The sequence below is a fragment of the Pseudoalteromonas sp. MM17-2 genome (genome assembly GCF_022347945.1).
GTDB classification, from domain to species: domain Bacteria; phylum Pseudomonadota; class Gammaproteobacteria; order Enterobacterales; family Alteromonadaceae; genus Pseudoalteromonas; species Pseudoalteromonas ruthenica.
Genome location: NZ_JAKRFV010000024.1, coordinates 1 through 57,671 on the forward strand (window position 1 = coordinate 1; position 57,671 = coordinate 57,671).

Below are 57,671 nucleotides of genomic sequence, written 5' to 3' on the forward strand. Positions count from 1 at the left end.
AGGAAGTGTCTCGGTTACAAGCAGCCTGTCGTTGTGTTCAATGAATTACGCAATGCAGCCTAATTTAGCGAGTGGTGCACTTCGGACTTGAATTCGCGCGTTATCTAAGTAGTTTTCATCGCTTTCTAGCAAATTCTTTGCGATTTTCATTTCATCTTCAGACATTTAATTAACACCGAGCTATAGGAACGTATAACGCTTTAAACAGCGGAAAACGCGAGCGCAGCGAGTGGTTTTCCGATGATTTAACTTGTTAGATGTTCTACTTACTGTTGATCTCATTTTTAATTTTTTGGTTTAACTCCATAAAATCTTTTACTAATGAGTCGCAAACAGATTTTTTAGCAGCACATTTTACTTCGGTAGTTATTCCAATCTGACCATTTCTCTCGACAACCGCACGGCGAACAATTGATGGGTATGAAGGGTGAGCTTTGGGTGCAAATGACCAAAGGGCTTTATTTGTATTGTCATTTACAATAACCCACCCTTCAGACTCACTAATCTCTGCATTGGGATCTGATTTCAGCGCTTCGAGAGCCTCTAATACAGTGTTATAACCAAACACTTGTCCATTTTTGCCTTTATATCCCAATTTTGAGTCGGAATCAGTAGCAAATGAAAAACACGAAAAAGTTAATAAAACTAAAAATAATACTCGATTCATACACAATCCTCCTTGAACATTTAACACCCCGCTTAGGGGCAATAACACGTGGGCTAAAATTGGAGCGAAGCGACTGAGCCCACGTGTTATTGTCCCAGGGAGCTTGCGACCGACTACAGCGGTTTGTTATGAGACGGTAATTCCAAAGTCAGATAGTTTCATTTTCTCTGCTTTTTTGATTGTATTTTCAACACATTCCTTTACGTCGTCTTGTAATTTTTCGTAAGCCTCATATTGCTCGCCTTCTTCCCTTAGAACTGGGTTTTTCTTATTCTTAAGGTGATGATCTATATGCCAATGAGTAACACAAGCATTCATATATGCTTGCTGTATCTTCATACTATAGCTTTTTAAATAGCTAGCCTTGGCAGGCTGTTCTTCAAGTATAACTTCGCGTTCAACGTCTGATATTAATTTTTCTAACTTTTCGATATCAGCATTAACTGTAGCTACATACCCATGGATCATTTGATATGAAATTCTTTGTTCTTGATTGAGATGAAGCGCTATGTTCTTGTAATTTTCTGTAAAGATAAAGTTGGATAGTTTTTGAGGAACTGAACCCTCAGTGCACTTTAAGGCAACTAACTGAAGACTTCTTAGAAAGCTTTGCTCAACTCTGCCAAGCTCAATTCTGATATCCATTAGCTCAGTTAAAAGTGCTTTTTTTATCTTATATCGGAGAATAACTCCCTTAACCCCACTTATAATTTGTCCTAAAATTAAGCCAACAATGACAGAAACTAAACCAACTATAATCTTTACACTTAAATCTTCACCCATAGTTTAATCCTGTCTCATAACGCCCACATAAGGGGCTGATAAATGCTTGGCTAAACTGTGTAGCGGAGCGGAACCGAGCCAAGCTTTAGCAGTCCCGCACTTGATTGGCTTATTATGTGCCGCGCATATCATTGCCGCAATTATGGCAAATGTAGTCAGACCAACCAGTAAATAATGTTTTTTTAATATGCCCCAATTTTGGTTCATATTGCCAAGGCTTATTGCATGATGGGCAAATGATGTTAGAGCTTTTCGTATCAATCACAAACAAGACAATAAAACCTAAAAAAGTGCCCGATACAATGAATGCGATGCTATTCATTAAATTTAAAAACAACAGAAAACAAATAGCCCAACGAAAATATCTTAATTGATTAAATTTAGTCACAGGCTTTCCTTGGCACATAGACATAATGACTCCCACACGGTGCTAGCCTCCGCATTTTCGTGGGTTAGCTTAAAGCCAGAGCCATAATTAGTTTGCAAATTAACTAAACAGCAGAGGCTAGCATGAACAAACATAGCATACTTTTCATTGGCTTAGATACGCATAAAGAATTTAATGAAGTGGCCTATCTTGAAGATCACCGTGGTGCCCAGCCCGTCCATTACGGCCGTATTCCTTCGGCTAAAGCGGCCGTTAAAAAGCTCGTCAGGCAATTTGAATCTAAGTACCCACACGCAACTTTGCACTTCGTCTATGAAGCAGGACCCTGTGGTTACTGGATTTATCGGCTTATCACTAGCCTAGGGCATTGTTGTTATGTGGTGGCCCCGTCGCTTATCCCCAAAAGCCTGGCGAGCGTGTAAAGACCGATAAGCGTGATGCCATTAAGTTGGTCAAATTACTAAAATCTGAAGACCTCACTCCGATTTATGTTCCTGAGCCGGAAGACGAGGCCGTGCGAGACTTATCTCGCGCTAGAGAAACGGCCATGAAAGATTTGAAAGACGCTAAGTACCAATTAAAAGCGCTGCTTCTGCGCAATAACATCAATTACAGCGGAACAGCAAACTGGTCACTCAAACACCTTAGGTGGCTCACCGAACTGGTGTTGCCTCATCCAGCACAGCAAATCGTGTTGCAAGAATATATCCAAACCATCAATGAACGGATGGACAGGCTGAAACGGCTCGATAATGAACTTGAGTATCAGGTCAGGAGCTGGCGATATTATCCGGTGGTTAAAGCCATTCAGGCGATGCGGGGCGTTCGCTTACTAGTCGCTGCCGGTGTGATTGCCGAACTGGGAGATTTAACCCGCTTTGACCATCCCCGAAAATTAATGAGTTATTTAGGGCTGGTGCCATCGGAACATTCCAGTGGCGGCAAACGTCATTTAGGCGCAATCACCAAATGTGGTAATGGCCGAGCAAGACGGTTACTCGTTGAAGGCGCACACAGTTATCGTTATCAGGCAGCTGTTACGACCGAACTGCAAAAACGGCAGGAAGGTTTACCTAAGTTGATTGTCGATATGGCCTGGCAGGCGCAACTGCGGCTATGCCGCCGCTATCAGCGCCTGATGCATAAGGGCAAGCATTACAACGTGGTAGTCACTGCGATTGCCAGAGAAATGGCTGCGTATATCTGGGCAATAGCCAGAGAAACAGTACTAAGTCCGGTCAATCCAAAATTACGTATCGCGAGGGTACCGGCATAAAATGAAAACAGAATTTGAGTTAGCGCGTTGGATCAAGCATCGGGTGTGGCACAACCACCGAGGGCGTTAGGATGGCAATGAATAGAAATATTGATTGAACCACGAACATAGACTGAAGACAGGTGCCACGACGGGCTAAGTAAGGTAGGCGCTGCTAATCGACAGATTGGTAATCCACGGATACCACCGGGGCGACGCTTCGCCATGATAACCGACGACATTACTTGCTTCATTCGATGCGTTAACTCAACTTATTGAGCGACAAACTGATTATTAAGGGCTTAAAAAGTTAGGCAGGCAACGCTGTGTTTAACTTGACAGAGGGAGTCATACCAACGCCGCAAGAAGAGGCGCGCGTTAGCGCGTCCTTCTTGCTTGCCTTGTTAGCAACTTAGTTGAAAATAACTTCATTAGGCGCCACCTGCCATAACTCTGTGTTAAAGCTAAAGTTTGTGACGATTTCACCGCTGGACTTTTTGTATAACAGGGCATAACCAAACACAGGTGAATTTTCATAATTCATCACGTAATAAACCAAACGAACTCTTTCACTGAGTTTCTCTTCCCTCATTGGTTCAATACCTAGGAATTTTCCATAATAGGCTTCTATTTGACGGATATTGTTCGACTGTGTGATCAGGCTCTTCTCGCCCTCCAAAGGAGATCCTTTCATTAAAGCTGGAATAAATGCATCTACGCCATCCTTCAAGTACGCAGCAGATGCATCCTCGATTGGCTTCCCAAGATCAATGGCATATGAACTTACGGAAAATAGAATAGATATTACTATACCCAAGTATTTCATTTTTCTTCCTTAGTTATGGTGTTTGCTAACAGCTTATTAGTGAGACCTTGCAAGGTATGCTACCTTGTAAGGTAGGATATTATCTATGTATAGACAAACTAATAAAGCTTCAAAAAATTATCGTAAATCATACACTAATCGAAAATTTGCTATAGAACAAGAAAGCTTTGTAGAGCCACAAAACATTCCTGAACTAAGAAGAATAATCGAAATCACCGATTACGATAGTGGTGAACCCATTACTCATAAACTTGAACTGTATAAAACTGATCGGATCGATTGTTATAAAGTTTTAGTCGACGGAAAGCTTTGGAAAAAGCGTATTGGTTGGAGCAACATCTTGGCAGGAATTAGAAAAGCCCTCCCTAGATTAGCTAGGGAGTGAGTGTCCGTACTTCGCCCAAAGCCACCATCAGAGCATTCACGTTAACTCGTTTTGGAGCAAAAACGAGTTATGTATAAAGGTTCGCTTCTTGTACTAAGCTGACCATCCAGCCAGCCTATTTCCATTGTATTAGTGCAACATTAAATTACCGATATAAAGCTTAGTCCTTGTGCGACAGCATTGAATACAGCGCATCGATACGTTTATTAATGCGCTTGTGTTGATTGTGCATGTCAAAACCCTGAGCGAATATCAAAATCACCAGCACATAGAGTACTGGTTCGCTCAGCACCTCTGGGTACATGGCTTGTAATATCAGTACCACCAGCAAATTGCTAAGCAAACGCGCCACCCAGCTTTTCCATGTAGGGCGCAAATGATTAAACGTGGCTAAGTGTTGTTGTTGACGGCGTTGCTCCTCTAAACACCACTGCGCCATCGCTTTGTCCTTTTGCATTTATTAAGCTCCTTAAAAATTATATATCAGCCTTTGTATATCGCGCTGTTAGCGATAGTGCTGCACCAGGCTAAGTTCACCCTGTTTAAATTCACATTCAGTATCGGCACCATTAATCATGACCCAGTTGGGCGCAACATGACCAATATCAGCATCGATAATAACCGGGCACGTTACCCCTTGAAGGGCGTAATCAAGGGCATCATAGTAGCTAAAATCTCCCTGCCCTAGGCACAATGAACGCCCGAGAATAATGCCACTGAGATTCTCTAATCCTCCAGTGGCGCGCACCGCCAATAAGCCCCGAGCAAATTGTGCCGGGCTCAGCTCGGCATTTTCCAAATACAAAATCACACCTTGCGTGTGATGTACTCGCCACTGCTTTAAGTCTAAAAACGAGCTGCATAACAAAGGAAACAATGTATCGGCGCAGCCACCGATTAAACGTCCAGCAAACTGCGCTGAGTGCGACCCTGAAAACATGCGCGTGTGAGTTGGCGTATCTCCCTTAAAAACGGCTTTGGGATGCGTACGGTAGTTGGGGTGTGTCGCCTGATAACATTGGCTACTGCGTTGTTGCAATTGCTGGCCCAAGCTCAAGTTCAGCGCAGTAAATACTTGCTCAACCTGAGCACTGCAGTCATTGATGCCTAATTGCATTAAATTAGCGCAGTGCATGGTTGCCCACTGGCAGCGATAGCTTAATACGGCACTAATGGTGCTGATATCGGAAAACCCTGTTAACCACTTAGGTGCGGCATTAGCTAAGGCATCAAAATCCAAGTGGGGCAATAAATCTAAAGCGAAATCCCCACCCCAAGGCGGCATAATTGCAGCCACCGTCTCATCCAATAGCAGTGTCATCAGCTCATTGGCGCGCGCTTCAGGAGAGGCGCTCACTAACCCTTGTTTTCGTAGCGAGTCGCCCTCTCGTACTTGAAAGCCGCGTTGCTTAAGGCCCTCCAGTACATAATCCAAACGTGGCCAAAAAGGCGCATCGACACCCGAGGAGATCGCGGGAACGGCGATAGTATCACCGGGTTTTAACGGTGCAGGATAACGCATGGGAGCTTCCTTGTTGAGTCATTTGCGCAGGCTATGATGCGCAGTACACGGTTTCCCTGCGTAAGAGCATCACTACCATAAAAAAGCCCGCGTCAAGGCGCGGGCTTTTTAGAATGAATACGCTCGTTTAGAGGTATTCAACTTCAATAATTTCGTATTCCACCGCACCATTAGGTGTTTCAATGTTCACGCTGTCGTCGAGTTGTTTGCCGACAAGACCGCGAGCAATGGGTGAATTAACCGAAATCAGGTTATTTTTAATATCCGCTTCGTCGTCACCAACAATGCGATAACGTACTTCTTCGTCGGTATCCACATTTAATATGGTGACCGTGGTGCCGAAAATCACTTTGCCGTTGTTCGGCATTTTAGTGACGTCGATAATTTGCGCATTCGACAGTTTCGCTTCAATTTCTTGAATACGACCTTCACAGAACCCTTGTTGCTCACGGGCAGCGTGATACTCGGCGTTCTCTTTCAAATCTCCGTGTTCACGCGCTTCGGCGATATCAGCGATGATCTTTGGACGCGTTACTGTCTTTAATTCGTTTAACTCTTCACGCAATAGCTCTGCACCGCGTGCGGTCATTGGAATTTTTTGCATAGTTTTCCCACTTACGGTAGGCCGCAGCAACACTGCGGCCAAGCGCTTAGTTTACTCGTTGGTGTAACTCTTGAACTGACGCTACGTGGCCACGATCGTCTGCTGAGTTAGCCGTACAGTTGGCAAACGCAGCATTCAAGGTGGTGGTGTAGTTTGTCTTGTGCATCAAGGCGCCACGACGTAACACTTTGGAATCCTCAATCGCTTGGCGACCTTCGGTGGTGTTTACGATGTAGCTGTACTCGCCGTTTTTAATGCGGTCAAGGATATGAGGACGGCCCTCAAATACCTTGTTTACACGGCGAACTGCGATGCCCGCATCTTCAAGCGCTTGCGCTGTCCCTGAGGTTGCGTCTAGTTCAAAGCCTAGTTCAGTCATGGTTTTAGCAAGCTCGATAGCTCGCGCTTTGTCACCATTACGTACTGATAGTAACGCGCGACCACCGCGTGGTAAAGCATTACCTGCTCCAAGCTGCGCTTTTGCAAAGGCTTCGGCGAAAGTATCACCAACGCCCATCACTTCACCGGTAGAACGCATCTCTGGGCCACGAATTGGGTCAACACCTTGGAATTTAGCAAAGGGTAACACCACCTCTTTAACACTGTAATAAGGTGGGATGGTTTCTTTGCTGATGCCTTGGCTCGCTAGGCTTTGACCAGCCATACAACGCGCCGCTACCTTAGCTAGTGGCACGCCCGTCGCCTTTGATACAAACGGAATTGTACGCGCGGCACGAGGGTTCACTTCAATCAGGTAAACTTCACCGTCTTTAACCGCGAACTGAGTATTCATAAGACCAATTACGCCCAGCTCAAGCGCCATGTTGCGCACTTGCTCACGCATAACATCTTGAATGTCTTGGCTCAGTGTATGGGCAGGTAGAGAACATGCCGAGTCACCAGAGTGTACCCCTGCTTGCTCGATGTGCTCCATAATACCGCCGATAATAACGGTTTCACCATCACACACTGCGTCTACGTCAACCTCAATGGCATCATCAAGGAAGTGGTCCAAAAGCACTGGGGCTTCATTAGACACCGATACCGCTTCATTCATGTAGCGGCGTAGGTCGTCTTCATCATAAACGATTTCCATCGCTCGGCCACCCAGTACATAAGAGGGACGAACCACCAGCGGGAAGCCAATTTCTTTTGATTTGGCAATCGCCTCTTCTTGCGACGTGACGGTGGCATTTTCAGGTTGCAGCAGGTTCAAACGCTCAACCATTTGCTGGAAACGCTCACGGTCTTCTGCACGGTCAATGGCATCCGGTGAAGTACCAATGATTGGTACGCCGTTCGCTTCTAGAGCGCGCGCCAGTTTCAATGGCGTTTGTCCACCGTATTGCACGATAACGCCTTTTGGCTTTTCAACACGAGCAATTTCCAGAACATCTTCAAGGGTGATTGGCTCGAAGTATAGGCGATCTGAGGTGTCGTAGTCTGTTGACACTGTCTCAGGGTTACAGTTCACCATGATGGTCTCATAACCGTCTTCGCGCATTGCCAGTGCTGCGTGCACACAACAATAGTCAAACTCGATACCTTGACCGATGCGGTTTGGACCGCCACCGATAACCATGATTTTGTCTTTGTCTGAAGGCGCCGCTTCACACTCTTCATCATAGCTTGAGTACATGTAGGCAGTGTCTGAACTAAACTCAGCTGCACAGGTATCCACGCGCTTGTATACGGGCAGAATATTCAGCTGCTGACGCTTTTTACGGATTTCTTTTTCCGACACACCGGCAAGCTCAGCAATACGCGCATCGGCAAAGCCTTTACGTTTTAAAGCGCGTAAGAAGTCGCCAGTAAGGCCAGCTAGGCCGCCTTCTTTGACTTTTTCTTCGTCTTTGATGATGTCTTCAATTTGCACCAGATACCAGCGGTCAATCTTGGTTAAATTAAATACATCTTCCACACTCATACCATGGCGCATCGCATCGGCGATGTACCAGATACGCTCAGCGCCCGGCTCACGTAGCTCGCGAGTGATTTTCTCAATCGCGCCTTTTTCACCAATAGGCAATACCGGGTTAAAGCCGGTCGCACCTACTTCTAATCCACGTAGTGCCTTGTGCAGTGACTCTTGCTGATTACGACCAATAGCCATCACTTCACCCACCGACTTCATCTGTGTGGTTAGGCGGTCATTAGAGCCGGCAAACTTTTCAAAGTTAAAGCGTGGAATTTTCGTAACAACGTAGTCAATAGACGGCTCGAATGACGCCGGAGTTTTGCCACCGGTGATATCATTTTGCAGCTCGTCCAGGGTATAACCCACAGCCAGTTTGGCAGCGATTTTTGCAATCGGGAAACCAGTCGCTTTTGAAGCCAATGCCGATGAGCGTGACACGCGAGGGTTCATTTCAATAATGACCACGCGGCCGTTATCTGGATTAACGCCGAATTGTACGTTAGAGCCACCGGTTTCTACGCCGATTTCACGCAGTACCGCCATCGAGGCATTACGCATGATTTGGTATTCTTTGTCGGTCAGTGTTTGTGCCGGCGCTACAGTGATTGAGTCACCGGTGTGTACGCCCATAGGGTCGAAGTTTTCAATTGAGCAAACAATGATGCAGTTATCATTTTTGTCCCGCACGACTTCCATTTCGTACTCTTTCCAGCCCAGTAAACTTTCGTCAATCAACAGCTCATTGGTCGGCGATAGGTCAAGACCTCGCGTACAGATTTCGTCAAACTCTTCCATGTTGTAAGCCACACCGCCGCCGGTGCCGCCCATGGTAAATGACGGACGAATAATACATGGAAAGCCAATGCGCGAGAGCACATCGTGGGCTTCATCCATAGAGCGCGCAATTTCCGCACGCGGACACTCAAGGCCAATATTTTTCATCGCGGCGTCAAAACGCTCACGGTTTTCCGCTTTATCAATGGCATCCGCCGTGGCACCGATAAGCTCAACGTCATACTTAGCAAGCACGCCGTGCTTATCCAGCTCGAGTGCACAGTTCAATGCGGTTTGTCCGCCCATGGTTGGCAGCACCGCATCGGGCTTCTCTTTGGCGATGATTTTCTCTACTACTTCCCAGTGAATAGGCTCGATGTAGGTGGCATCGGCCATTTCTGGGTCGGTCATAATCGTAGCAGGGTTAGAGTTAACAAGGATTACCCGGTAACCCTCCTCTTTAAGCGCTTTACAGGCTTGAGCACCCGAGTAGTCAAATTCGCAAGCTTGACCAATAACGATCGGGCCTGCACCTAAGATAAGAATGCTTTTTATGTCAGTACGTTTTGGCATTATTACTCCGGTCTTAAATTAGTTAGATTGCGCTTGCATCAGTTCGATAAAGTGATCGAACAACGGGGCTGCGTCATGGGGGCCTGGGCTAGCTTCTGGGTGGCCTTGGAAACTAAACGCAGGCTTATCGGTGCGGTGGATACCTTGTAAGGTACCATCAAACAACGATTTATGTGTCGCTCTAAGGTTCTCTGGCAAGCTTGCTTCATCCGCCGCGAAGCCATGGTTTTGCGCAGTGATCATCACTACACCACGGTCAAGGTCTTTTACCGGGTGGTTACCACCGTGGTGGCCAAATTTCATTTTTGCAGTGCTTGCACCTGAAGCCAGTGCTAATAATTGGTGACCAAGGCAAATGCCGAAAATAGGGATGTTTTTATCAAGGAAGGTTTTAATGGCGTCAATGGCGTAAGTACAAGGTTCTGGATCGCCGGGGCCGTTAGAGAGGAAAATGCCATCGGGATTAAGCTTTAACACCTCTTCGGCCGAGGTTTGTGCCGGCACCACCGTGAGCTTACAGCCTCTATCCACCAACATCCTGAGAATGTTGCGCTTTACGCCAAAGTCGTAGGCAACCACATGAAACTTTTCGTCCTCAGCGCTTAGGGTTTTAAAGCCCTCGCCCAGTGTCCAGCTCGTTTCGCGCCACTCGAATGGCTCGCTGGTACAGACTTCTTTGGCTAAATCCATGCCTTTCAACCCAGGGAAGGCTTGCGCCGCTTCCAGGGCTTTATTCTCATCAACCTCATCGCCCGCGATGATACACCCGTTTTGCGCCCCTTTATCACGAAGGATACGAGTCAATTTACGGGTATCGATATCGGCGATGCCTAAAATGTTACGTTCTTTTAGGTAATCGTCGAGCGATTGTTGGTTGCGGAAATTACTCGCTAGCAGTGGCAAATCGCGGATAACTAGGCCTTTAGCCCAGATACGTGCCGCTTCTTCGTCTTCGCTGTTAGTACCCGTGTTCCCGATATGCGGGTAAGTCAGGGTAACGATTTGTTCGGCATATGACGGATCAGTCAAGATTTCTTGGTAACCAGTCATCGACGTGTTGAATACTACTTCACCCACTGACATGCCGTCAGCGCCGATCGCAGTACCGCGAAACACTGTGCCGTCTTCTAGGACTAACAGAGCGGATTTAGTCAAGTTAACCTCCTAACAGTAAAAAACGGGAGTAAAAATGACCGATTTACTACCCGTTTGCAGCGCTTGGTTATACGCATTATGAAATTTTGGCAAATTGACGATATTCTACACGAGAGTCGGAGAAAGATCTAATTAAAAGTTTGTAAATATAAAAAACAGCACCTATTCAATGAAAAGCTCCCGAAACTCGTAAAAACACCCTTAAAGTTCTATAGTTCGAGCACATCTTGCATAGTATAAAAGCCAGGTTGCTTATTTTGCACCCACTTCGCAGCCCTCACTGCTCCTTGCGCGAACGTCATTCTTGAGCTTGCTTTGTGTGTTAATTCAAGCCTTTCACCCATTAATGCAAAGTAAGCCGTATGTTCACCAACTATATCGCCACCTCGTAGCACCGAATAGCCAATTTCCTTTTGAGATTTGGCCTGCTCACTTTGTGAGCGGTCATACACAGCGACGTCATCATGTTGCCATTGTTTGGCTTCGGCAATGGCTTCACCAAGGGCTAATGCGGTCCCTGATGGTGCATCAATCTTATGGCGGTGGTGAGCTTCGAAAACCTCTATGTCGGCGTCATCACCCATTTTCTGCGCTGCCGTTTGCACCAAATTAAGTAATAAATTAATACCGACGCTAAAGTTACGGGCAAAAACAATGGGGATATGCTCACTGGCATCATACATACGCTGCATTTGTTGCTCATCAAGCCCGGTGGTACCAATCACCATCGGCGTACCTTTAGCAACGGCGATATCAAGGTGGGCCAGCATGCCAGCAGGAAGGGTGAAATCAATCAGCACGTCACACTGACTTTGCTCATCGAAGGCGCTAAAAGCTAAGCCCTCAGCGTGTTCGCTTAGGTCTTTAACTACATTGTTGACGTTGACACCGAGCAGTTGCGAGTGCGCGCGTACATAAGCGCCTGCGAGCTGCGTGTCACCATCATTATTGGTTGCAGCTAATAACACTTGCCCCATTCGGCCATTGGCACCGAGTACCCCTACACGAGCAGACATATATTTTCCTTCAATCAATGAAATACTGATAGCCTCTATGCTAACGCAGATGCACAGGGTGCGCGAGTGAGAAAGATTCAAAACAACATCCTGTGACCATATCGTGTGCGATTTCATTTTAGGCCTAGGGTAAGCCCGCTAATTATGGCTAAGCGCTCGATAATGTTAATTTTTTGTGTTACTACTGAGTAAAATAACAACAACCACAATGAACGCCGTAGACTTTAGCCGTCCATACGTATAAACTGCCCAAAAATACGCGCCGATTTGGTCTTTGGCTTGCGGGCGCACGCAGGGTTTGATGGACAAATCATGCGAAAGAAATACAGCTAAAAGAAGAACTTTTGGCTGTTGGCGATCATTTTTTGAGGTATTCATGCAGCCTACTTACAACGCAACAACGGCAAAACTGTCGTTGCTTCCACTGCTTATTTTTGTCGCGCTATTTTTGGGCACTGGATTGTATCTACAATCGCAAGGTGTCGATTATGCGTTTTACCAACTCCCTGCCCCAGTCGCGATTCTACCAGCCATCGTTATCGCCTTTTTGATAACAAAACAAAGTATTAATGCCTCGGTGGAAACCTTTATTCGTGGTGCTGGGCATAGCAATATCATCACCATGTGTTTGATTTATCTATTGGCCGGTGCATTTTCCGCTGTTGCTGGAGCCACTGGCGGCGTTGATGCTGTGGTCAATGCCGGCCTGTCTTTTATTCCTGCAAGTATGCTATTACCTGGGCTGTTCCTAATAGCCGCGATAGTATCGACGGCCATGGGCACGTCTATGGGCACCATTGGCGCCATCGGCCCAATCGCCCTTGCCGTCTCGGCGAAAACAGGCATCGACCCTGCACTTATGGCGGGTACTATCGTCTCCGGGGCCATGTTTGGCGATAACTTATCGATCATATCTGATACCACCATTGCGGCTACACGCACCCAAGGCTGCGAGATGAAAGACAAATTCCGTGAGAATTTAAAAATCGCCCTGCCTGCCGCCATTTTAACAATTACATTATTGGTCATGCTCACACCACCACCACAACAGGTAGAAGTAGCGGAGTTTGATTGGCTCTTAGTGTTGCCGTATTTCTTTATTCTTGTGCTTGCGGTGATGGGACTGAATGTCTTTGTCGTGCTCTTTAGCGGCATTATCTTCGCAGCAATAATGGGCTTTACAGGCGACTACCAAGGCAGTGCCTTTGTAAAAGACGTTTATCAGGGTTTCAGTGACATGCAAGAGATTTTCTTGTTATCCATGTTCATCGGTGGCCTGTCGGAGTTTATTCGCCGAGGTGGCGGGCTGGATTACCTTGCCAATAAAATTCAAGCGTTGACCAAAATCATTGCCCGTTTCAATCGCAAGGTGGCTGACCAAATTGGTATTGCGCTGCTGGTGATGACATCGAATTTGTGTATTGCCAATAACACGGTCTCCATTATTGTCGCAGGCCCGGTGGCTAAGAAGCTCGCAGACGATGGCGACATTGCAGCAAAGCGCTCGGCCAGCTTACTGGATATTTTCGCCTGTGTACTACAAGGCTCATTGCCTTACGGCGCCCAAGCTCTGTTACTAGGTGCAACGTTTAGCATTAGTCCATGGCAGGTATCAACCTCGGCTTATTACTGCTTCATCTTGGCTGTTACGGCAATTATTACCATCATACTGCGGCGCCATCGCGGTTAAATCAACGCCATGCAGATGGTGGTTGTTCGCCATCATCTGCTATAATTGCGTTGACTTTCCTTTTAGAAACATCTTGTTATGAAAATCAATACACGTAACCTTGTCGCCTGTGCATTGACAGGCTGTAGCTTGGCGACCATGCCAGCGTTCGCGGCCAATTGGAGTCAGACTCAACTGCACGTGAATTATGGCGACTTTAAAAACCCTTTCTCGGGCCAAAAAGCAGATACCAGCGTCGTGTCTTTGCAACACGCGTCGGCTTACGATTACGGCGATAACTTCTTTTTTATCGATGTTATTCATGATGACCTTGATGATGGCTACCAAGACAGTGATTTCTACGGTGAGTGGTACTCGAATTTCAGCCTATCAAAAATCTCTGGCGAAAATATCAGTGCCGGCCCTCTCAAGGATGTCGGTTTTGTAATGGGCTTTAATGCCGCAGGCGATGCCAAGGTGCTTAAATACCTACCCGGGGTGAAACTCGACTGGCAGGTAGATGGCTTTGACTTTTTCTCTACCTTAGTCACGGCTTATATTGATGATAGCGATGGCGTTAGTGCCGGTGGCGCGCCAACCGAAAGCGACAGTTGGATGCTGGATATTGCCTGGGGCGCACCTTTTAGCCTCGGCGAGCAAAAGTTCTACTTTACCGGCCACGTTGAGTACATCGATGGCCGTACTAACGAGTTTGGCGAAAAAGTACAAAACTGGGTACTAGCACAACCGATCCTGCAGTGGGATTTGGGCCACGCGCTTAAAACAAAAGAACGCACCTTGATGCTGGGTATCGAATGGCAATATTGGCACAATAAACTGGGCACCAATACCTCTGAGTCGGTTCCGCAAATTCACTTGGCTTGGACCTTTTGATCAGGTAACTTACAGCTCTTAGATAATCGAGGAATAATAATAATGCCCAAGGCAAGTGAGATAAAAAAACACGCGGCTATTGAGTATCAAGGTCGGGTGATGATTGTACGCGACATTGAGCGCTCTGTGCCTCAAGGCCGCGCCGGTGGGAGCCTATACCGCATGCGTATGTATGATGTGGTTGATGGCACCAAGGTGGATGAAACGTTCAAAGCCGAAGACATGCTTAATTTTGCCGATTTACAGCGTCGTGCTGCGATGTTTTCGTATGTTGACGGTGATGAGCATGTGTTTATGGATGAAGAGGACTACACCCCCTATCATCTCAACAAAGACAGCATTGCTGAACAGCTACTGTTTATTGACGAGTCGACTAAAGGCTTACAGGTAGTATTAGTTGAAGGACGCCCTGTGTCCATCGACCTACCAACTAGCGTTGAATTAGTGATTGAAGACACTTCACCATCCATTAAAGGGGCATCGGCCAGTGCACGCACCAAACCGGCAACCTTGAGTACAGGGCTGGTAGTACAAGTGCCTGAACACATTTCCAGCGGTGATAAGATTAAAATTAACACCGCTGAGAGCAAGTTTATCAGCCGCGCTTAGCGCTGATTTATTGTAGAGGTAAGCGCTCGCTTACCTCTTCCTTACCAGGCGTTCTGCAAGCATCTGACTGCGTTTCATACTGGCTATTCGTTACGTGTATACACCTGAAGCAGCGGGTGGTCATACTGCGCAAAATCAACGGTAATAGACAAACGTTGTCGTCCCGTAAATAATTGCTTAAAAGCCTCTGGTGAGCGCCGCATACCATCTGCAAAAAGCCCCATGACCTGCTGATGATTCAAACTGCGTTTGCCGCTTTCAGTGTTTTCAATGGTCAGCATCGCCACACGACGCCCGGAGCGACTGCTCATAGGCACCACATTTAACACTTTGAAAGCACTGATGTCCGGCTCAATATTATCGTCATTAGCAAAGGCCAACGCTAAGCTTGTTGGTAAACTAGGGTCTAGATGTAAAGCGCTATCACTGTCCTTGGCATCGCTAAAGCCGCTATAACTCGCCACGGCTATCAATAGTGTCACTAAGTAATTATTGGCCACAGATTTCTCCTGGTGATGGCAATGCATGGTCAGTGCCTTGCACAAACCATTGTTTATCTCGCTGGACTAACAGCATCGCAGGAGGCCCAGGCTGGCGCTGAACCTCTGTTAAGCGGTAAAAACCCAGTGCTTTAGGGCAATATACATAGAGCACCTGCATGTAGCCAGGCTCGTTATCATTGTGCTGTTGCGCCAACACATAAGGGCCAATCTGCTCATAGTGCTTTGATTTATCGATCACACTCTGCATACCCACAAGCAGTAAAATGCCATGTAAGGCACTCATTAGCATGACCGCTTGCGCGGCGATAGTAGCCAAAGGCCTGTAGCTGCGCTTTTCTATCGCCCACCACAAATAGGCGCTCAAACCACCAGCCAGTGCTAACTTAACCGAGCTAAACACCACACCGATACGATACATCAGCATGGGGCTGTGCCACTGTATGGCAAATACCGGCGCGCTAATCAAACTATCAATAATAAGCACAAGCGCCAGTAACAGTGGGATAAATACTGGCGGCCTTTGCTTAAGTTTTTTATAGGCGCTGAGCATTTAAGTGCTTACCGAGCGACTAACGGCATTGCGGACGCTTGCCTTGCTTTTGAGCACTGCTATACAAGCTTTGTGCATTGGTCATTTGCTTTTGCAACTGCGTAATGCGACTTGATGGCGCCGGGTGGGTTGATAAAAACTCTGGCTGACGAGCGCCACCTTGCTTGGCCATATTCTGCCACAATGCCACTGACTGTTGGGGCTCAAAGCCTGCTTTGGCCATCAACTCAAGACCGATTTCATCGGCTTCGCTTTCATGAGTACGACTAAAGGGTAACACCACACCAAATTGGGCTCCTAGACCCAAGGCCTGCATAATCTCATTGCGATAGCTCACCTCGCTCATATCCAGTGCCACAGCACCTAACTGCATACCCGTTTGCAGTAGTTGGCTTTGCGAAACGCGTTCATTCGAGTGCTCAGCAATCACGTGCCCCACCTCATGACCCAACACCGTCGCGAGTTGATCTTGATTCTGCGCCACATCTAATAGTCCGGTGTGTACACCAATGTAGCCACCTGGTAATGCGAAGGCATTCGCCGAGGGTTCATCAAACACCACCACTTCCCACTCTTGTTGCGCGTATTGCTGCGGTAGAACGGTGATCACCGCATCAGCCACACACTGCACATAGGCATTGGTGGCGGGATCTTTGTTGATCTTCTGTTCTTTTTTCATTTGTTCAAAGCTAGCACCGCCGAGTTGGCTCATCTCACTGTCTGAATATAAAGCCACTTGGGTGCGCCCTGTGGGCGATGTTTTGCATCCACCAAGCGCGGCGACAAGCGCCAGCGCGATTAAAGCATGTTTCATGATTTGTTCCCTATTTACCGAATGAGGTTAGCATAGCAAAGTGTGATGGGGCTCGCCTAGCTCTACGCAAAAGTATAAAACTGTATAATTAACATTATCTTAATAACATTTGGCTGTTACCTACTCGCAGCGGGTGATATAGTGAACAAACCAAGGTGTTTTATCCGTCTGCGCTGAACCCCAATACGTTAAAAGTATCAAGCCAGCCTTGGTTTCTCCACACTATCAAATTGAAGACTGAATTCTATGTCCACAGACGATATAAGAACGCCTAGTCGGCGTTTATTACTGCCGCTGTTAGCCAGTATTGTTGCTATTACCCCGCTTGCGGTGGATATGTATCTGCCGGCGATGGTGCAAATTGCCGCTGATTTAGGCGCGACCATGCCACAAGTGCAAATTTCACTGAGTGTGTACTTAGGTGGTTATGCGTTAGGTATGCTGTTTTTTGGCCCCATAGCCGATCAAATGGGCCGTCGTCGCCTTGCCCGCATTGGCCTCGGACTATTTGCGCTGTGCTCATTGGCATTGGCATTTTGCCAAGACATCCATCTTTTTTGGGCATTACGGGCTGCACAAGCCTTTACCGGCGCCGCTGCTACAGTTGTAGTGCCTGGCATTATTCGTCATATATATCAGCAAAATACCGCTAAAGGCATGAGCTATGTGTCGATGATTATGATGATTGCACCGCTTATTGCCCCGAGTATTGGCTCGCTGATCCTCGGCCTTGCGCAGTGGCAAGTGATTTTCTTAACGTTAGCAGGGTATGCCGTATTTATTCTTGTGTGGGTGCAAATGCACCTGATCGACATTCCCATTTATCGCAGCGAAAAGCGTGGCTTGAGGCTGTTTTTTGAAAGCTACTCGGTAGTACTGAGCGAACCTAAAGCCCGGGCAGATATACTCTCCTCAATGTTGGCGTCATTCGCTTTCTTTTGCTTTTTGACCTCGGTGCCGTTTATCTATTTAGATTACTTTGAAGTGTCAGAGCAACTATTTGGGGTGTTATTTGCCTTTAACGTAATAGCGTTGATGATAGGCAACTTCGTCAATACCCGTGTGGTGCCGAAAGTGGGTTCTCGGCGCATGTTGTTTATCGGCTTAACTCTGGCTTTTATTGCCGGCGGCACTTTACTCACAGTGAGCCTAATGCAGCAGTCACTGTACTTTATCGTCTTTAGTATTGCGCCATTAATGATGAGCTTGGGTATCATTGCCAGCAATGCTGATGCTCTTATTTTAATGGAATTTGAACGCAACTCCGGCACGGCAACCGCCGTGATTGGTACTTTGCGTTTTGGTAGCGGCGCGCTGGTAGGGCCTATTCTCGCCCTGATCCATCCTGAAAATGCGGTACCATTTTCAAGTATGATGTTCAGTGCCCTAGTACTGATTCTGCTTACCCAGTTTTGGCATCACAAAAAAAATGCCCGCTAAGCGGGCATTTAGAGTATTATCTGGTCGGCCCTTATGGCGCTTTTGACACCATCACCATAGCCGGGCGCAATAGGCGACCGTTGAGTGTGTAGCCTTTTTGCATCACTGCAAGCACAGTATTAGGTGCTACGTCTTCACTAGGTTGCATACTCATTGCCTGATGTAAATCAGGGTTGAATGTTTCGCCTTGAGGCTCAACCACTTCAACGTTAAATTTGCCAAGCGCTTCAACAAAGCTTTTCGCTGTCATTTCAACGCCTTCGAGCATAGGCTTAATCGCCTCGTTGTCTTTATCAGCAAACTCAATGGCACGTTCAAGGTTATCGAGCACAGGAAGCAGATCACCGGCAAACTTTTCCAGTGCAAACTTGTGCGCCTTGTCGACATCTTGAGCCGCACGACGACGAATGTTTTCCACTTCGGCAGCAGCGCGAACAACGCTATCTTTTTGATCTTCTATCGTTTGCTTCGCCGCTTCTAATTCTGCGTGAAGCGCAGCGATTTCAGCTTCTGCGCTGTTATCATCGCCTTGAGCTTGTTGCTCACTCGCCTGCTCTTGTTCCACCGCTTCTTGCGGGTTGTCCTGTTCGTTTTCTTTCGCCTGTGTTTGCTCGGACATTTATCTGTTCTCCAAAAACTGCTTAACTGCGTTTTATTATGGGGATGGTTTAAGTGGTTTCAAGGTCCACTTCTTCGATTTGCGCAAATTCTTGAATAATTGCTTCGATCTCTGCTGATTTCGGGGCAATCACACAGAATCGGCTTTGGTATTCGTGATTCGCAAAGTACGCCAAACTCAATATTAAGAAGTCATCAAATCCTGGCATCGGCACACTGTTACCTAGTAGCACCGACACACCATTGCGAAAGGCCAGCTTATCTTCAACCGCATGTAAAAAGCGCACTCCAATAGCATATTCTTGGTCGTGCTGGCTGTGAGCGTAGAGATTATTCTCGCCTACCACGATGCTGTTATCAGTGCCCAACTTATTACCCAGCTCTCGCGTCCACTGAGCCAGCGAACCATGGCAATAATGCGGTGCAGTGCGACTCATTGCTTTCATGCGGTGGATCCCCTCGAGCAAATTTTGCTGGGCAAACACCGAATTCAGCCAAGTTGCAAACTGATAGCGAATGTCGTCATTGGCTTCGACGGGCTTAGTAATAAGAATGTTATGGCTTTGCCCGTGCCGGTCAAGCAGCAGCACCAGCCAATGTTTGCGGTCAAAATCAAGTACTTCAACTCGAAATACAACTTGCGTCGTTACCTGTGGTAGGCCGACACAGACGCACACTTTAAAGCGTCGCGCGAGGTGATGCGCAAACTCAATCAGTTTGTCCTGCGGGGGCTGCCAATACAAGCCGAGTTGGTCAAGGTCGAAATAACTCTCAAACCAAAACGCAAACCCCTGCTCGGTAGGAATACGCCCCGCAGAGGTATGAGGTGAGTACAGTAAACCGAGCTTTTCAAGTCGAGACATGGCATTGCGCACGGTGGCACTGCACACCGCCATGCCTTTTTGTTTGGCAATACGGGTCGAGGCGACAGGGTTACCTTCGCCGTCGCAGTACAAGCTCATTACAGCAGAGAAAATCTGCTCGTCACGTGGTGATAATTTCATATAGTTATAATTTAGGCTCTTTGCCTCAGTTTCAACACCCTGACTTTTGCGTTACTCTATAAGGAGTTAGTTCGGTCTTGGCACATTTATGAGCGCATCTTTTAAAACCATAGGCTTAATTGGTAAAGCCAATCATGAAGGCGCGGCGCTGACATTACAACGCCTCTATACCTTTTTGCAAGCACTAGGCTACAAGGTTTTGGTCGAGCGCCACTATGGCGGCCAACTTGAAGACGCGAAAGAAGCCACTTTGGTGGACTTAGTGGAGTTGGGTGAACGGGCCGATTTGGCGATTGTTGTCGGCGGTGATGGTAACATGCTCGGTGCCGCTCGGGTACTTGCCCGCTTTGATGTTGGGGTGATCGGCGTCAACCGAGGTAACTTAGGCTTTTTAACCGATTTAAACCCCGATAGCTTTGAAGCCTCTTTAGAGCAGGTTCTCAGCGGTCAGTATATAGAAGAAAAACGCTTTTTATTGGAAGTCGAAGTGTTTCGCCATGCTGAGCTAAAAAGTGCCAACTCAGCCATGAATGAGGCCGTACTGCACGCCGATAAAGTGGCTCATATGATTGAATTTGAGTGTTTTATCAACGATGATTTTGTCTTTTCGCAAAAATCAGATGGCCTGATAGTGTCCACGCCCACGGGGTCTACAGCCTATTCACTTTCTGGTGGCGGGCCGATACTCACGCCAGGTTTAAATGCCATGTCGCTAGTACCTATGTTCCCACACACCCTCTCCAGCCGCCCACTCGTCGTTGATGGTGACAGTGTGGTGCGTTTGCAACTCAGTCCTGGTAATACCGATAGCCTGCAAGTGAGTTGTGATAGTCACGTGGTACTGGCCCTGCTCCCTGGTGATGAGGTCGTTATTAAAAAGGCTGAAAAGCCTTTGCGGCTGGTCCATCCAACTGACTATTCATACTATAACGTATTGAGGCAAAAGCTAAACTGGGGTTCACGTCTGTATTAGCCGGCGTTAACTTAGCGTTCAGTTTTTATTGCAATTAGGCCCTATTTACATAAGAATAGGGCATTCGTTGTTTTCGGTTCCCACTCGTATCCTCATGGTTTTCGTCGTCATCTTGACACTCATTTTACTTATTACCTTACTTGGTGTGTACATGGTCATTGAGCGCAACCGTGAGAAAGCGCGAGAGGCTCAACGACGTATGTTTAACGCTCGGGTCAAGCAAGTTCAACAACGCTTTCAAAGCCATCTGCATGAGTATGAAGAAGCTCGCATTCTACGTCCCAAACATGTGCCGCAACTTAATGCTATCTGCAGCAACTTTTTCGTTGTTCAAGGACACAATGAGGATAACCTCACGTATTTAGAATACATCAGTGAACGTGTGCTGCAGACGTTGGACAGCGAGTTAGCTAAGTCTTATGTGCGTAACGACATAGATACCCTAGCAGAGCGAATTCAATACTTTATTAGTGAATTACCCACACGCGGTATCGAGTTTAATGCTGCGTTTTACCATGACATCCTTCCTACCCTGCTGACGCAGCTTATCTCCAGCGATCTCAGTGACCACGAGCAGCTTAAAGACGAGTCTGATGAGACTGAGGACGACGTCGATGAGCAGCAAGAGCACTCATCAGCACAACACGAAACTGTTTAAAATTTAATTTGCAAAAACCACAAACACTGTATAGATTAACAGTTATACATAACTGGATGGATGAACAGTATGCTGTGTGGATTAAAAATTACTAATTTTGCTATTGTAAGCGAATTGGAAACCCAATGGCGCAGTGGCATGACCGCCATAACCGGTGAAACAGGGGCCGGTAAATCCATTGCTATTGATGCGTTGTCGCTGTGTTTAGGTGAACGTGCTGACGCTGGTGCAGTGCGCCCAGGGGCAAAGCAAGCCGATATTAGCGCGCGGTTTGATATTAGCCAGCTGCCTAAAGCACAACAGTATTTGCAAGAGCATATGTTAGAGGGCGATGATGACGAATGTTTGCTGCGTCGCGTGGTTGCTAAAAATGGCCGTAGTAAAAGTTACGTTAATGGTATTGCCGTCACCGCTGGACAGCTAAAGGAGTTGGGCCAATATTTACTCTCCATCCACGGCCAACATGCTCATCAACTGTTGTTAAAAAGCGACCAGCAGCTGCATTTGCTAGACGAATACGCAGGCCACGGTGCACTACTTGAACAAGTGGCCAGCGCACATCATACCTATACCAATCTCCATCGTGAACGCCAGCAGCTAGAAGCTAAGCACGCCCAACAACAAGCACAGAAGCAACTGCTTGAATACCAAGTTGCTGAGCTTGATGAGTTCTCCCTAAATGAAGGTGAATACGCTGACATTGAAGCTGAGCATCACAAACTCAGTCATTCACAGCAATTACTAGAAGGCTCACAACAACAGCTTTATGCCTTGTATGAGGGCGAAGAACAAACCATTAACGGTGCATTGCAACAAAGCGCCGCTGCTATTGCCGAACTGGCCAACATTGATAACGCTCTTGAGGGCGTAGCGAATATGCTCAATGATGCGTGTGTGCAAGTGGAAGAGGCAAGCCGCGAGTTACGCGCTTATTGCGATGGCGCCGAGCTGGATCCACAGCGCTTACAGTATCTAGATGAGCGTCTTGGCACCGCAGTAACTCTGGCAAGAAAGCACATGGTTGAACCCGACGCCTTAGTAGAGCACCATCAGCATATTAAGGCTGAGTTAGAAGCTATTTGCGTCGATGACCAACGTTTAGCCCAATTAGACGAAGAAATAGCCTCAGCACTGGCTGCTTATCAGCAGCACAGTTTAGCGCTTTCAGACAGCCGCAAACACGCGGCTGAGCAACTGGGCGAGTTAATTGGCGCCAGTATGCATGAATTATCGATGGAAAATGGCCGCTTTGCCATTGAGCTTGATTACGACAACGAACGAGCCCCCAGTAAGCAAGGCCAAGACCGCATAGAGTTTATGGTTAGTACCAACCCAGGTCAGCCCTTACAGGCGCTTAGCAAAGTAGCATCCGGAGGCGAGTTATCGCGCATCAGTTTAGCGATTCAAGTAATTATCGCCCAACGGGTTACCACGCCTACTCTTATTTTTGATGAAGTGGATGTGGGTATTTCTGGCCCGACAGCCGCTGCGGTAGGTAAGTTATTACGTCGTTTGGGTGAGTCAACACAAGTGATCTGTGTGACCCATTTACCGCAGGTCGCTTCCAGTGCTATGAATCAGTTTTTTGTCGCCAAAGAAGTTGCCAATGATGAGACCTATACACAGATGCAGCCGTTGAATAAGCAAGGACGAGTCGATGAAATTGCACGGTTATTAGCAGGGGACAACATTAGTAAAGCAACTCTGGCTAACGCCAAAGAGTTGATTGCCGCACACGGGTAAGGGATTACACTCGATTAACTCTATATGAGCGCTCAGAGCACCAACAACTCGACTTTAGCCAGTGTACGGTCTTATGGATTGAGTCTGTGCACTAAAGTGCTGTTACTATTTCCTTGAGCACAGGTATCACCGATAACACCAGTAACAATGCCATCGTCAGGTTAAACCAGCGACGTCTGTTTGCGGTGTTAAGTAGATTTTTAAGCATTGAACCGAACATTAGCCACACGCCAACGCAGGGAAATGACACCAATAAGAAAGTCAGGACGATAACAATATTGTCGCTACTAAATTCCCCTCCAACACTCGTAAAAGCGGCAATAGCGCCGCTAGCAACAACCCAAGCTTTACCATTAACCCATTGAAATAACGCACCATTGATAAATGATAAAGGTCGATGCTGCTCCTTCCCCTCAATGGCAGCGGATGAAAAAGCAATAACGAACGCAAGGTAAAGTAAATAAAGAACACCTAAACACTTTATGACAAAGTGCAGGCTTGGGTATCTGCTAAACACATAAGAAAATCCTAGGCCGACAAGCAACAACATAACAGCAAAGCCCACGCAAATGCCTGTCAGTAACGGCAGACTACGCTTAACGCCAAAGTTAACGCCAGAAGTCATCACTAAAATATTGTTGGGTCCTGGGGTGATGGAAGCCGAAATGGCAAACAGAGTCACCGCTAACACATATTCCATAGCTCCTTACCTCCCTGTCATCATTTTCACTTACGGATGAAAAACCGGTTGAGCGGTTTTTAGCTTATCCTCTTTCAGTCACTGTTGGCTATAAAAAAACGGGCCAACAAGGGCCCGCTTTGATTTTCCCAGAAAAGAACTCTATACCTCGAGGTAATCCATGATGCCCTCAGCGGCGTTTCGACCTTCAAAGATCGCGGTGACTACCAGATCTGAGCCTCGTACCGCGTCACCACCAGCGAAAATCTTTGGATTAGTCGTTTGGTGAGTATATTCGCCTTGCTCAGGCGCAGTGATCCCACCCCAACTATTGATTTCGACACCAAACGGCGATAACCACTCCATCTTGTGGGGTTTGAAGCCAAAAGCCATGAGCACGGCGTCAGCGGCCACGACATGTTCAGAGCCCGCAACTTCTTCAGCGCGGCGACGACCATTTTCATCCGCCTCTGCGAGTTGGGTTTTTATCATTTTCACACCGGTGACGATGCCTTGTTCATTCACCTCAATACCTTTGGGTTGCACGTTGAACATAAATTCCACGCCTTCTTCTTTGGCGTTTTTCACCTCGCGCTTTGAGCCCGGCATATTTTCTTCATCGCGACGATAGGCACAGATCACATGGTTTGCCTGTTGACGCACCGAGGTACGCACACAATCCATCGCGGTGTCTCCACCGCCGAGCACGACAACGCGCTTGCCTTGCATATCAACAAAAGGCGTTTGGCTTTCGTCATAGCCCATCACGCGATTAGTATTACCAATTAAAAATGGTAATGCGTCATAGACGCCTTCGGCATCCTCATTGGCTAAATTGCCGCGCATGCTTTGGTATGTGCCAACACCTAAAAAAACTGCATCGTATTGATCAATAATACTTTGCAATTCAATATCTTTGCCTATTTCGGTATTCAGTTGAAACTCCACTCCCATCTCGGTGAAGATTTCACGACGACGCTGCATTACTTCTTTTTCGAGCTTGAAAGAAGGAATACCAAAGGTTAGCAACCCCCCGATTTCCGGGTGACGGTCAAATACCACCGGCTTAACGCCATTGCGTACCAATACATCAGCACACCCCAAGCCAGCGGGGCCAGCACCTATAATGGCGACTTTTTTATCAGTCCACACCACGTGCTTCATATCAGGCTTCCAGCCCATAGCAAACGCGGTATCGGTGATATATTTTTCTATATTCCCTATAGTCACTGCACCAAAGTCTTCATTGAGCGTACAAGCGCCTTCACAAAGACGGTCTTGCGGGCATACTCGACCACACACCTCTGGCAGGCTATTGGTGCGGTGAGACAGCTCTGCTGCCTCGAGTATACGTCCAGTGCGGATCAGCTTTAGCCACTGCGGGATGTAATTATGAACCGGGCACTGCCACTCGCAATAGGGGTTGCCGCAATCCAAGCAGCGATCCGCCTGAGAGTCGACTTGGTTTTGCGAAAATGGTTCGTAAATCTCGACAAACTGCTGCTTGCGTGTGGAGATAGGCTTTTTCCTTGGGTCCACGCGCTGCACGTCAATAAATTGATAAACATTCTGACTCATACTTCCTCCTATTGCGCCTGTACGCGCAACTCCGCGCTACTACGGGCGCGGTGGCCCAATAAACTCTGCACATCACTGGATCTTGGTTTCACCAACTTAAACAGCGGTAGATACAGATCAAAGCTAGCAAGAATAGCCTCGGCTCGCTGCGAACCGGTGAGTTCTAAGTGTTCAGCTATCAATCCACGGAGGTGCTCATGATGTGTTACTAAGTTGTCTAGTTCGACAATTTCCACCAGCTCGGGGTTGATGCGTTTATCAAAGTCTTGGGCTTCGTCGAGTACATAGGCAAAACCACCTGTCATCCCCGCACCAAAGTTGACCCCAACCTTACCAAGCACACATACGACGCCGCCGGTCATGTATTCGCAGCCATTATCTCCTAAGCCTTCAACCACAGCAGTGACGCCGGAGTTACGCACGCCAAAGCGCTCGCCAGCACAACCAGCAGCATATAAATGACCCCCAGTTGCACCATATAGGCAGGTATTGCCAATAATTGCCGCTTGGTGCGATTGGAAACATGAGCCCATTGGTGGGCGAACGACTAAACGCCCACCGGCCATGCCTTTACCGACATAATCATTGGCATCGCCAATAAGGGTCATCTCGAGACCACCGGCATTAAACACACCAAAAGATTGCCCGGCGGTGCCATGTAGCTCAAGACGAATTGGATCAGCGGCCATACCCTGGTTACCGTGCTTCGAGGCAATATAGCCGGAAAGCATGCCCCCAATGGAACGATCGGTGTTATTGATGCGGCTCACCAAATTTAAACCCGATAAGTTATCAATGGCCTCCTTGGCTTTATCGAGTAGCTCCTCATTCAAGCGCCCCGTATAATGCGAAGTATTGTGAACCGAGCAGTATAAGGTCTCACCGCTGATATTATTGGGCTTCTCCAATAAATGGCTGAGGTCGACTTTTTGCTGTTTCGGCGTTTTGCCCTCGATGGCTTCGAGTAATTCGGTACGACCAATTAAATCCACTAACCGCGTGACGCCCAGCGATGCCATGATTTCTCGCGCTTCTTGGGCAATAAACCTAAAGTAGTTCATCGCCATCTCAGGCAAGCCATGATAATGCTTGGCCCGTAACGTCTCGTCTTGCGTCGCTACACCGGTTGCGCAGTTATTGAGGTGACAAATACGTAGGTATTTACACCCCAGAGCCACCATAGGTCCGGTGCCAAAACCAAAGCTTTCAGCGCCGAGAATGGCCGCCTTAATGATATCTAGGCCGGTTTTTAAACCGCCGTCTGTTTGCAAACGAATGCGATGACGCAAGCCATTTTCGACTAAGGCTTGCTGCGTTTCCGCTAACCCTAACTCCCACGGGCTACCCGCATACTTCACTGATGTCAGCGGGCTGGCCCCGGTACCACCGTCGTACCCGGCTATGGTGATAAGGTCAGCGTAAGCTTTGGCCACACCGGTAGCAATGGTGCCGACCCCTGGCTCTGACACCAACTTAACCGAGATCATTGCACTTGGATTCACCTGCTTGAGGTCGAATATCAGCTGCGCCAAATCCTCAATAGAGTAAATATCGTGGTGTGGTGGAGGTGAAATTAAGGTCACACCTGGTACCGAATACCGAAGTTTTGCGATATAAGGTGTGACCTTCTCACCGGGCAGCTGGCCTCCCTCGCCAGGCTTAGCGCCTTGGGCGACTTTGATTTGGATAACATCAGCACTGCGCAGATAGTGCGGAGTGACGCCAAAGCGTCCTGATGCCACTTGTTTAATACGTGAATTTTTCTCGGTACCAAAGCGCAGCTTGTCCTCGCCACCCTCGCCCGAGTTAGAACACCCGCCTAAGCGGTTCATCGCAATTGCCAGAGCTTCATGCGCTTCTGGCGATAAAGCGCCGATACTCATGGCGGCAGAATCAAAACGCTGATAAAGCGCCTCTGCCGGCTCAACATCATCGACACTAATGGCCTTAGTATCACTGCGCAGCGCGAGCATATCGCGCAAATTAGTGATGGGACGATTGTTTACCAGTGCCGCATAACGTTGATAGTCCGCATAGTCTCCTGAGCGCACTGCGGTTTGCAGTGTTTGGATCACATCGGGGTTATAAGCGTGATATTCGCCGCCATGAACGTATTTTAACAGCCCACCATGGGAGAGCAGTTTACGTGCACTAAATGCCAGTTTGCGCAACTTGCCTTGGTCGTGCTCAAAATCCTCAAAACAGGCACCAGCGATACGACTCGCCACGCCTTTAAAGCATAGCTCGACCACTTTATCGGATAGCCCCACCGCTTCGAACAACATAGAGCACCGGTATGACGAAATGGTACTGATCCCCATTTTCGACATAATCTTAAACAACCCTTTGTTGATAGCATTGCGATAAGACAGCGTCACTTCGCGGTAGCTCTTGTCGATCACCTTGTTGTCGCTCATCGCCACTAGCGACTCATAGGCGAGGTAGGGGTAAATAGCAGTTGCACCAAAACCAAGTAACACCGCGAAATGATGAGGATCGCGTGCGCTTGCAGTTTCGATAATTATGTTAGTGTCACAACGCAAGTCGTTATTCACTAAACGTTGCTGAACCGCGCCAACGGCCATTGCCGCCGGAATAGGCAGGCTGTCTTGGGTAATATGGCGGTCGGTTAAAATCACCATCACCGCGCCTTCTTCAGCCTTACGCTGCGCTTCATCACAAACGCGTTCCAACGCCTGCTCTAAGGTCTCATCACTGGTGTAGTTTAGGTCCACTTGGCTGTGGCTATAGTGCTCATCATTGGCACTGCGCAGCTGCACCATATCCGAGTACATCAGCACTGGCGAATCAAATTGCAAGCGCTTAGCGTGTCCTGTGGTCTCATTGAAAACATTTTGCTCACGGCCAATGCAGGTCGTTAGTGACATGACATGGTTTTCCCGCAGTGGATCGATAGGCGGATTCGTGACCTGAGCAAACTTTTGTCGAAAATAATCATATAAGGAGCGATGGCCCTCAGAAAGTACCGCAAATGGCGTGTCATCACCCATTGAGCCGGTGGCTTCTTGGCCATTTTCACCCATTACCCGAATGACCTGGTCCAACTCCTCATTGGTGTAGGCAAACATTTTCTGGTAAATCAGTAGCGTATCAGCATCAAACGAACGGTTACCGGCTTCTTTGTCGGTCAGCTTCTCAAAAGGCGTGAGGCGCTTAACGTTTTGCTCCAGCCATTGTTTGTAAGGATGCCTTGCTTTGAGGTCTTGATCGATCTCCCCTGAGTGCCATACCTTGCCATGCAAGGTATCAACCACCATCAGTTCACCAGGACCAACACGGCCCTTCTCCACCACCTCATCGGCGGCATAATCCCAAATCCCGACCTCTGAAGCCAAGGTGATAAACCCGTCTTGGGTTACCACATAGCGAGCAGGTCTCAAGCCGTTACGGTCGAGGTTACATGCCGCAAAGCGACCATCGGACATCACAATGCCCGCTGGTCCATCCCAAGGCTCCATATGCATAGAGTTGAAATCATAAAATGCGCGCAGATCATCATCCATCGCTCGGTTCTTTTGCCATGCCGGTGGCACTAACATGCGCATCGCGCGGAACAAGTCCATCCCCCCAGCTAAAAACAACTCCAGCATGTTGTCCAAGCTTGAGGAGTCTGAGCCACTCTCGTTGACAAAAGGGGCGGCACTTTGCAAATCAGGCAGCAGTGGCGAGGAAAACTTATAAGCACGGGCCCGAGCCCATTGTCGATTGCCCGTTATGGTGTTGATTTCACCGTTATGAGCCAAATAGCGGAACGGCTGTGCTAGAGGCCATCGCGGCTGGGTATTGGTGGAAAAACGTTGGTGAAAAACACAAATTGCCGAGGTCATGCGGATATCTGCCAAATCGAGATAAAAATTTGGCAAGTCCTCTGGCATCATCAGGCCTTTATATACAGTGACTAACCCAGACAGGCTAGCAATGTAAAAATCCTTATCCTGTTCTAACTGTTTTTCGATACGTCGGCGGGCAATGTACAGCCGACGTTCCAAATCTTTTGGTCGCCATCCTTCCGGGGCGCTGACAAAAACCTGCATAAACTGTGGCAATTGCTTTAAGGCAATATCGCCTAAGTAACTGGTATCGGTCGGCACTTCACGCCACCCTTGTAGGGTCAGTGTTTCTTGTTCTAATTCTTTGGTGATAACGCGTTTTGCCGCTTCGGCTTGAACCGGATCTTGGCTTAGGAAAACCATTCCCACAGCATAGTTCTTGCCCAGTAACCAGTTGTTTTCTTTGGCTACAGCTCGAAAAAAGCTGTCTGGCTTTTGCATCAGCAAGCCACAACCATCACCGGTTTTACCGTCTGCAGAAATACCACCCCGGTGTTCCATACGGGCAAGACCCGTGATCGCGGTGCGAATCAACTTATGGCTGGCTTGCCCATTGACTTGGGCTATCAAGCCAAAGCCACAATTATCTTTTTCTAATGCTGAGTCATATAACATTTGCGGACTCCTCTCCCCCTTGCTACTGCGTGCTAACCGCGTTGCAAGCAACCCTCACAGGCGGCCTAGCAGACCGTCAACGCTAACGCTTTGCAAACAGAGTGTCAATGAAATTATGAATACATATTCACATTCTTGAATATTTTTCACGCTTTGTAAACATATGCGAAGCAAGGGGATATAGAGGTATTTTTACTATTTATACTCGTTATTTTTTATATGACACCAGTGTCATATTTACAAACCGTGTAAATAGCGAGCCTAAAAACGGACGTTTACGTTAACGTAAAGATGGGGTATATGTGAATAATTATTCATTTTGCGAATAAAAATTCACCTTAATGTACTCCCTGAGCCGCACAGTGCTCGTCAATACGCTCAGTGAGTTGTTGGCGCAGTTGCTGAGCACTGGCAACAGGAATGGTTTGATTGATATCTTGCATCAACACTTGCCACTGTGGGCGCGTTTTCGATAGCGCAAAATACAATGGCTGATTGGTTATGCTTGGTTGCAATACTCGGTAGGCAGCACGGTCAATACCGTTTGTACTGGCAACGGTATGTAATACCAAGGGATCGCCAATAATGAGGTTAACGCGCCCGTTAACCACTAAGTTAAGGTTTTGCGCATCATCTATAGCTTGCTGAACAATGACTTGGCCACTGTCGATCACTTGGTCTACCTGGGGGGCATTTTGATAGCCACGAACGATACCAAGAGAGTAATTGGGCAATTCCGATACTTGTGGGGCCCGGGTGATAGCACTGTCAGCTGCAGCCACATAATGCACCGGTGCATGCGCAAGTGCTGAGGATAATGCGAGGTGATTAAGCCGCGTGCTGCCAGGAATGACATCTGAGGGCGCGGATGATTCTATTTCATACTCAGGAGCCAAAATGTCCGCATGACCCAATTCAGTCATGCGCACCGCCCGGGCCCAAGGCAAAAACCTGAACTCAGGGTTATACCCAGCCTGCGATAGCAATGCCGCCATGTAATGCAATAGCCAGCCCCCCTGGCATTGATTACGCCCCAAGTAAGGAGGCCAATCAAGCGTCGCGACGATCACATTACGCTCAAGCCCCGCATCGACAATAAAGGTGCTGCCACGCCAAAAACCTGTGTAACTCATGGTTACATCATTTACTTGATAGTCAATCGTAATAGATTGACGCTGCGCGTAGGAGTAGCTAGCGGGGAGTAAGGCCACTGCCAAAATTAAAACGGTCATACGAATATAAAGCATGAACATACAAGGCACGCCCAATAAACTGCTATTAATAACAAAGTTTAACCGAAGATGTGAAGATAGAAAGTTTTTACCGAGGGATTCGAAAAATTGCTTTTTTAGTGAGAAATGCGTTGCTGCTCGATGGTATCAGTCAAAGCCTCTGAACAGGGCTCAACTGTTAATAAAAAAGCCAGGAGAACCTGGCTTTTTTACTCTTATTCGCTATCAGCGTCTTTGTACTTTGCCGCTGTTTGCTCAATGAGAGGCTGCAACTCGCCGCGTTGGAACATCTCAATAATAATGTCGCAACCACCGACTAACTCACCTTCCACCCATAACTGCGGAAAAGTTGGCCAGTTCGCATATTTTGGTAACTCAGCACGAATATCCGGGTTTTGTAGGATATCAACATAAGCAAACTGCTCGCCGCAAGAAATCATCGCTTGCGCTGCTTGAGAAGAAAAGCCACAGCTTGGTAGTTTTGGAGAGCCTTTCATATAAAGCAGAATGGGATTTTCAGCAATTTGCTGTTTAATCTTTTCAACGGTTTCCATGTACAACCTCAATTTCTGTTAAATGTGACGGTAAGTGTTGAAATCCATCACTTTGACCACAATGTCTATCGTTAGCAGTAATTTTAAAGCAAACAGCGCGCTGTTGATACCGTAGCATGACGGTGATGAAGGCAACCACGATATTTTTTGCTCTGATGTAGCAAAATCGTCGTATAAGACGTCTACTGTAAACGCAGGATCAGGCACTTGTCGCCGTTTTGGCGTTGCTGTTTGCTAAAACTTGAGTAAAATACTCAGGAATTATAGTACCACTATAATGGCATTCAGTACACTTTGCGCAGTCCGCGCGCAGCTGCTTGCCCTTTTTTCAAATAATGATAGATGGAGAAAAACATGGCATTTGAACTACCGTCACTACCATACGAAATCAATGCATTAGAGCCACATATCTCTCAAGAGACGCTTGAGTATCACCACGGTAAACACCACAACACCTACGTGCAAAAGCTAAATGGCCTTATTGCTGGTACTGATTTCGAAGGTAAATCTCTCGAAGAAATCGTATGCTCATCTGAAGGCGGTGTTTTCAATAATGCTGCTCAGATCTGGAACCACACGTTCTACTGGCACAGCCTTTCTCCAAACGGTGGTGGTGCACCAACCGGCGCTGTAGCCGATGCGATTAACGCTAAATGGGGCTCTTTTGAAGCGTTCCAAGAAGCATTCAATGACAAAGCAGTAAACAACTTCGGTTCGAGCTGGACTTGGCTAGTTAAAACGGCAGACGGTTCATTGGATATCGTTAACACATCAAATGCAGCTACGCCTCTAACTGAGCAAGGCGTAACTCCAATTCTGACCGTTGACCTTTGGGAACATGCTTACTACATTGACTACCGCAACGTACGTCCAGATTACCTTAAAGGCTTCTGGTCACTAGTAAACTGGGACTTCGCAAACCAGAACTTCAGCGCTTAATTTAACCGCTGATATAAATAGGTGAAATTTTTTCACCTGCTTGTTCTAAGTTGATAAAAGCCGTATGCGCACCATGCTCATGCGGCTTTTTTGTGGCTGTTCATAGCGCTAAATATGAATAACTAAATTCCTAATATATTTCGCAAAATTTCACTTTACTGTCTACGCTTTAAGTACCGAGTCGCATCTTTCCACCCTTTCATCTCAGCTTCGGGTAACTTGGAGGTCGGTATGACAATTTTCGAGCATTATCAATCACGATTTGAAGCATCCCAGGAAGAAGAGTACAGCATTAGCGAGTTTCTAGAGCTGTGCAAAAAAGACAAGACAGCCTATGTCACGGCACCAGAGCGCCTGCTAACAGCCATAGGCGAGCCAGAAATGGTCGATACATCGCAAGATGCGGTGTTAAGTCGGCTTTTCTCTAACCGAGTTGTACCAAGATACCCCGCCTTCAATGAGTTTTATGGTATGGAAGATGCCATTGAGCAGATTGTTTCCTACCTAAAACACGCCGCACAAGGCCTAGAGGAGTGTAAACAAGTATTATACTTGCTTGGCCCTGTAGGCGGTGGTAAATCATCGATTGCTGAAAAGCTTAAGTACTTGATGCAACAAGTGCCTATTTACTGTCTTAAAGGCTCACCGGTGAATGATCACCCCCTGAGCCTTTTTAATGCCATTGAAGACGGCGAACTGCTAGAAAAAGAATACGGCATTAAAAAGCGTTATTTGCGTACCATCATGTCGCCTTGGGCAGCGAAAAGATTAAAAGAATACAATGGTGACATCAGTCAATTTAAGGTGGTAAAGCGCTACCCCTCTATTTTAAATCAAGTGGCCATTGCCAAAACTGAGCCTGGTGATGAAAACAACCAAGATATCTCCGCCCTAGTGGGTAAAGTTGATATTCGTAAACTTGAACATTACGCGCAAAACGATCCAGATGCGTACGCATACTCAGGCGCTTTATGTCTTGCCAACCAAGGCTTGATGGAATTCGTCGAAATGTTCAAAGCGCCCATTAAAGTACTGCATCCGCTGCTAACTGCCACCCAAGAAGGCAACTACAACGGTACTGAGGGGATTTCCGCCCTGCCCTTCAATGGCATTATTTTGGCCCACTCAAATGAATCAGAGTGGCAAACGTTTAAAAATAATAAGAATAATGAAGCCTTTTTAGACAGGGTTTACATCGTGAAAGTGCCGTATTGCTTACGCGTCACTGAAGAGGTAAAAATCTACGATAAGTTACTGCACAACAGCGAGCTAAGCGACGCTCCGTGTGCTCCAGGCACCTTAGAAACCTTAGCGAAGTTCTCGGTGTTATCGCGGCTAAAAGAGCCTGAAAACTCCAGCATTTACTCAAAAATGCGGGTCTACGATGGTGAAAGCCTGAAAGATACCGACCCTAAAGCCAAATCCTACCAAGAGTACCGCGACTATGCCGGCGTCGACGAGGGCATGACTGGGTTATCAACCCGCTTTGCATTTAAAATCTTGTCGCGCGTATTTAACTTTGATCACAGTGAAGTAGCTGCCAACCCGGTCCACCTTTTCTATGTATTGGAACAGCAGATAGAGCGGGAGCAATACAGCGCCGAAGTGCAAGAACGTTACTTGTCGCACTTAAAAGGCTACCTGATCCCTCAATATGTAGAATTTATCGGTAAAGAGCTACAAACAGCTTATTTAGAGTCGTACTCCGAGTACGGGCAAAATATTTTCGATCGCTACGTCACCTATGCCGACTTTTGGATCCAAGATCAAGAATACCGCGACCCTGACACCGGGCAGTTATTCGACCGCGCCGCACTCAATGCTGAACTGGAGAAAATCGAAAAACCTGCGGGTATTTCTAACCCCAAAGACTTCCGCAACGAGATCGTTAATTTTGTTTTACGAGCGCGCGCTCACAACAATGGTAAGAACCCGCTTTGGACTAGCTACGAGAAACTGCGCACCGTGATTGAGAAAAAAATGTTCTCCAACACCGAGGACTTACTGCCGGTTATCTCATTTAATACCAAGACATCAGCAGAGGATCAGAAAAAACACGAAGACTTCGTTAACCGAATGGTTGAAAAAGGCTACACCCAGAAACAAGTGCGCTTACTGTCTGAGTGGTATTTGCGCGTTCGCAAATCGCAGTAACCAGCACGTAGTGAGTTGAGGGAGGTTTTATGGCGCACTTTATCGATAGGCGCCTGAACGGCAAGAATAAAAGCACGTTAAACAGACAGCGCTTTATTCGCCGCTATAAAAAGCAAATTAAAGAAGCCGTTTCAGACGCGATAAATAAACGCAGTGTTACTGATGTCTCTAGCGGGGAAAGCATTTCTATCCCCGCCAAAGACATCAAGGAGCCTTTTTTTCATCAAGGTCGCGGGGGGCATCGTGAGCAGGTGCACCCGGGCAACGACCAATTTAATAAAGGCGATAAAATAAAACGCCCGCCGCAGGGTCAAGGCGGCGGCGCTGGCGAGGGCGAAGCCAGCGATCAAGGCGAAGGGCAAGATGAGTTTGTATTCTCAATTTCAAAGGATGAGTATCTAGACTTATTATTTGAAGATTTAGAACTACCGAACTTACAAGAAACCAGTGTCGATAAGCTGGTACAAATGAAAACGCACCGCGCTGGTTTTTGCAGCGATGGCATGCCAAGCAATATTGATATTGTTCGTTCTTTACAAGGTTCACTTGCCCGAAGAGTGGCGATGACCGCAGCAAAGCGACGCGAGCTCGCTGAACTAAAAGCGCAATTGGTTGAACTTGAGCATGCCCCCGTACCAGAGCAGACCAAAATTAACGCGCTCCTTGAGCAGATAGAAGTGCTTGAGCGAAAAATATCTGCGGTGCCTTTTATTGATAATTACGACTTACGCTTTCGCAACTACGAAAAGCGTCCGCACCCCACTTCTAAGGCCGTTATGTTTTGCCTTATGGATGTCTCTGGCTCGATGGATCAAGCCACCAAAGATATGGCGAAACGCTTTTATATTCTTCTCTACCTATTTCTTACCCGCAGCTATGAAAACATTGAGGTGGTGTATATCCGCCATCATACTCAAGCCAAGGAGGTCGACGAACAAGAGTTTTTTTACTCGCAAGAGACTGGCGGCACCATTGTCTCCAGCGCATTAAAACTGATGCATCAAATAGTGAGTGAGCGATACGCATCCAGTGAATGGAATATCTACGCAGCGCAGGCGTCCGATGGCGACAACTGGGCAGATGATTCACCGCAATGCGCCGATTTGTTGAGCAACAAAATCTTACCCATGGTGCGATACTATGCCTATGTCGAAATCACCAATCGTGCACACCAAAGCTTGTGGCGAGAATATGAGCAACTCGCGGCTCAATTCGGCAACTTTGCCATAGAGCACATTCGTGCTGTTGATGATATTTATCCTATTTTCCGAGAGCTATTTAAGAAAAACGCCAACAAAACGGCGCGTAGCGCCTAGTAATGAGGGGCGATTATGACTCGAAAGCCATTAAGTGATGGTCCAGATTGGACCTTTGATTTGCTTGAGCAATACCGCGACGAAATAAAACGCGTTGCACAACACTATAAGCTTGATACTTACCCGAACCAAATTGAAGTGATCACCGCTGAGCAAATGATGGATGCGTACTCCAGTGTCGGTATGCCTATTGGCTACAACCATTGGTCGTATGGTAAGAAATTTATCCAAACTGAGCAAAACTATAAGCGCGGACAAATGGGACTGGCCTATGAGATTGTGATTAACTCGAACCCTTGTATCGCATACCTGATGGAAGAAAACACCATGCCGATGCAGGCCCTAGTCATGGCTCATGCCTGCTATGGCCACAACTCATTTTTTAAGGGTAACTATCTGTTTAAAACCTGGACGGATGCCGGTTCCATTATTGACTATTTACTCTTTGCCAAAAACTACATTGCCGAATGCGAGCAAAAATACGGTATTGATGAAGTGGAGAATATTCTCGACTCCTGCCATGCGCTAATGAATTACGGTGTGGATCGCTATAAAAGGCCACAGCAAATCTCTTTGTTCGAAGAAAAGAGACGACAGAAAGAGCGAGCAGACTACTTACAGTCTCAGGTTAATGAGTTATGGCGCACAATTCCAGAGGCTGAGTCGCACAGCAAACAAAAGCGCGAGCGTTTTCCTCGTGAGCCGCAAGAAAATATTCTTTATTTCATCGAAAAAAATGCGCCTTTACTGGAACCGTGGCAACGAGAAATTGTGCGTATTGTACGCAAAATCTCGCAGTACTTTTATCCACAAAAACAAACCCAAGTAATGAATGAAGGCTGGGCTACTTTTTGGCATTACACCATACTTAATCACCTGTATGATGAAGGAAAGGTCACCGACGGCTTTATGCTCGAAGTACTGCAAAGCCACACTAATGTGGTGTATCAACCTCCCTACAACAGTAACTACTACTCGGGGATTAACCCTTACGCCTTAGGGTTTAATATGATGACGGATATTCGCCGAATCTGCGAAAACCCAACGGATGAGGATAAACAATGGTTTCCTGAGTATGCTGGCAGTGACTGGCTGGAGACCCTGCATTTTGCCATGCAAAACTTCAAAGATGAGAGCTTCATCAGTCAATTCCTTTCTCCTCGTATGATGCGGGAGTTCAAACTGTTCTCCATCGTTGATGATGCTCAACAACCTCACTTGGAAGTCGGGGCTATTCACGATGAAGCGGGTTACCAAGCCATTAGGGAAACCCTTTCAGCGCAGTACAACCTCAGTAACCATGAGCCCAATATTCAGATTTATGATGTTGATATTAGAGGAGATCGTTCTTTAACTTTACGTTACGTACCACATCAATCGATTCCTTTAGCGGACTCAAGCGATGAGGTGATGAAGCACCTATATCGGTTGTGGGGGTTTGCAGTGAGGTTAGAGCAAGAGCAACAAGATGGCAGCACCCAACTGCTCAGTCAGTGCCCTGCAGCGCAAAACAGCGACGCTTAATTAAGCGCCGTTGTTAGCGATAGAAATGCGGTTTCGCCCTTCTTGTTTTGACTTGTACAGCGCTTTGTCTGCTGCGGCGACCCACTGCTCATGTTGCTCAAAAGCGCTGTCGTACTGAGCGATACCCACACTAATAGTCATTTTAATGACTTCCTCGTCAACAACCACTTGCGAACTTTCAACCTGTGCCCGCAAGCGCTCGGCAAATACTTTGGCGCCTTCTGCATCTGTATCATATAAAGTAATAGCAAACTCTTCACCGCCATAACGCCCAGCCATGTCACTTTCGCGTAAGGTGTTGCTTATAATGTTGGCTATGTGTCTTAACGCCTCATCTCCTGCCGCATGGCCATGGCTGTCATTGATATTTTTAAAGTGATCGATATCTAGCATTAACAAGCTATCATGCCCTTGTGAGCGACTCACACGCTTAAACTCTTTTTGCAGACTTTCTTCCCAAAAGCTGCGATTAGGTAATTGCGTTAACCCGTCAGTGCGACTGATTTGCTCGAGCATGCGATTGGCTTCTTCCAATTCGATTTTATTCACTGCCTCGTCAGTTACATCATAAATAATGATGCATACGTGAGTCACATCTCCGGTGGTACTGGTTAACGGGATGAAGGTCGCATTTTGGTACATATGACTCGCTTTACCAGTGATGGGACGGTAGTTCTTAAAGCGAAAAATATAGGGTTTTTGCTCCCAAATAGTGAATGAGCGATTTTTCAGTACAAACACTGACTCGGTTTTGGTTCGAAACCACTTTTCATCAATGCTGGGGAACAAGTCGAATAAGTCTTTGTCTTTCACCGCACTAGGCAGCAGCCCAGAGTGATTCTCCATAAAGCCATTCCATATGCACACCCGGTATTTGCGATCCAATACCACAAGGCCCACATCCACAGTATTGAACATGTCCATGAGCCAGTGTATTTCGTGCATATTAAAATCAGCTGCAGGCATAAATTAATCTTCCAATAGGTATTCGACTTTGTATTTGAGAGTTTTCAGGGAATCTTCTGTGAACAACAACATGAGGTCGCAATTTATATCGTGGTCCTCGATTCCATAGCTGATTTCTATCGCCAATGTACGTTGCCAACGCGAGCGGTTGGCCGAGACCAATTCTTCAACTTCACGATGCTGACCGAGCACCACAGGGTGGCCTTGGGAAAAACCCACATCGAGCTGCTTCGCTAAGCCGGTAAGTACCGAGCCCACTAAAATATTGCTGACATCCATTAATAGTTCGAGCTCTACCGCATCGGTGATCTCTCCCTCGTAATTCATCAGTGACGCAATTTCTTTAAAGCTGGAGTCATTAAGCAATAATAACGCCTCGCCCGAGATCCCCCCGCCAATAAAGCCCTGACAGATGCCTGAAGTTGCCGCATTTTGGTCGATTGAGCGAAGTGCCATTGCCAGCTCATTCACTTCAAGTACGTTTACATTAGGAATGGGCAGCTTCACGAATACATTAAGTAGCCGCGCGAGCAAGTCACCCGCTTGCCCCATCGCTACATTGGTGATCTCTTGGTAAATGTCACGAATATCCGGATCAAGCTGTTCCCCGAGCTGCAAGGCTAAACGTTGGCGCGCCGCCTTATCTTTTATACCGTGCTGATCAATAATTTGCTCTAATTTGCTGGCATCGCACGGTTTAGCAATGAAATCAATCGCACCAAGCGCTAGGACACGCTCGTGCGCTGTCGGTTGGATATCACCAGAGACCACCACAACGAGCACCTGAATATTACGCTCTTTGATAGCCTGCAAGACTTGATAACCATCCATGCCTGGCATGTTGAGGTCGAGAAACAAGATTTCCGGTGAGAATGACTGCAATTTGTCTAGGCAGTCTTCGCCGTTGACGGCGTATTCCAGTTTTATTTCCCAATCTTCGGGTAGGGATCGGGCTAACTGCCTGCGAGCAACTGTGGAGTCATCACAAATTAACACTGGTGTTTTCATGACAGGCAGTACCTCACTCGCATGATCGTTGAATGGTGGTTAGTCGTATCGGAATGCGTTGTTATTATTGTTGATCGCAAACTAGCCTGTATTAATGTTAATAAAAGATAACAATAAACACAATTTAAATATCCATCACCGCTATATCCTTTTGTACTGGCGTATAGATATAATAGTTCATAGGATTTTGCAGAAACTAGAAAAGAGAGCGTTATGTTTAAGAAATTAGCACTGTGCACCCTGTTGACCTGCAGCACTGTGGCGCTAGCTCAGCAAAGCGAGACTATCAATACCATTGATGCTGGTAAAGTCACAGCCCAAGGAAAGCCTGTCACCCTGTTAGGCAAAGGAGTCAAAGTGGGTGATGCCGCACCAGATTTTCGTACCGTGAATGCCCAATTTGAACCACGCAGCTTAAATGACTACCAAGGCAAAGCAGTCCTATTGAGTGTAGTTCCGAGCTTAGACACTGGCGTATGCAGTATTCAAACAAAGCACTTCAATGAAAAAGTGGCCAGCGAATTCCCTCAAGTCGCTATGTTAACTGTCAGCACTGATTTACCTTTTGCGCAAAAACGTTATTGCGCCGCAGAGGGAATTGACAAGCTAGATACTCTCTCAGATGCAGTATGGCGAGATTTTGGTGAGCAGTATGGTTTACTTATCAAAGATATGGGCTTGCTTAGTCGCGCGGTATTGGTGTTGGATAAAGACCACAAAGTCATCTACAAACAACTTGTTAGCGACCTATCCAAAGAGCCTAATTACGATCATGCGATCAGAGCACTGAATAGCTTATAGATTCGGTTTTATTGGTGATAGTAAAAAGGCGCCTTACATGGCGCCTTTCGTATTACCAATTCTGCAATTGCTGCTGGGCTAGCTCAGCCAGTAAAGCGATATGAGCCTCGCTATCATTAAGCGCGGGAATATAGTCTAGGCTCTCGCCTCCCGCCTCTTTAAACACTTCGGCGTTTTCCACGGAAATCTCTTCCAAGGTTTCTAAGCAGTCTGCAGCAAAAGCCGGGCAAACCACCTGCACTGTTTTCACCCCTTGCTCTGGCAACGCTTCCAAAGTTTCATCGGTATAGGGTTTTAACCACTCTTCAGCACCAAAACGCGATTGGAAGGTCATCATCCATTGCTCATCACTGAGCCCCAACTTGGCTGCTGTATCTTGCGCTGTAGCCTGGCAATGCTCAAAGTAAGGATCGCCTTTTTTAACACAGCGCTTAGGGATGCCATGAAAAGAGAAAATCAGTTTATCCGCCTCGCCATGCTGAGTGCGGTAATCGGCAATAGATTGCGCCAATGCATTAATATAGCTAGGCTTCTCGTAGTAGTGCTTAAGGAAACGAATTTCCGGTAAGTTACGCACGGTTTTTAGATGCGCCATCAGCTTATCGAATACCGCAGCCGTGGTTGTCGCAGAGTACTGCGGATACAGTGGCAACACCGCTATTTTGTCGATGCCGCGCGCCTGCATATCTTTAATGCGGCTAGCGATGCTGGGATTGCCATAGGTCATGGCATAGTCGACATGAATGGCCTCTCCCGTCCCTTGTTCTAAGTGCTGGCGTAAGGCAATGCTTTGTTGCTCAGTAATTGCACGCAGCGGCGAGCCTTGCTCCTGCCATATTGATGCGTATGCTTTAGCCACCTTGGGCGAGCGAATAGGAAGAATGATGCCATTGAGAATAAAAAACCACACAGCTGGCGGTATCTCAACGACGCGAGTGTCGGATAAAAACTCGCGCAAATATACACGAACGGCTTTTGACGTGGGCGCATCAGGGGTACCAAGATTAACTAACAGCACCCCGTAGCGGCTGGCGCTTTGCGATAAAGCAAGTGACATAGCAATGAAGTCCTAAACGCTAAATTAAAAGTGATTATACTTTGAAAACAATCGCTAAGATCAAAAAAAACCGCCTGAAGGCGGTTTTTTTAGTGCCGGGTTAGCCTAGCAATTCGGCTAACTGCTGGCTGACTGCTTCAACAGCTTGGGTACCATCGAGTTTATGGTATTGGGTGTTGCCAGCAGCCGCTTCTTTTTGATAATAATCAACTAACGGCTTAGTTTGCTCGTGATATATAGCAAGACGCTTGCGTACTGTCTCTTCAGTATCATCGTCACGGATGATCAAATCTTCACCGGTCACATCATCTTTGCCATCCACTTTAGGTGGATTGTAAACCACATGGTAAACACGACCAGAACCTGGGTGAACACGACGTCCGCCCATACGCTCAACAATCACTTCATCAGCCACATCGAACTCAATCACGTGATCGACATCGATGCCATTTTCTTTCATTGCATCGGCTTGAGGGATGGTACGTGGGAAACCATCTAGCAAGAAACCGTTTTCACAATCAGCCTTGGCGACACGCTCTTTTACAAGACCAATAATAATCTCGTCAGACACAAGTTGCCCGGCATCCATCACCTTTTTCGCTTCTAAGCCAAGCGGTGTGCCCTCTTTAATAGCTGCGCGCAACATATCGCCGGTAGAGATTTGCGGAATGTTGTATTTGTCCATTAAAAACTGAGCTTGCGTGCCTTTACCTGCACCGGGTGCGCCTAATAGGATGATGCGCATAATTGATTCCTCGTGTCTGAGTTGGGGTTACAAAATAAACTCAAATTTTTTCACATGGGCCGACGTTACTCAAGGGTAAAGAGATAAAACTTTGGTCCAATTTTCATATTCGTGTAATAACTGAACAAGCAGGTACAAAAAAGCCCAGCAATTGCTGGGCTTTCTCACGCTTTATGCGATTTATGCGATTTATGCGTCAGCATCACGCTGAGCTTTTAAACGCGCCAGACGGCCCACTTGGTGAGTAGACGTTAGGAACGAATAAATAGGCGCTAAGTAACCACGCTTGCGAAGCTCTAAGAAGGCTTCGTCGCTTAGCTCATTTAACTTTTTCTCATCAATTAGATAGATACCTGAGATATCTTTCTTTTCGCCTTTGATATCCACAGTCAGCGTTTGAGGTACCAATAGCTCTTTATCTGCAAGATACTGAGTGAAGGTTTCAGTCACGCCAGAGAATTCAATGAACGACACAAGTGCATCTTTACGACGCTTCAGATATTCAGTTTCTTCGCCATTTTCAAACAGCGCATTACCGTCTTCCTCGCCTACCAACGGGCTAGCTTCATCGATAACTACACCGTACTGCTCTTCTTCTGGGTGCTTAACAAGACCTAACGGGTAGCGAGTTACAGCTAATGGGGCAAAACCTGCTACCCACTTATCGCCATCTACAAATAGGTTTTCACCTGGTTCAAGTCCAAAAATCGCTACCGCTTGAAATTTGCCAGTTTCATTATTTTTAACGAATGCCATCGGAAATTCGTTAGCAACACGACCAAACTCGTGAGCAACTACAGGAACGAGGTGCTGAGTTTTCAAAAATTCTAGGTTAATGCCATTTTTGATTTTTGTGTTGGCATGTTTTTCGTTATGCAAAGGCTGCACTTGTTGCTCCGCCATATTACTGCTCCATTAATTTTACGTATTTGTTACTTAGCTAGTGGCACTAAGGCTAGCGGTTTTACTAGGAAAAAGGAAGTGAAAATTTTGTGGCAACGGAACATCGCATTTGACTCCAATTGATTTTGGCTAACATAATGCTGTCTAACCCGTTACAAGCTAAAACCAATGTATACACTGAATTTAGATTACCAAGCGAACGTCATTGCAATTCCTGCAACCAATGAAAGCGTGGTGGTCGTTGATGACTTCTTAGCTAACCCTGAACAAGTCATTCACTATGCCAAAACCACCGCATACTTTAACCCACCGGGAACAGACCGCTCTTTTTATCCAGGTAAACGCGACAAAATGCCTTTGCCTTATAAACGCGCGCTATCAGAATTACTCAATAGTCTGCGCGACAGAGGAGTGTTGCAACTTGATGGTAAAGTAGATATTTACAGAAACGAGTTATCTCTGACCACGGTGAAAGAGTCTCAACTTTCGCTCTTTCAAAAAGCTCCCCATATCGATAGCTTAGATAGTAAAGACTATGCAACCGTGCACTATTTATGCTCTGAGCAACATGGCGGCACCTCCTTTTACTGCTACCGGCCAACGGGAATGGCGCAGTTTAGTGATGACAACGCTGTCAAAAACATGCTTAAATCAATTCAGCATCATGCACATAGTTTTGATGGTTATATTCAGGGCGACTCTGACCTTTTCGAGCGAGTACTGAGTGTGCCGGCGAAATTCAATAGAATCATTATTTATCAAGGCAATATATTGCACAGCGCTGATTTAAAGGGACAACATAATCAGCAAGATGATATAGATAATGGTCGTCTGAGTGTCGCTTCCTTTTTCTACTTAGAATAAAAAATAAAGGAATAAGAATGAAAGATTTATCACGTGTTATTGTCGTTGGCGGCGGCACTTCTGGCTGGCTTAGCGCGGCCTACTTAGCCAGTAGTTTCAAGCGAACCGGACGGGATATTAAAGTCAGTATTATTGAGTCAGACACTATCCCCACAATTGGCGTTGGTGAAGGCACCTTCCCCACTATCGTCAATACCTTGTATGAGATTGGCCTCTCTGAAAAAGAGTTTATCACTGCGTGTGACGCCAGCTTTAAGCAAGGCGCTCTTTTTAAAAACTGGTTATATAACCCAAGCGATAAACCTCATGCCTATTACCACCCATTTGATCCCCCTGCCAAACCAAAAGGCCTTGATTTGAGCGCATATTGGGTGAGCCGAAAACACCAAGGCACGATGCAACAAGATTTTGCCCACGCGACGTCGGTGCAGTCATTCCTGTGCGACGAAAACCTCGCACCTAAGACACCTGAGACGGGAGAATATGCTTGGCTTGCCAAGTATGCATACCACCTCGATGCCGCAAAGCTGGGTCAGTTACTCAAAAAGCATGCAATGAACAAGTTACAGGTTGAGCATATTGTTGCAGATATTGAGCAAGTAGAGCTTGATGAGCAAGGTTTCATCGCGCACTTAGTTGATAAGCAGCAACGCCAGCATGACGCTGATTTTTTTGTCGACTGTACGGGCTTTTCCTCTTTGCTGTTAGCAAAAGCTCTAAACGTGCCCTTTGTTGATAAGAGCCACTACCTCACAGTCAATACCGCCGTTGTGTTACCTGTGGAATATGCCGATGCCGAGACCCCTATCACGACCCATACGGTGTCCACGGCGCAGGACGCCGGATGGATTTGGGATATTGCCTTACAAAATCGCCGAGGCACCGGTTATGTTTACAATTCACAATACTGCTCCAAAGAGCAGGCTGAGAAAACCTTGTGCGATTATCATGGTATTGCCCATGATAGTGAGAAGCGCTATCGTCATATCAGCTTCAAAACCGGTTACCGAGAAAAATCGTGGGCCAAGAACTGCTGTGCTATCGGTTTTTCCAGTGGCTTTGTCGAGCCTTTGGAAGCAACCGCTATAGCCATGGTTGAGGCGGGAGTGCGCTCTCTTGCCGCCCGTTTCCCTGCAACTCGAGAAGCAATGCTCGAGAGAGAAAAACAATACAATCGTATTTTCACATCCCGTTGGGACAACATTATCGATTTCATTAAGCTGCATTATTGTCTCACCAAGCGCGATGATACCCCTTTTTGGCGAGAGCAGAAAAACCCCGAGACCATTCCTGCCTCACTGCAGGAAAAGCTCAAGGCTTGGCAGCATTACGGTATCACCGATGGCGACTTACCCTACAAATACGACCTGTTTACTCTCGCTAGTTGGCAATACATTCTCTATGGATTAGAGTTTTTACCTGACTACGTTGAAAAAGCGCCAATCAACGAGGAGATCATCGACAAGGCATTTGCCTCAATCGCCGCACAAAAACGCAGTGCCGCAAGCAAGCTCTTGTCAAACAGAGCATTGCTCGAAGCGTTTGGTGCGTCGTGTAAAAGCTAAATTTTCTGCAGCCCATGTTGGGCTATATTGTTAAGCAAGGCTCGGTGCTTAGGCAGCTGCTTTAGCAGCTGCTCACCATAGCTTGTTAGCATAGTAATCAACTCTTTATGCTCAGCCTTGGCAACTAAATGAGCGCATGGCTTAAAATGCATACCATAGAGAATGTACAAGTAGTTCTCTAGCTCAAACACTTCATATTTAGAGTTAAAGTCAGACTTCTTAGGGACTTGGTATTGCCACAACGCAAGGCGTTCTTTGAGCACCACAGACATGCTGTCAGTTGACTTCATTGCCCGCCAGAACGCAGAGTCTTGACGATCTGAAAGATAATAGTGCAATTGGATAAAATCGACGACTCGGCGCCATGCATAATCGACAATTTCGTTATACTTCTTAGCGGCTAACGCTAGCGCATGATGCTGCACTGGCAAATTCTCGGCCAACAGCTTTGCACTAAAGTCAGTCAGCAGAATGGAGGTAGCCTCTAAAGGCTCAACAAAGCCTTGAGCAAGCCCTAAAGCCACACAATTCTTATGCCAAGCCCGCTCAGCGAACCCCGCTTTCATGTCAATTTCCCGTACTTTTAAGCCTGACAACGGCTGACCTAAATAGCGTTCAAATTTGGTATATGCCTGCTCTTTTGTTAAGTAGTCACTGGCATACACAAAGCCGGTCCCACGTCGTGTGGTCAGGGCAATGTCCCATATCCACCCGGCCTGATGTGCTGTGGCCAACGTGTAAGGTGGAATAGCATCATCTGCAGAGGTCGGGACTTGGGCCGTAATGGCTTTATCAATCGGCAGCTGATCACTTACATCCACTGATTTAACGCCCAAGGCTTGTCGATGCAAAATGCTCGAAAAGCCACTGCAATCAACAAAAAAATCGCCGCTGACTTGGCCACTATCGTCAGTTTGCAGCTCACTGATATGGCCTTCATCATTGCACTTTACCGCTGTTACGTTGGTTTTCAGTAACTTCACGTTGAACCGAGATGTGGCATTGTCCTTTAATAGTTGGGCAAACTTGAGCGCATTAAGGTGATAGGCATAACTGGCGTGGCCAGTGTATTGCGCTTGAGTTATCGCCTTAGGGCCGACACCCTGCTCACAGAGCATATGTTGAAACGAAACGGTTTCGGCGAATGAGGCGGTTGTTGTGTCACTGAGCCAAGTTTGCGTGACATCTTGATTATTTGGAAAGGGGTATTCGAACAAGTGATGATAATAGTTATGTTCACCATGGTGGTGTTTATCAAGCCAGTTTATGAACTTTATTGATTGTTTAAACGTCGCATCGCACTGGGTAATAAAGGTTTGCTCGGAAATACCAAAACTTTGTAAGGTACTGACCATCATCGGCACAGTGCCCTCACCGACGCCAATGGTTGGAATAGTAGGTGACTCAATTAAGCACACCTCAATATCGCTGCCTAATAGTCTCTTGCCAATGTGATTTGCAGCCAACCAGCCAGATGTACCACCACCGACAATAACGACTTTTCTCAATTTTTTCATTTTCAAACTGCCACTTGCCTAAACAAAAAACCCGAGCATGAGCTCGGGTTTTATCAACAATATCGCTTTAGAAGCGGAATTGTAAACCAACAGAGTAACGCGACTCACCCTGATAATTATACGCTGGGTATCCACGACTGAAGCGTGGGTTATCAGTGTCAGTCCAGTTTTGGTGGTTACCAACCTGGATGCTGTCTTCCTCTAGAAGGTTTGTAACATCGGCGATAATAGTGAAGTTCTCGTTGATATCGTAACTCGCACTTAAGTCCAATGTTCCAAAGTCTTCGTGTAGACGACTACCGTAGAAACCCGTTTCACGAATCATGTACTCTGAACGCCAAGTATAGGCTGCACGTAATGATAGTGCGTCGGTCTCATAAAACGCCACTGTATTCACTGTGTGCTCTGATGCATCAGAGAATACAGAGTTGCCATCTACGAAGTTCTCTGCATTGGCATCTGAATCAGAGTAAGTGTAGTTTACAACAGCCCCGAAACCGTTATCAAACGTATGCTGCAACTGGAACTCTGCACCATAAATGGTGCCACCGTCACCGTCTGTGTACGTTTCTACACGCCAGTTGTCGGTGTTTGTTCCTGGGTCAACGATACCAATACTTTGACCTGGTTGTTCTGTATTTGTGGTAAAGGTGTCAACGTCTTTCCAAAAGAAGCTACCTGCAATTAAGCTAGACGGTGCGTAGTAATACTCAACACCAACATCAGCTTGGTTCGCTTTAAATGGGCTCAGTGACGGAGTACCTTTGGTGACCGACTGGTTGTTATCGTCGTTGTCGTCATAACCTGCTAATGCAGCATTACTGAACATGTCATTGTAGTTTGGACGAGAAATAACGGTCGCAGCAGACACACGCAAGATCATGTCTTGAGAAAGGTCATAGGCTAAGTTAAAGCTAGGTAAAACCTCTGAATAGTCATGTTCTTCAGTTGTTAAAGCTGTCGAGTAACCATTGTTAAATGCATGCGTTGGGTCGACAAAACCAGGGGCTAAAGCATAGGCTTGCGAGCTTGCTTCAGTTGACACATAACGCAAACCGAAGTTACCACGGAAATTTTCACCTGAGTAATTCGCCATTACATAGGCAGCCACCGTCTCTTCATTTAGTGATGCATACCCTGAGCGTTCACGAGCCCAGCTTTCGATGAACTCTTGAGTATAAGCAATCATCTCAGCGCCATCACCATTAGGGATAGAGATATCGCTCATGCCAGCATCAATTCGGCCATCGGTGAAACGGTCAGCATCAACGATTTCGGCCTCTGCGGCACCATCAAAGTTCAAGTTAGGACGGTTCTTGTCACGAACAACATCGTGATCGGACCAACGTAAACCGGTTTTAATTGACGTGATGTATTCAAAGTCTGTTTCGAACTCAACATCTACCTGTGCATACGTTTCTTCATCCGTACGCGGCTCATTAACGATCGCGCCCGGCTGTAAACCTTCCCAGCCAACGTATTCGCCAGCCGCAGGCAATGGATAAGATTGATCTTCGGTATCAAAAATCCAATTCGTGCCCGTGCCATCAAGTGTGCCTACCGAGCCGCCTAGGCCCGAAATATAAGCAACGTTGGTTTCAAAATTGGTACCACCCGTGGCTTCTGATGTACCCACTTGAACTTCAACCGTGAAGCCATCGCCTAAGAACTTCATGTCTGCGGCAATCAGTTCAGTTTCCATTGTTGCGTTACGTGGACGCACGTCCCAATAGCTGTTTGCACCTAAACCTGTGTCGTCAAACCACTGTTGCGATGAAGTACAACGCTCTGGCACACCATCGGCATTCAGCGCTTCACAGTTAGACGTATCTTGTGGGATCCATACCTGGTTATTTACGCCATCAGCGCCCAACTCAAGATTCATATAGTGCACGCCGAACTCAAGTGCATCAGTTGGTGCGTATTGAAGCTGGATATCATAGGCTGTGCGCTCACGCTCCTGCACAAAAGCAGTTGGCGCAATACGACCACCCCAAATGGGTAACGCCTCATCACCGCGACGTTCCAGTGTATAGTCCGATTGTGCAACAGAAATTAATGCACCAAAATTCTCAGCTTCGTTTTTCCAACTGACTAACCCAGAAACGGTTGGATCAATTTCATCTGACTGGCTAGAACCCGAACCTTTGACGCTACCGAAAATAGTCATTGGCTCTAAATCTAGAGGCTTGCGGGTATTTACGATTACAGTACCGCCGACACCACCTTCTAACAGGTCTGCTTGCGATGACTTGTATACTTCCATATCAGCGATCATTTCTGGTGGAAGCATAGAGTAGTTGAAGGTACGGTCAATGGCTTGTTGTGAATACCAACCTGTAGAGGCTACATTCTGACCATTTAGCGTGGTTAATGTCAGCGAGTTTGACGCACCACGAATAGAGACGGCTGAACCTTCACCAAACTGACGAGAAACAGTAACACCAGGTACACGACCTAGAGCCTCGGCAAGGTTATTATCAGGAAATTCACCAATGTCTTCTGCTGACACCGCGTCTACCACGGCATTAGCAAAGCGTTTGGTATTCATTGACGCTTCTAATGAGCGGCGGATACCGCGCACTTCAATTACTTCAACATCTTCTTTTGCTTGAGTTTGTGCATCAGCCGCTACTGCTGCGCCGGAAAAACCAGCACCCATAGCAAGGCCGATATTCACTGCTAATAAGCTTTTTTTAAAATTTTTAGCTAACACAGGATTCCCCTTGAATCATTTTGTTGATTTTTTTATCACTTCTGCCCAGTGATGATGACAACGCTGTCATCTACTAACAAACCATACACCCTAAATTACAATTTCGCTACATCTTTTTGGCTTTTTTGTTTAAAAAAACCGCGAGTTAATATTTAACTCTATGATTTAGTGAACATTTAATAGAGGTGAATTTAGCTCTGCTAGTGTGAAATCGAGATGAATATAACACAAATGTGACAACAAAAGTAAAGCCTAATTGACAACTTGGTTTCTGATTAAGGTAAATAAGAGGGCAGCTTTGATTCTACTTACCGCTAAGTGAGCGACTAAGTACCTGTAAAAGTAAGAATAATTTTAAAATGCTTAAAGCATCCCCTGTTCTACTCCCATTTGGATAACTTTAACAACAACTATTCTCATAGCACTATTTTTATACAAAAGATAATAGTTGAGCGGCGCTTTAATACAGAGCATCGGGCAGAAGCGTTTGTATCTTTTCAAGGGTCACAATTAATTATCAATAACAATGACAGCGCTGTCATTGTTATTCTATGCAAATATTCTGCTGCCGTCTAGTGCCCATTGCAATTAAATCTATATTTGCTTACAAAAACTTGGAGGTACGATTTTGCAGCCATTGATTTGCGCCTTCTAGCAGGATACCAAAAGCTAAACTGTCAGCCATTTAGCTTACATCCCTAAAAAACAAAAGCGCGGCTATTGCCGCGCTTTTGCTATTCATTATTGATAGTCATACGGTTAAGGAGCCCAATACACCTCGAGCTCAATATCGGGATGCTGCAATATTGCTCGCAGTGGCATCTCTGCAACATCTCCTTGCTGCTTAGCCGCTTTATAAGTTGCAAGCTTCTGCTCACCACTGATAAGTAACTTCACGACCTTTGATTGGGCAATAGCATGCACCGTTAATGTCATTCGCTCGGTAATCGCTCCTGTCACCTCACTTTCAATCGCATTAATAGCACATACCAGTTGCTCTGCTTGAAGCCCAATTTCTAAACCCTGCGCGTGCGGGAAAAGAGACGCAGTATGGCCATCCGGTCCCATGCCCAAAATGGTTACATCATAAGGGCGGTGCACTTGCTGATAGTGCTGCTCACATGCATCAACGCCTTGCTCAGCAGTCGGGGCTGCGTTTTTCATGGTGATAAAGTTAGCCCGCGCAGCCTTATTTTGCAGCAAGGTATTGTTGATGAAAGTCTCGTTACTTTTCTCATGGCTGGCATCAACCCAGCGCTCATCAACCATAGCAACATCCACTTTGTGCCAATCAATATCAAGGTTTGATAGGTGCTTATAGGCCGGAGCCGGCGATGAGCCGCCAGATACCATCAGCGCTGCACGGCTATTCTCAGCGAGACCTTGGGTTAAGCGCTGCTCTAGTGACTCTGCCAAACTGGCGGTCATCTGCTCTTTGGAATCAAAGAAGTGTTCTGTAATATTCGCCATTACGCGCCCTCCCCAGTATTAAACCAACGGTGGTTATTTGTTGCTAAAAGCTCATCTGCATCATCTGGGCCCCATGAGCCAGCTCGGTATAGGGACGGGATCCCTTTTTCCTGCCAACGTTCGATAATAGGATCAATCCATTTCCATGCTTGACGCACTTCGTCACGATGAATAAATAGCGCTGGGTTATTGGCCGCCGCATCCAACATTAAGCGCTTATAGGCATCTGAATGGAAACCCTTTGAGTAGGTTTCTGAAAGCTCGATATTTAACGTAACAGGCTCTAGTTGCATTTCTAGATTGTCTAAACGCTTAGACATCAGCGTAAGTTGGATGCTTTCCTCTGGTTGCAGGCGGATCACCAGGCGATTAGGCTGGATAGGACCGACATCTTGCTCATACACATTGTGCGAGACCGGCTTGTATTCAACAACAATCTCCGCACAACGCTTATGCATACGTTTGCCTGTGCGCAAATAAAATGGCACGCCAGCCCAACGCCAGTTATCGATATGCGCTTTGATAGCGACAAAGGTTTCTGTCGCGCTTGAGCCTTCACCCAGTTCTTCTAAATACCCCGGTACGAGTTTACCGTCGAGATCGCCTGGTACATATTGGCCACGTACGATATTTTCATCGACTTGCTCACCCACTAACGGCCTTAACGCCTCAAGCACTTTTAATTTTTCAGTGCGAATGGAGTTCGCATTGAGCTTATGCGGCGACTCCATCGCCACCAAGCAAAGTAATTGTAACAAGTGGTTCTGCACCATATCACGCAGCGCGCCGGCTTTATCATAGAAGCCCGCGCGGCTTTCAAGGCCCACCGTTTCCGAGATGCTAATTTGAATATTATCAATCGACTTGGCATCCCATAAATTCTCAAACAAAGAGTTAGAGAAGCGCAACGCCATCAGGTTTTGAACCGTCTCTTTGCCTAAATAGTGGTCAATACGGAAAATCTGCTCTTCACTGAAGAATTGTGCAATTTTCGCGTTGATCTCTTCTGCTGACTTACCACAGTAGCCGATGGGCTTTTCAACCACCACACGTGAGGTATCAGTAATCAACTCTTTAGCAGAGAGAATTTCACAGCAGGTGCCATACACTGCTGGCGGCAATGATAAGTAGAATACACATGATTTATCTGCTTCGTGCTCATCTAAAATCGTTTTTAGCTCATCCCAATGACTGTCAGCCTCGGTCACATTGACAACGACTGGTACAAGGAACTCAGCGAACGCCTTCCAATCTTTGGCATTGTACTCACCTTTGGCCAAGTACTCTTTCATTGCTTTGTGCGCGGTATCAATATATTCGTCACGTTTATCTGCGCCACGAACAGTGGGGAGGATGCGTGTCCCTTGTGGTAGGTTCCCTTCCTGATAAGCGCGATACATCGCCGGAAGCAATTTGCGCAAGGCCAAATCGCCACCGCCGCCAAAAATGATAATATCAAAAGGATTTAGCATGATTTACTCTCTACCTGTTTGGTGCCCATTTCGTGTGGATGCAGATTCACACCCTAGGGGCTGCTCTCATCGGCTATCTATCGAGCCAATAATACTTGTTATTATGAGGACAGTATAACCTTTCGCGGCTCTATCCTGTGACAGTTTTCACACTCACATCGATGAATACGAAGTCAGCGGCCAAATCCACCTAAATGAAAATGGCAAAGCTCCGACACAGTTTTCGTGTTATCGGAGCTTTAGAATAAATGAGTCTTAGGGTAACTATACGTCCTCTCACAAACATACAGGCCCTAAAGACTCCAGCGCTACCCGTTCAAAGGTATTCTTTTGTGCTGGTCCGTAAAGGAAATAGAGTCTTAGAGGGTCAGTAAAACCACACTGCCCCTCTAAGCCCTCCAGCGCTACTCGGCTGTGCTGCCTAGGCAGCAAATTCTGTTTATCGTTTACTTTGATAATAATTCATTAATCCGGCTGTTGAACTATCGTGATCGCCGACTTGGCCATCGCTCAGCTCAGCTTCAATGCTTTTCGCCAATCCTTTGCCCAATTCCACACCCCACTGATCAAAAGAGCAAATTTCAAGGATGATACCTTGGACAAAAATTTTGTGTTCATACAACGCAATGAGGCGGCCAAGTCCTCTCGCATCCACGTTGTCTAACAGTATCGAAGAAGTAGGACGATTGCCTTGATGTACTTTGTGAGCAACCAATTGGTCAATTTCCTCGGAGCTGATCCCTTTTGCTGTGAGCTCATCGCGGATTTGCTCAGCACTGACACCATTCATCATGGCTTCGGTTTGCGCAAAAAAGTTCGACATCAATACGCGATGATGCTCACCCACTTCCACTTGCGGCTTAATCGAGCCAATAAAATCTGCCGGAACGATGGTGGTGCCTTGGTGTAAATATTGATAAAACGCGTGCTGACCATTTATTCCCGTCATGCCCCAAATAAGCGGGACTGTGGTGTAATTAACGCGAGAACCGGAAAAATTAACTGACTTACCGTTACTTTCCATTTCCCCCTGCTGTAAATAGGCGGGGAGCATATGCAATGCTTGGTCATAGGGTAAAATAGCTTGCGCCTTATGGTCTAAGAAAGTGGTATTCCAGACACTTAATAGCCCCATCAGCACCGGGATGTTGTTCGCCATTGGCTGGTTTTTGAAGTGTTGGTCAATTTCAAATGCCCCTTCAAGCAACTCTATAAAGGCATCGAAACCTAAATATAAAGCGATAGGTAAACCAATTGCGCTCCACATTGAAAATCGACCACCGACCCAATCCCACATGGTAAATACATTCTCAGGCGCGATGCCAAATGCAGAGGTTTTCTCTAAATTGGTGCTCACAGCAACGAAGTGCTTAGCAATTGCACCCGCTTCGCTCGTAGCATCTTGTAACCATTGCACCGCTGTTTGGGCGTTGGTCATAGTTTCAGAGGTGGTAAAAGTCTTTGAGGAAATAACGAACAGTGTGGTTTCAGGGTCAACCGCATCCAGTACTTTCGCAATTTGTACACCATCGGCGTTGGAAACATAATGTACGTCTAGGGTGTCATCGGCAAAGCTTGCGAGAGCCTCAGTGGCCATTTGTGGACCCAGGTTTGAGCCACCCACGCCTATACTCACAACATGGCGAATAGCCTTGCCGCTAAATCCGAGCCACTCACCTGAGCGCACTTTGGCAACAAAAGCGCGCATTTTCTCCAATTCAGTCTCGACTTGCTCGCTCACATTTTCGCCATCAACGATAATCGCCGATTGGTCACGCTTGCGCAGCGCGCTATGCAAAACGGCGCGCTGTTCGGTAAAATTAATTTTTTCACCCGCGAACATCTTGTCGCGCCACTGCGCTAATTCACAGTCCTCAGCTAAACGAAGTAAATCGTCCTTCACCGGCTGGTTAATTAGCTGCTTAGAATAATCGAATAAAATGCCAGGAGCCTGAACGGAGAAAGTGTTGAAACGCGCACCATCGTTTGCAAAAAGCGTTTTCAAATGGGTGTTTTGTAATTCCTGAGCGCGCTTTTCTAGGCTCTGCCAGCTCGCTAGTTGTGAACGACTTGCTACCATTTTATACTTCCTTTAAGTCCTTGCTTATGGGGCTATTGTTACTATCATTAGCGCTAGGTAAAAATACGAAAGGCTCGCTGTGAAAAAGTGAATTGTCAGCGAGGATACTTTTTTACCTGCAAATATACGAAATTCAACCTAACGGCGTTAACATTAAGTTAAAATGACAACGCTGTCAATCTGCTAATTTGCGATTTTAGTGGAGGGATCATAGCGCATAATTTCGTCTTTGACACCGGTATCATGAGGAAAATTTAAAATTTTCTCTGCTATTTGCATTTAACTTTAGATACACTCATGGAGAAGCATGGCTATGTATGCGTTTTAAGCGATGTAAATGCTCTACAGCAACGCCAAAGCGATTTTATCGGCAAGGAAATAATAGAGCACGCTTAAGCAAAACAGGTCCACCGCGATAGTGACCTCTGTGTCTGCTACTCTTAATGACAACACCTGTGTGCCAACACAGACATAATAAGAAAAGAACATGAAAGTAACGATAAATGATGTCGCGAAACTAGCTGGTGTATCAATGAAAACGGTTTCGCGAGTAATAAATAACGAGCCGTCCGTGCGCAAGAAAACGCACGATATCGTTATGGCCGCTGTAAACGAATTAAACTACCAACCTAACCTAGCTGCCCGCAACCTTGCAGGAACATCCTCTTATGCCATTGGCCTAGTGTATGATAACCCCAACGCCTATTATGTAATTGATATGCAAAACGGGGTATTGTCTCACTGTCGAAAGGAGGGTTATGAGTTGGTCATTCACCCTTGCAGTTATGCCGATAGCACTATGCAAGAAGAACTAAAAACCATGATCAAGCGCTCGCGTATCGCAGGCCTAGTGTTAACCCCACCCCTTTCAGAACAGCAAGCATTGATTGATATGCTCGATGAGATGGGTATGCATTATGTACGCATTCTCTCTGGCCGTGGTGATAGCGAACAGACTAGCCCGTGTATATATGTAAATGACTACGCTGCTGCTTACGAAATTACGTCTCACTTGATAAGTTTAGGACACCGTAACATCGCTTTCATTTGTGGTGATCAGGGGCACAAATCAACCACCGAACGACTCGCTGGTTATGAGCAAGCCTTGCAAGATCATAGTATTAAGGTACGTGAAGAGCTAATTTATCGCGGCGATTACTCATTTGAATCTGGCGTCAATGGTGCTAAAGCACTGCTTAAAGAAGGGAACCGTTTGGATATCAGTGCGGTGATGGGTGGTAACGATGAAATTGCAGCAGGCGCACTCTTTGCAGCACGCCTTATGGATATGGCTATTCCCGATGAGTTATCGATCACGGGGTTTGAAGACTCGCCCTTCTCCAAACAAACTTGGCCAAAGCTGACCACCGCGCATCAGGATAACGATGTTATCTCTCAGCACGCCGCACGCTTGCTTTTTAGTAAGACTCGGGGAGCCCGTAATCAAGATAAAGAAATTATTCGCACTTTCACCCCCTCATTAGTGATGCGCGATAGCTCAGGCCCATTGAGCTAGGTAAACGCCTTAAAAGCGGTGCTCGTCACCGCTGTATTGTTCGTATAAGCCCTTACAACTGTTGTGAAATGACCGAGAAATAAGGATAATACGCGGGTTCTTTTCAGTTTTTTGGGTAGCTATGACGGAATATCTCTTACTGCTCGTCAGTACCGTGTTGGTAAACAATTTCGTGCTCGTACAGTTTCTTGGCCTATGCCCCTTTATGGGCGTATCAAGTAAGCTGGACACCGCCGTGGGCATGTCTATGGCCACCACCTTTGTATTGACGCTGGCCTCCGTCACCAGCTACCTGGTCAATCAATATATTTTGCTGCCTTTAGAGCTCACCTTTTTGCGTACTATGAGTTTCATCTTGGTGATCGCCGTGGTGGTGCAGTTTACCGAAATGGTGGTGCAGAAGACTTCGCCGACGCTCTATCGCTTGTTAGGTATCTTTTTGCCGTTAATTACCACTAACTGCGCCGTACTCGGCGTTGCCCTGTTAAATATCAAAGAGCAGCATAGTTTTGTTGAATCTGCCGTATATGGCTTTGGTGCTGCCGTTGGTTTTTCTCTGGTACTGGTTTTATTCGCCGCCATGCGTGAGCGTTTGGCCGGTGCCGATGTACCCGTGCCATTCAAAGGTGCAGCAATCGCTATGGTAACGGCGGGACTTATGTCGATGGCCTTTATGGGCTTCAGCGGATTGGTAACGTTTTAATATGACCTTATTTTATGCCTTAATCGCCCTGGGTGTACTGGCCCTTATTTTTGGCGTGATCCTCGGTTTTGCTGCTGTGCGCTACCGAGTTGAAAGCGATCCTGTGGTAGAGCAAATTGATGCCATTTTGCCACAAACTCAATGTGGTCAATGCGGCTACCCTGGCTGTCGCCCTTATGCCGAAGCCATTGCCAACGGTGATGATGTCAATAAATGCCCGCCAGGGGGTGAAGCAACTGTTAAGAAGCTAGCCGACTTAATGGGGGTAGAAGCGAAGCCACTCGCCGGTGGCGAGGAAGCAGAGCCAGAGAAAAAAGTTGCCTACATTCGCGAAGACGAATGCATTGGCTGCACTAAGTGTATCCAAGCATGCCCGGTCGACGCCATTGTTGGGGCAACACGACAAATGCATACCGTACTCAAAGATGAGTGCACTGGCTGTGATTTGTGTGTTGAGCCCTGTCCGGTGGATTGCATTGATATGATCCCTCTAGCGCAAAGTAAA

General features: G+C 46.7%; 50 protein-coding genes and 1 pseudogene (1 of these 51 running past the window's edge). 19 read left to right on the forward strand and 32 right to left on the reverse strand.

What is annotated here, in order from left to right; genetic code table 11:
- Positions 1-262: 262 nt before the first annotated feature.
- The 3 genes from MHM93_RS16590 to MHM93_RS16600 form a co-directional block, all read right to left on the reverse strand.
- Complete coding sequence (locus MHM93_RS16590) at positions 263-667, reverse strand: molecular chaperone DnaJ (RefSeq protein ID WP_239449897.1); 405 nt, start codon at positions 665-667, stop codon at positions 263-265.
- A 126-nt stretch (positions 668-793) separates the two neighbouring features.
- Positions 794-1,450, reverse strand: coding sequence for a hypothetical protein (locus tag MHM93_RS16595; RefSeq protein ID WP_239449898.1), 657 nt, complete (start codon positions 1,448-1,450; stop codon positions 794-796).
- A 112-nt stretch (positions 1,451-1,562) separates the two neighbouring features.
- Complete coding sequence (locus MHM93_RS16600; RefSeq protein ID WP_239449899.1) at positions 1,563-1,838, reverse strand: hypothetical protein; 276 nt, start codon at positions 1,836-1,838, stop codon at positions 1,563-1,565.
- Between the two features lie 122 nt (positions 1,839-1,960).
- Between MHM93_RS16600 and MHM93_RS16605 the strand changes: the two are divergent.
- Positions 1,961-3,114 (forward strand): annotated as a pseudogene (locus MHM93_RS16605) (IS110 family transposase).
- Between the two features lie 32 nt (positions 3,115-3,146).
- On the opposite strand, the gene MHM93_RS16610 reads toward MHM93_RS16605, so the two are convergent.
- A complete protein-coding gene (locus MHM93_RS16610; protein WP_239449900.1) occupies positions 3,147-3,335 on the reverse strand; it encodes a hypothetical protein in 189 nt (62 codons plus the stop codon).
- Positions 3,336-3,505: 170 nt separating this feature from the next.
- A complete protein-coding gene (locus tag MHM93_RS16615) occupies positions 3,506-3,919 on the reverse strand; it encodes a hypothetical protein (RefSeq protein ID WP_239449901.1) in 414 nt (137 codons plus the stop codon).
- Positions 3,920-4,004: 85 nt separating this feature from the next.
- On the opposite strand from MHM93_RS16615, the gene MHM93_RS16620 reads away from it, so the two are divergent.
- Positions 4,005-4,304 (forward strand): hypothetical protein, encoded by a 300-nt coding sequence (locus MHM93_RS16620; protein ID WP_045980054.1) that lies wholly within the window; start codon positions 4,005-4,007, stop codon positions 4,302-4,304.
- 160 nt (positions 4,305-4,464) lie between these two features.
- Here the strand turns inward: MHM93_RS16620 and MHM93_RS16625 are convergent, their stop codons facing one another.
- The 7 genes from MHM93_RS16625 to MHM93_RS16655 all read right to left on the reverse strand — a co-directional run bounded on the left by MHM93_RS16625 (position 4,465) and on the right by MHM93_RS16655 (position 12,244).
- A complete protein-coding gene (locus tag MHM93_RS16625; protein WP_239449902.1) occupies positions 4,465-4,761 on the reverse strand; it encodes a hypothetical protein in 297 nt (98 codons plus the stop codon).
- A gap of 48 nt (positions 4,762-4,809) precedes the next feature.
- The gene (locus MHM93_RS16630) at positions 4,810-5,826 is read right to left on the reverse strand and encodes a S66 peptidase family protein (protein WP_239449903.1); all 1,017 of its coding nucleotides are present in this window, start codon (positions 5,824-5,826) and stop codon (positions 4,810-4,812) included.
- 127 nt (positions 5,827-5,953) lie between these two features.
- The gene (gene greA / locus MHM93_RS16635; RefSeq protein WP_022946185.1) at positions 5,954-6,430 is read right to left on the reverse strand and encodes a transcription elongation factor GreA; all 477 of its coding nucleotides are present in this window, start codon (positions 6,428-6,430) and stop codon (positions 5,954-5,956) included.
- Between the two features lie 46 nt (positions 6,431-6,476).
- Positions 6,477-9,695 (reverse strand): carbamoyl-phosphate synthase large subunit, encoded by a 3,219-nt coding sequence (carB, locus tag MHM93_RS16640; protein WP_022946184.1) that lies wholly within the window; start codon positions 9,693-9,695, stop codon positions 6,477-6,479.
- A gap of 18 nt (positions 9,696-9,713) precedes the next feature.
- The gene (gene carA, locus MHM93_RS16645) at positions 9,714-10,850 is read right to left on the reverse strand and encodes a glutamine-hydrolyzing carbamoyl-phosphate synthase small subunit (RefSeq protein ID WP_022946183.1); all 1,137 of its coding nucleotides are present in this window, start codon (positions 10,848-10,850) and stop codon (positions 9,714-9,716) included.
- A gap of 209 nt (positions 10,851-11,059) precedes the next feature.
- The gene (gene dapB / locus MHM93_RS16650; RefSeq protein WP_239449905.1) at positions 11,060-11,866 is read right to left on the reverse strand and encodes a 4-hydroxy-tetrahydrodipicolinate reductase; all 807 of its coding nucleotides are present in this window, start codon (positions 11,864-11,866) and stop codon (positions 11,060-11,062) included.
- 165 nt (positions 11,867-12,031) lie between these two features.
- Positions 12,032-12,244, reverse strand: coding sequence for a hypothetical protein (locus MHM93_RS16655; RefSeq protein ID WP_239449907.1), 213 nt, complete (start codon positions 12,242-12,244; stop codon positions 12,032-12,034).
- Between MHM93_RS16655 and MHM93_RS16660 the strand changes: the two genes are divergently transcribed.
- The 3 genes from MHM93_RS16660 to yeiP all read left to right on the forward strand — a co-directional run bounded on the left by MHM93_RS16660 (position 12,243) and on the right by yeiP (position 15,038).
- Positions 12,243-13,556 (forward strand): Na+/H+ antiporter NhaC family protein, encoded by a 1,314-nt coding sequence (locus MHM93_RS16660; protein WP_045980323.1) that lies wholly within the window; start codon positions 12,243-12,245, stop codon positions 13,554-13,556. The genes MHM93_RS16655 and MHM93_RS16660 overlap by 2 nt on opposite strands.
- Before the next feature lie 78 nt (positions 13,557-13,634).
- A complete protein-coding gene (locus tag MHM93_RS16665) occupies positions 13,635-14,429 on the forward strand; it encodes a nucleoside-binding protein (protein WP_239449908.1) in 795 nt (264 codons plus the stop codon).
- 42 nt (positions 14,430-14,471) lie between these two features.
- Entirely contained in the window at positions 14,472-15,038 is a 567-nt protein-coding gene (gene yeiP / locus MHM93_RS16670; protein ID WP_045980321.1) for an elongation factor P-like protein YeiP, read from the forward strand.
- 83 nt (positions 15,039-15,121) lie between these two features.
- Here the strand turns inward: yeiP and MHM93_RS16675 are convergent, their stop codons facing one another.
- The 3 genes from MHM93_RS16675 to MHM93_RS16685 are packed head-to-tail and all read right to left on the reverse strand — an operon-like array spanning position 15,122 to position 16,905.
- Positions 15,122-15,538 carry a hypothetical protein gene (locus MHM93_RS16675; RefSeq protein WP_239449909.1) on the reverse strand — a complete coding sequence of 139 codons (417 nt, stop codon included), beginning with the start codon at positions 15,536-15,538 and terminating at the stop codon, positions 15,122-15,124.
- Entirely contained in the window at positions 15,528-16,091 is a 564-nt protein-coding gene (locus MHM93_RS16680) for a hypothetical protein (RefSeq protein WP_239449910.1), read from the reverse strand. The genes MHM93_RS16675 and MHM93_RS16680 overlap by 11 nt, the downstream gene beginning before the upstream one ends.
- A 19-nt stretch (positions 16,092-16,110) precedes the next feature.
- Positions 16,111-16,905, reverse strand: a complete 795-nt coding sequence (locus MHM93_RS16685; protein ID WP_045980319.1) for a M48 family metallopeptidase — start codon at positions 16,903-16,905, stop codon at positions 16,111-16,113.
- A gap of 246 nt (positions 16,906-17,151) precedes the next feature.
- Between MHM93_RS16685 and MHM93_RS16690 the strand changes: the two genes are divergently transcribed.
- A complete protein-coding gene (locus MHM93_RS16690; protein ID WP_239449911.1) occupies positions 17,152-18,345 on the forward strand; it encodes a multidrug effflux MFS transporter in 1,194 nt (397 codons plus the stop codon).
- A 31-nt stretch (positions 18,346-18,376) separates the two neighbouring features.
- Here the strand turns inward: MHM93_RS16690 and grpE are convergent, their stop codons facing one another.
- Together grpE and MHM93_RS16700 are read right to left on the reverse strand one after the other, a co-directional pair.
- The gene (gene grpE, locus MHM93_RS16695) at positions 18,377-18,964 is read right to left on the reverse strand and encodes a nucleotide exchange factor GrpE (RefSeq protein WP_022946174.1); all 588 of its coding nucleotides are present in this window, start codon (positions 18,962-18,964) and stop codon (positions 18,377-18,379) included.
- A gap of 49 nt (positions 18,965-19,013) precedes the next feature.
- Positions 19,014-19,967, reverse strand: coding sequence for an HrcA family transcriptional regulator (locus tag MHM93_RS16700; protein ID WP_239449912.1), 954 nt, complete (start codon positions 19,965-19,967; stop codon positions 19,014-19,016).
- 88 nt (positions 19,968-20,055) lie between these two features.
- On the opposite strand from MHM93_RS16700, the gene nadK reads away from it, so the two are divergent.
- The 3 genes from nadK (at position 20,056) to recN (ending at position 23,341) form a co-directional block, all read left to right on the forward strand.
- Complete coding sequence (gene nadK, locus MHM93_RS16705; protein ID WP_239449913.1) at positions 20,056-20,940, forward strand: NAD(+) kinase; 885 nt, start codon at positions 20,056-20,058, stop codon at positions 20,938-20,940.
- A 112-nt stretch (positions 20,941-21,052) separates the two neighbouring features.
- The gene (locus tag MHM93_RS16710) at positions 21,053-21,598 is read left to right on the forward strand and encodes a hypothetical protein (protein ID WP_239449914.1); all 546 of its coding nucleotides are present in this window, start codon (positions 21,053-21,055) and stop codon (positions 21,596-21,598) included.
- Positions 21,599-21,667: 69 nt separating this feature from the next.
- Entirely contained in the window at positions 21,668-23,341 is a 1,674-nt protein-coding gene (gene recN, locus MHM93_RS16715; RefSeq protein WP_239384237.1) for a DNA repair protein RecN, read from the forward strand.
- A 91-nt stretch (positions 23,342-23,432) separates the two neighbouring features.
- On the opposite strand, the gene MHM93_RS16720 is transcribed toward recN, so the two are convergent.
- The 5 genes from MHM93_RS16720 to MHM93_RS16740 form a co-directional block, all read right to left on the reverse strand.
- Positions 23,433-24,041: a LysE family translocator gene (locus MHM93_RS16720; protein ID WP_239449915.1), complete on the reverse strand. Its 609-nt coding sequence runs from the start codon at positions 24,039-24,041 to the stop codon at positions 23,433-23,435.
- 141 nt (positions 24,042-24,182) lie between these two features.
- The gene (locus tag MHM93_RS16725) at positions 24,183-25,598 is read right to left on the reverse strand and encodes an FAD-dependent oxidoreductase (protein ID WP_239384245.1); all 1,416 of its coding nucleotides are present in this window, start codon (positions 25,596-25,598) and stop codon (positions 24,183-24,185) included.
- 8 nt (positions 25,599-25,606) lie between these two features.
- The gene (gene gltB, locus MHM93_RS16730) at positions 25,607-30,064 is read right to left on the reverse strand and encodes a glutamate synthase large subunit (protein WP_239449916.1); all 4,458 of its coding nucleotides are present in this window, start codon (positions 30,062-30,064) and stop codon (positions 25,607-25,609) included.
- A gap of 338 nt (positions 30,065-30,402) precedes the next feature.
- The gene (locus MHM93_RS16735) at positions 30,403-31,317 is read right to left on the reverse strand and encodes a transporter substrate-binding domain-containing protein (RefSeq protein WP_239449917.1); all 915 of its coding nucleotides are present in this window, start codon (positions 31,315-31,317) and stop codon (positions 30,403-30,405) included.
- A gap of 194 nt (positions 31,318-31,511) precedes the next feature.
- Entirely contained in the window at positions 31,512-31,850 is a 339-nt protein-coding gene (locus MHM93_RS16740; protein WP_022946165.1) for a Grx4 family monothiol glutaredoxin, read from the reverse strand.
- A 354-nt stretch (positions 31,851-32,204) separates the two neighbouring features.
- Here MHM93_RS16740 and MHM93_RS16745 point away from each other — a divergent pair, with 354 nt between their 5' ends.
- The 4 genes from MHM93_RS16745 (at position 32,205) to MHM93_RS16760 (ending at position 37,783) form a co-directional block, all read left to right on the forward strand.
- Complete coding sequence (locus MHM93_RS16745) at positions 32,205-32,789, forward strand: Fe-Mn family superoxide dismutase (RefSeq protein WP_022946164.1); 585 nt, start codon at positions 32,205-32,207, stop codon at positions 32,787-32,789.
- A 231-nt stretch (positions 32,790-33,020) separates the two neighbouring features.
- Positions 33,021-34,943 (forward strand): PrkA family serine protein kinase, encoded by a 1,923-nt coding sequence (locus tag MHM93_RS16750; protein ID WP_022946163.1) that lies wholly within the window; start codon positions 33,021-33,023, stop codon positions 34,941-34,943.
- 29 nt (positions 34,944-34,972) lie between these two features.
- Entirely contained in the window at positions 34,973-36,259 is a 1,287-nt protein-coding gene (locus tag MHM93_RS16755) for a YeaH/YhbH family protein (protein WP_022946162.1), read from the forward strand.
- A gap of 15 nt (positions 36,260-36,274) precedes the next feature.
- Positions 36,275-37,783: a SpoVR family protein gene (locus tag MHM93_RS16760; RefSeq protein WP_045980311.1), complete on the forward strand. Its 1,509-nt coding sequence runs from the start codon at positions 36,275-36,277 to the stop codon at positions 37,781-37,783.
- Here the strand turns inward: MHM93_RS16760 and MHM93_RS16765 are convergent, their stop codons facing one another.
- Together MHM93_RS16765 and MHM93_RS16770 are read right to left on the reverse strand one after the other, a co-directional pair.
- Entirely contained in the window at positions 37,784-38,749 is a 966-nt protein-coding gene (locus MHM93_RS16765) for a diguanylate cyclase (protein ID WP_239449918.1), read from the reverse strand.
- A gap of 3 nt (positions 38,750-38,752) precedes the next feature.
- Positions 38,753-39,757 (reverse strand): response regulator, encoded by a 1,005-nt coding sequence (locus MHM93_RS16770; protein WP_022946159.1) that lies wholly within the window; start codon positions 39,755-39,757, stop codon positions 38,753-38,755.
- A gap of 213 nt (positions 39,758-39,970) precedes the next feature.
- Here MHM93_RS16770 and tpx point away from each other — a divergent pair, with 213 nt between their 5' ends.
- The gene (gene tpx, locus MHM93_RS16775; protein ID WP_239449919.1) at positions 39,971-40,558 is read left to right on the forward strand and encodes a thiol peroxidase; all 588 of its coding nucleotides are present in this window, start codon (positions 39,971-39,973) and stop codon (positions 40,556-40,558) included.
- A gap of 52 nt (positions 40,559-40,610) precedes the next feature.
- Here the strand turns inward: tpx and hemH are convergent, their stop codons facing one another.
- The 3 genes from hemH to MHM93_RS16790 form a co-directional block, all read right to left on the reverse strand.
- Positions 40,611-41,615, reverse strand: coding sequence for a ferrochelatase (gene hemH, locus MHM93_RS16780; RefSeq protein WP_239449921.1), 1,005 nt, complete (start codon positions 41,613-41,615; stop codon positions 40,611-40,613).
- 100 nt (positions 41,616-41,715) lie between these two features.
- The gene (adk, locus tag MHM93_RS16785) at positions 41,716-42,360 is read right to left on the reverse strand and encodes an adenylate kinase (RefSeq protein ID WP_022946156.1); all 645 of its coding nucleotides are present in this window, start codon (positions 42,358-42,360) and stop codon (positions 41,716-41,718) included.
- A gap of 189 nt (positions 42,361-42,549) precedes the next feature.
- The gene (locus MHM93_RS16790) at positions 42,550-43,263 is read right to left on the reverse strand and encodes a SapC family protein (RefSeq protein WP_053911505.1); all 714 of its coding nucleotides are present in this window, start codon (positions 43,261-43,263) and stop codon (positions 42,550-42,552) included.
- Between the two features lie 168 nt (positions 43,264-43,431).
- Here MHM93_RS16790 and MHM93_RS16795 point away from each other — a divergent pair, with 168 nt between their 5' ends.
- Both MHM93_RS16795 and MHM93_RS16800 read left to right on the forward strand, forming a co-directional pair.
- Positions 43,432-44,127, forward strand: coding sequence for a DUF6445 family protein (locus tag MHM93_RS16795; RefSeq protein ID WP_239449923.1), 696 nt, complete (start codon positions 43,432-43,434; stop codon positions 44,125-44,127).
- A gap of 17 nt (positions 44,128-44,144) precedes the next feature.
- On the forward strand, positions 44,145-45,692 hold the full coding sequence (locus MHM93_RS16800) for a tryptophan halogenase family protein (protein WP_239449924.1): 1,548 nt from the start codon (positions 44,145-44,147) through the stop codon (positions 45,690-45,692).
- On the opposite strand, the gene MHM93_RS16805 is transcribed toward MHM93_RS16800, so the two are convergent.
- From MHM93_RS16805 to pgi, 5 genes are all read right to left on the reverse strand, one after another.
- Complete coding sequence (locus tag MHM93_RS16805) at positions 45,689-47,209, reverse strand: tryptophan halogenase family protein (RefSeq protein ID WP_239449925.1); 1,521 nt, start codon at positions 47,207-47,209, stop codon at positions 45,689-45,691. The genes MHM93_RS16800 and MHM93_RS16805 overlap by 4 nt on opposite strands.
- A 67-nt stretch (positions 47,210-47,276) precedes the next feature.
- On the reverse strand, positions 47,277-49,925 hold the full coding sequence (locus tag MHM93_RS16810; RefSeq protein ID WP_053911501.1) for a TonB-dependent receptor: 2,649 nt from the start codon (positions 49,923-49,925) through the stop codon (positions 47,277-47,279).
- 759 nt (positions 49,926-50,684) lie between these two features.
- On the reverse strand, positions 50,685-51,395 hold the full coding sequence (gene pgl / locus MHM93_RS16815) for a 6-phosphogluconolactonase (RefSeq protein WP_239449926.1): 711 nt from the start codon (positions 51,393-51,395) through the stop codon (positions 50,685-50,687).
- Complete coding sequence (gene zwf, locus MHM93_RS16820; protein WP_239449927.1) at positions 51,395-52,867, reverse strand: glucose-6-phosphate dehydrogenase; 1,473 nt, start codon at positions 52,865-52,867, stop codon at positions 51,395-51,397. Before zwf ends, pgl begins: the two co-directional genes overlap by 1 nt.
- A 439-nt stretch (positions 52,868-53,306) precedes the next feature.
- The gene (gene pgi, locus MHM93_RS16825; RefSeq protein WP_239449928.1) at positions 53,307-54,947 is read right to left on the reverse strand and encodes a glucose-6-phosphate isomerase; all 1,641 of its coding nucleotides are present in this window, start codon (positions 54,945-54,947) and stop codon (positions 53,307-53,309) included.
- 487 nt (positions 54,948-55,434) lie between these two features.
- Between pgi and MHM93_RS16830 the strand changes: the two genes are divergently transcribed.
- The 3 genes from MHM93_RS16830 to rsxB form a co-directional block, all read left to right on the forward strand.
- Positions 55,435-56,463, forward strand: coding sequence for a LacI family DNA-binding transcriptional regulator (locus MHM93_RS16830; RefSeq protein WP_022946148.1), 1,029 nt, complete (start codon positions 55,435-55,437; stop codon positions 56,461-56,463).
- Positions 56,464-56,584: 121 nt separating this feature from the next.
- Positions 56,585-57,166, forward strand: coding sequence for an electron transport complex subunit RsxA (gene rsxA / locus MHM93_RS16835; RefSeq protein WP_022946147.1), 582 nt, complete (start codon positions 56,585-56,587; stop codon positions 57,164-57,166).
- 1 nt (position 57,167) lies between these two features.
- A protein-coding gene (gene rsxB, locus MHM93_RS16840; RefSeq protein ID WP_022946146.1) for an electron transport complex subunit RsxB crosses the window boundary here: on the forward strand, positions 57,168-57,671 show its 5' portion. The gene runs 51 nt beyond the window's last position; 504 of the gene's 555 nt are visible here — the first part of the coding sequence; the start codon lies at positions 57,168-57,170; its stop codon lies beyond the right edge, outside the window.

Coding starts and splice junctions, on each gene's coding strand:
- MHM93_RS16590 (WP_239449897.1), bottom strand. CDS start 667: ATGAATCGAGTATTATTTTTAGTTTTATTAACTTTTTCGTGTTTTTCA.
- MHM93_RS16595 (WP_239449898.1), bottom strand. CDS start 1,450: ATGGGTGAAGATTTAAGTGTAAAGATTATAGTTGGTTTAGTTTCTGTC.
- MHM93_RS16610 (WP_239449900.1), bottom strand. CDS start 3,335: ATGTCGTCGGTTATCATGGCGAAGCGTCGCCCCGGTGGTATCCGTGGA.
- MHM93_RS16615 (WP_239449901.1), bottom strand. CDS start 3,919: ATGAAATACTTGGGTATAGTAATATCTATTCTATTTTCCGTAAGTTCA.
- MHM93_RS16620 (WP_045980054.1), top strand. CDS start 4,005: ATGTATAGACAAACTAATAAAGCTTCAAAAAATTATCGTAAATCATAC.
- MHM93_RS16625 (WP_239449902.1), bottom strand. CDS start 4,761: ATGCAAAAGGACAAAGCGATGGCGCAGTGGTGTTTAGAGGAGCAACGC.
- MHM93_RS16630 (WP_239449903.1), bottom strand. CDS start 5,826: ATGCGTTATCCTGCACCGTTAAAACCCGGTGATACTATCGCCGTTCCC.
- greA (WP_022946185.1), bottom strand. CDS start 6,430: ATGCAAAAAATTCCAATGACCGCACGCGGTGCAGAGCTATTGCGTGAA.
- carB (WP_022946184.1), bottom strand. CDS start 9,695: ATGCCAAAACGTACTGACATAAAAAGCATTCTTATCTTAGGTGCAGGC.
- dapB (WP_239449905.1), bottom strand. CDS start 11,866: ATGTCTGCTCGTGTAGGGGTACTCGGTGCCAATGGCCGAATGGGGCAA.
- MHM93_RS16660 (WP_045980323.1), top strand. CDS start 12,243: ATGCAGCCTACTTACAACGCAACAACGGCAAAACTGTCGTTGCTTCCA.
- MHM93_RS16655 (WP_239449907.1), bottom strand. CDS start 12,244: ATGAATACCTCAAAAAATGATCGCCAACAGCCAAAAGTTCTTCTTTTA.
- MHM93_RS16665 (WP_239449908.1), top strand. CDS start 13,635: ATGAAAATCAATACACGTAACCTTGTCGCCTGTGCATTGACAGGCTGT.
- yeiP (WP_045980321.1), top strand. CDS start 14,472: ATGCCCAAGGCAAGTGAGATAAAAAAACACGCGGCTATTGAGTATCAA.
- MHM93_RS16680 (WP_239449910.1), bottom strand. CDS start 16,091: ATGCTCAGCGCCTATAAAAAACTTAAGCAAAGGCCGCCAGTATTTATC.
- MHM93_RS16685 (WP_045980319.1), bottom strand. CDS start 16,905: ATGAAACATGCTTTAATCGCGCTGGCGCTTGTCGCCGCGCTTGGTGGA.
- MHM93_RS16690 (WP_239449911.1), top strand. CDS start 17,152: ATGTCCACAGACGATATAAGAACGCCTAGTCGGCGTTTATTACTGCCG.
- grpE (WP_022946174.1), bottom strand. CDS start 18,964: ATGTCCGAGCAAACACAGGCGAAAGAAAACGAACAGGACAACCCGCAA.
- MHM93_RS16700 (WP_239449912.1), bottom strand. CDS start 19,967: ATGAAATTATCACCACGTGACGAGCAGATTTTCTCTGCTGTAATGAGC.
- nadK (WP_239449913.1), top strand. CDS start 20,056: ATGAGCGCATCTTTTAAAACCATAGGCTTAATTGGTAAAGCCAATCAT.
- recN (WP_239384237.1), top strand. CDS start 21,668: ATGCTGTGTGGATTAAAAATTACTAATTTTGCTATTGTAAGCGAATTG.
- MHM93_RS16720 (WP_239449915.1), bottom strand. CDS start 24,041: ATGGAATATGTGTTAGCGGTGACTCTGTTTGCCATTTCGGCTTCCATC.
- MHM93_RS16725 (WP_239384245.1), bottom strand. CDS start 25,598: ATGAGTCAGAATGTTTATCAATTTATTGACGTGCAGCGCGTGGACCCA.
- gltB (WP_239449916.1), bottom strand. CDS start 30,064: ATGTTATATGACTCAGCATTAGAAAAAGATAATTGTGGCTTTGGCTTG.
- MHM93_RS16735 (WP_239449917.1), bottom strand. CDS start 31,317: ATGTTCATGCTTTATATTCGTATGACCGTTTTAATTTTGGCAGTGGCC.
- MHM93_RS16740 (WP_022946165.1), bottom strand. CDS start 31,850: ATGGAAACCGTTGAAAAGATTAAACAGCAAATTGCTGAAAATCCCATT.
- MHM93_RS16745 (WP_022946164.1), top strand. CDS start 32,205: ATGGCATTTGAACTACCGTCACTACCATACGAAATCAATGCATTAGAG.
- MHM93_RS16750 (WP_022946163.1), top strand. CDS start 33,021: ATGACAATTTTCGAGCATTATCAATCACGATTTGAAGCATCCCAGGAA.
- MHM93_RS16755 (WP_022946162.1), top strand. CDS start 34,973: ATGGCGCACTTTATCGATAGGCGCCTGAACGGCAAGAATAAAAGCACG.
- MHM93_RS16760 (WP_045980311.1), top strand. CDS start 36,275: ATGACTCGAAAGCCATTAAGTGATGGTCCAGATTGGACCTTTGATTTG.
- MHM93_RS16765 (WP_239449918.1), bottom strand. CDS start 38,749: ATGCCTGCAGCTGATTTTAATATGCACGAAATACACTGGCTCATGGAC.
- MHM93_RS16770 (WP_022946159.1), bottom strand. CDS start 39,757: ATGAAAACACCAGTGTTAATTTGTGATGACTCCACAGTTGCTCGCAGG.
- tpx (WP_239449919.1), top strand. CDS start 39,971: ATGTTTAAGAAATTAGCACTGTGCACCCTGTTGACCTGCAGCACTGTG.
- hemH (WP_239449921.1), bottom strand. CDS start 41,615: ATGTCACTTGCTTTATCGCAAAGCGCCAGCCGCTACGGGGTGCTGTTA.
- adk (WP_022946156.1), bottom strand. CDS start 42,360: ATGCGCATCATCCTATTAGGCGCACCCGGTGCAGGTAAAGGCACGCAA.
- MHM93_RS16790 (WP_053911505.1), bottom strand. CDS start 43,263: ATGGCGGAGCAACAAGTGCAGCCTTTGCATAACGAAAAACATGCCAAC.
- MHM93_RS16795 (WP_239449923.1), top strand. CDS start 43,432: ATGTATACACTGAATTTAGATTACCAAGCGAACGTCATTGCAATTCCT.
- MHM93_RS16800 (WP_239449924.1), top strand. CDS start 44,145: ATGAAAGATTTATCACGTGTTATTGTCGTTGGCGGCGGCACTTCTGGC.
- MHM93_RS16805 (WP_239449925.1), bottom strand. CDS start 47,209: ATGAAAAAATTGAGAAAAGTCGTTATTGTCGGTGGTGGTACATCTGGC.
- pgl (WP_239449926.1), bottom strand. CDS start 51,395: ATGGCGAATATTACAGAACACTTCTTTGATTCCAAAGAGCAGATGACC.
- zwf (WP_239449927.1), bottom strand. CDS start 52,867: ATGCTAAATCCTTTTGATATTATCATTTTTGGCGGCGGTGGCGATTTG.
- pgi (WP_239449928.1), bottom strand. CDS start 54,947: ATGGTAGCAAGTCGTTCACAACTAGCGAGCTGGCAGAGCCTAGAAAAG.
- MHM93_RS16830 (WP_022946148.1), top strand. CDS start 55,435: ATGAAAGTAACGATAAATGATGTCGCGAAACTAGCTGGTGTATCAATG.
- rsxA (WP_022946147.1), top strand. CDS start 56,585: ATGACGGAATATCTCTTACTGCTCGTCAGTACCGTGTTGGTAAACAAT.